Origin of the sequence: Streptomyces sp. NPDC059897 (genome assembly GCF_042730865.1) — a bacterium.
In the GTDB taxonomy this organism is placed as follows: domain Bacteria; phylum Actinomycetota; class Actinomycetes; order Streptomycetales; family Streptomycetaceae; genus Streptomyces.
This window is the reverse complement of sequence record NZ_JBHWKQ010000055.1, coordinates 1-47,826: the sequence shown is the minus strand read 5'-3', so window position 1 is coordinate 47,826 and position 47,826 is coordinate 1. Positions and strand designations below refer to the sequence as shown.

Annotated in this window: 39 protein-coding genes, 1 pseudogene and 1 riboswitch; of the genes and pseudogenes, 23 read left to right on the top strand and 17 right to left on the bottom strand. The window is 70.7% G+C overall.

Going from position 1 to position 47,826, the window contains the following annotated elements:
• The 5 genes and pseudogenes from ACFV9W_RS35625 to ACFV9W_RS35605 form a co-directional block, all read right to left on the bottom strand.
• A pseudogene (locus ACFV9W_RS35625) lies at positions 1–774 on the bottom strand (1,4-alpha-glucan branching enzyme); the annotation flags it as partial.
• A 56-nt stretch (positions 775–830) separates the two neighbouring features.
• Entirely contained in the window at positions 831–2,195 is a 1,365-nt protein-coding gene (locus tag ACFV9W_RS35620) for a maltokinase (RefSeq protein WP_385769560.1), read from the bottom strand.
• A gap of 52 nt (positions 2,196–2,247) precedes the next feature.
• Complete coding sequence (gene treS, locus ACFV9W_RS35615) at positions 2,248–3,942, bottom strand: maltose alpha-D-glucosyltransferase (RefSeq protein ID WP_385769558.1); 1,695 nt, start codon at positions 3,940–3,942, stop codon at positions 2,248–2,250.
• Positions 3,943–3,989: 47 nt separating this feature from the next.
• On the bottom strand, positions 3,990–6,011 hold the full coding sequence (locus ACFV9W_RS35610) for an alpha-1,4-glucan--maltose-1-phosphate maltosyltransferase (RefSeq protein ID WP_385769556.1): 2,022 nt from the start codon (positions 6,009–6,011) through the stop codon (positions 3,990–3,992).
• 214 nt (positions 6,012–6,225) lie between these two features.
• Positions 6,226–7,443, bottom strand: coding sequence for a S8 family peptidase (locus ACFV9W_RS35605; protein WP_385769554.1), 1,218 nt, complete (start codon positions 7,441–7,443; stop codon positions 6,226–6,228).
• Positions 7,444–7,669: 226 nt separating this feature from the next.
• On the opposite strand from ACFV9W_RS35605, the gene ACFV9W_RS35600 reads away from it, so the two are divergent.
• From ACFV9W_RS35600 to glgP, 3 genes are all read left to right on the top strand, one after another.
• On the top strand, positions 7,670–8,242 hold the full coding sequence (locus ACFV9W_RS35600; RefSeq protein WP_385769552.1) for a 1,4-alpha-glucan branching protein: 573 nt from the start codon (positions 7,670–7,672) through the stop codon (positions 8,240–8,242).
• Positions 8,243–8,382: 140 nt separating this feature from the next.
• Entirely contained in the window at positions 8,383–8,856 is a 474-nt protein-coding gene (locus ACFV9W_RS35595) for a hypothetical protein (protein WP_385769550.1), read from the top strand.
• A 158-nt stretch (positions 8,857–9,014) separates the two neighbouring features.
• Positions 9,015–11,633: an alpha-glucan family phosphorylase gene (glgP, locus tag ACFV9W_RS35590; RefSeq protein ID WP_385769548.1), complete on the top strand. Its 2,619-nt coding sequence runs from the start codon at positions 9,015–9,017 to the stop codon at positions 11,631–11,633.
• A 22-nt stretch (positions 11,634–11,655) separates the two neighbouring features.
• Here the strand turns inward: glgP and ACFV9W_RS35585 are convergent, their stop codons facing one another.
• The 3 genes from ACFV9W_RS35585 to ACFV9W_RS35575 form a co-directional block, all read right to left on the bottom strand.
• Entirely contained in the window at positions 11,656–13,698 is a 2,043-nt protein-coding gene (locus tag ACFV9W_RS35585; protein ID WP_385769546.1) for a M4 family metallopeptidase, read from the bottom strand.
• Positions 13,699–13,964: 266 nt separating this feature from the next.
• A complete protein-coding gene (locus tag ACFV9W_RS35580) occupies positions 13,965–15,842 on the bottom strand; it encodes an ABC transporter ATP-binding protein (RefSeq protein WP_385769544.1) in 1,878 nt (625 codons plus the stop codon).
• A complete protein-coding gene (locus ACFV9W_RS35575; protein WP_385769542.1) occupies positions 15,839–17,656 on the bottom strand; it encodes an ABC transporter ATP-binding protein in 1,818 nt (605 codons plus the stop codon). Before ACFV9W_RS35575 ends, ACFV9W_RS35580 begins: the two co-directional genes overlap by 4 nt.
• A 166-nt stretch (positions 17,657–17,822) precedes the next feature.
• Between ACFV9W_RS35575 and ACFV9W_RS35570 the strand changes: the two genes are divergently transcribed.
• From ACFV9W_RS35570 to ACFV9W_RS35555, 4 genes are read left to right on the top strand one after another with little or no spacing between them, the layout of a single operon-like run.
• Positions 17,823–18,743 (top strand): ABC transporter ATP-binding protein, encoded by a 921-nt coding sequence (locus tag ACFV9W_RS35570; protein WP_385769541.1) that lies wholly within the window; start codon positions 17,823–17,825, stop codon positions 18,741–18,743.
• Positions 18,740–19,531: an ABC transporter permease gene (locus ACFV9W_RS35565; protein WP_385769539.1), complete on the top strand. Its 792-nt coding sequence runs from the start codon at positions 18,740–18,742 to the stop codon at positions 19,529–19,531. Before ACFV9W_RS35570 ends, ACFV9W_RS35565 begins: the two co-directional genes overlap by 4 nt.
• 32 nt (positions 19,532–19,563) lie before the next feature.
• Complete coding sequence (locus ACFV9W_RS35560) at positions 19,564–20,961, top strand: sensor histidine kinase (protein WP_385769537.1); 1,398 nt, start codon at positions 19,564–19,566, stop codon at positions 20,959–20,961.
• Complete coding sequence (locus tag ACFV9W_RS35555; protein ID WP_385769535.1) at positions 20,951–21,604, top strand: response regulator; 654 nt, start codon at positions 20,951–20,953, stop codon at positions 21,602–21,604. Before ACFV9W_RS35560 ends, ACFV9W_RS35555 begins: the two co-directional genes overlap by 11 nt.
• A gap of 19 nt (positions 21,605–21,623) precedes the next feature.
• On the opposite strand, the gene ACFV9W_RS35550 is transcribed toward ACFV9W_RS35555, so the two are convergent.
• Complete coding sequence (locus ACFV9W_RS35550) at positions 21,624–22,739, bottom strand: haloacid dehalogenase-like hydrolase (RefSeq protein WP_385769533.1); 1,116 nt, start codon at positions 22,737–22,739, stop codon at positions 21,624–21,626.
• A 111-nt stretch (positions 22,740–22,850) separates the two neighbouring features.
• On the opposite strand from ACFV9W_RS35550, the gene ACFV9W_RS35545 reads away from it, so the two are divergent.
• Both ACFV9W_RS35545 and ACFV9W_RS35540 read left to right on the top strand, forming a co-directional pair.
• Positions 22,851–23,723, top strand: coding sequence for a helix-turn-helix domain-containing protein (locus ACFV9W_RS35545; RefSeq protein ID WP_385769531.1), 873 nt, complete (start codon positions 22,851–22,853; stop codon positions 23,721–23,723).
• Positions 23,720–24,166, top strand: coding sequence for a VOC family protein (locus ACFV9W_RS35540; protein WP_385769529.1), 447 nt, complete (start codon positions 23,720–23,722; stop codon positions 24,164–24,166). Before ACFV9W_RS35545 ends, ACFV9W_RS35540 begins: the two co-directional genes overlap by 4 nt.
• Here the strand turns inward: ACFV9W_RS35540 and glgX are convergent.
• Positions 24,156–26,426, bottom strand: coding sequence for a glycogen debranching protein GlgX (gene glgX / locus ACFV9W_RS35535; protein ID WP_385769528.1), 2,271 nt, complete (start codon positions 26,424–26,426; stop codon positions 24,156–24,158). The genes ACFV9W_RS35540 and glgX overlap by 11 nt on opposite strands.
• Positions 26,427–26,573: 147 nt before the next feature.
• Here glgX and ACFV9W_RS35530 point away from each other — a divergent pair, with 147 nt between their 5' ends.
• From ACFV9W_RS35530 to ACFV9W_RS35505, 6 genes are all read left to right on the top strand, one after another.
• Positions 26,574–27,791, top strand: a complete 1,218-nt coding sequence (locus ACFV9W_RS35530; protein ID WP_385769526.1) for an Ig-like domain-containing protein — start codon at positions 26,574–26,576, stop codon at positions 27,789–27,791.
• Positions 27,792–27,989: 198 nt separating this feature from the next.
• Positions 27,990–29,180, top strand: coding sequence for an Ig-like domain-containing protein (locus ACFV9W_RS35525; protein ID WP_385769524.1), 1,191 nt, complete (start codon positions 27,990–27,992; stop codon positions 29,178–29,180).
• Positions 29,181–29,238: 58 nt separating this feature from the next.
• On the top strand, positions 29,239–30,006 hold the full coding sequence (locus ACFV9W_RS35520; RefSeq protein ID WP_385769523.1) for an enoyl-CoA hydratase/isomerase family protein: 768 nt from the start codon (positions 29,239–29,241) through the stop codon (positions 30,004–30,006).
• Positions 30,007–30,194: 188 nt separating this feature from the next.
• A complete protein-coding gene (locus tag ACFV9W_RS35515) occupies positions 30,195–30,803 on the top strand; it encodes an ATP-binding protein (RefSeq protein WP_385769566.1) in 609 nt (202 codons plus the stop codon).
• Positions 30,804–30,890: 87 nt separating this feature from the next.
• Positions 30,891–31,805, top strand: coding sequence for a MerR family transcriptional regulator (locus ACFV9W_RS35510; protein WP_385769521.1), 915 nt, complete (start codon positions 30,891–30,893; stop codon positions 31,803–31,805).
• Positions 31,806–31,851: 46 nt separating this feature from the next.
• Positions 31,852–32,064, top strand: coding sequence for an EF-hand domain-containing protein (locus ACFV9W_RS35505; RefSeq protein WP_385769519.1), 213 nt, complete (start codon positions 31,852–31,854; stop codon positions 32,062–32,064).
• 58 nt (positions 32,065–32,122) lie between these two features.
• Here ACFV9W_RS35505 and leuA read toward each other — a convergent pair whose 3' ends face one another.
• Positions 32,123–33,832: a 2-isopropylmalate synthase gene (gene leuA, locus ACFV9W_RS35500; protein ID WP_385769517.1), complete on the bottom strand. Its 1,710-nt coding sequence runs from the start codon at positions 33,830–33,832 to the stop codon at positions 32,123–32,125.
• A gap of 213 nt (positions 33,833–34,045) precedes the next feature.
• On the opposite strand from leuA, the gene ACFV9W_RS35495 reads away from it, so the two are divergent.
• Both ACFV9W_RS35495 and ACFV9W_RS35490 read left to right on the top strand, forming a co-directional pair.
• The gene (locus ACFV9W_RS35495) at positions 34,046–34,741 is read left to right on the top strand and encodes a FadR/GntR family transcriptional regulator (protein WP_385769515.1); all 696 of its coding nucleotides are present in this window, start codon (positions 34,046–34,048) and stop codon (positions 34,739–34,741) included.
• 37 nt (positions 34,742–34,778) lie between these two features.
• A complete protein-coding gene (locus ACFV9W_RS35490) occupies positions 34,779–35,480 on the top strand; it encodes an NADPH-dependent F420 reductase (protein WP_385769513.1) in 702 nt (233 codons plus the stop codon).
• 16 nt (positions 35,481–35,496) lie between these two features.
• Here the strand turns inward: ACFV9W_RS35490 and ACFV9W_RS35485 are convergent, their stop codons facing one another.
• Positions 35,497–36,051, bottom strand: coding sequence for a glycoside hydrolase family 25 protein (locus tag ACFV9W_RS35485; RefSeq protein ID WP_385769512.1), 555 nt, complete (start codon positions 36,049–36,051; stop codon positions 35,497–35,499).
• Positions 36,052–36,134: 83 nt separating this feature from the next.
• Positions 36,135–37,046: an SDR family oxidoreductase gene (locus ACFV9W_RS35480; RefSeq protein WP_385769510.1), complete on the bottom strand. Its 912-nt coding sequence runs from the start codon at positions 37,044–37,046 to the stop codon at positions 36,135–36,137.
• Positions 37,047–37,197: 151 nt separating this feature from the next.
• Here ACFV9W_RS35480 and ACFV9W_RS35475 point away from each other — a divergent pair, with 151 nt between their 5' ends.
• The 3 genes from ACFV9W_RS35475 (at position 37,198) to ACFV9W_RS35465 (ending at position 40,530) form a co-directional block, all read left to right on the top strand.
• Positions 37,198–37,542, top strand: coding sequence for a DoxX family protein (locus ACFV9W_RS35475; RefSeq protein WP_385769508.1), 345 nt, complete (start codon positions 37,198–37,200; stop codon positions 37,540–37,542).
• A gap of 42 nt (positions 37,543–37,584) precedes the next feature.
• The gene (locus ACFV9W_RS35470) at positions 37,585–38,637 is read left to right on the top strand and encodes an Ig-like domain-containing protein (protein ID WP_385769506.1); all 1,053 of its coding nucleotides are present in this window, start codon (positions 37,585–37,587) and stop codon (positions 38,635–38,637) included.
• Positions 38,638–38,715: 78 nt separating this feature from the next.
• Positions 38,716–40,530, top strand: coding sequence for a DUF262 domain-containing protein (locus ACFV9W_RS35465; protein ID WP_385769504.1), 1,815 nt, complete (start codon positions 38,716–38,718; stop codon positions 40,528–40,530).
• On the opposite strand, the gene ACFV9W_RS35460 is transcribed toward ACFV9W_RS35465, so the two are convergent.
• The 4 genes from ACFV9W_RS35460 to gcvT all read right to left on the bottom strand — a co-directional run bounded on the left by ACFV9W_RS35460 (position 40,517) and on the right by gcvT (position 44,891).
• Entirely contained in the window at positions 40,517–41,887 is a 1,371-nt protein-coding gene (locus tag ACFV9W_RS35460; RefSeq protein ID WP_385769564.1) for an L-serine ammonia-lyase, read from the bottom strand. The two genes, ACFV9W_RS35465 and ACFV9W_RS35460, sit on opposite strands and share 14 nt — an antisense overlap.
• Positions 41,888–42,046: 159 nt before the next feature.
• A complete protein-coding gene (glyA, locus tag ACFV9W_RS35455) occupies positions 42,047–43,324 on the bottom strand; it encodes a serine hydroxymethyltransferase (RefSeq protein ID WP_385769502.1) in 1,278 nt (425 codons plus the stop codon).
• Between the two features lie 8 nt (positions 43,325–43,332).
• Complete coding sequence (gene gcvH, locus ACFV9W_RS35450) at positions 43,333–43,710, bottom strand: glycine cleavage system protein GcvH (RefSeq protein ID WP_385769500.1); 378 nt, start codon at positions 43,708–43,710, stop codon at positions 43,333–43,335.
• A 65-nt stretch (positions 43,711–43,775) separates the two neighbouring features.
• Positions 43,776–44,891 carry a glycine cleavage system aminomethyltransferase GcvT gene (gene gcvT, locus ACFV9W_RS35445; RefSeq protein WP_385769498.1) on the bottom strand — a complete coding sequence of 372 codons (1,116 nt, stop codon included), beginning with the start codon at positions 44,889–44,891 and terminating at the stop codon, positions 43,776–43,778.
• Positions 44,892–45,029: 138 nt separating this feature from the next.
• A riboswitch (glycine riboswitch) is annotated at positions 45,030–45,129 on the bottom strand.
• A gap of 160 nt (positions 45,130–45,289) precedes the next feature.
• On the opposite strand from gcvT, the gene ACFV9W_RS35440 reads away from it, so the two are divergent.
• From ACFV9W_RS35440 to ACFV9W_RS35430, 3 genes are all read left to right on the top strand, one after another.
• Positions 45,290–45,910, top strand: coding sequence for an AAA family ATPase (locus ACFV9W_RS35440; protein ID WP_385769562.1), 621 nt, complete (start codon positions 45,290–45,292; stop codon positions 45,908–45,910).
• Positions 45,911–46,018: 108 nt separating this feature from the next.
• Positions 46,019–46,843 (top strand): enhanced serine sensitivity protein SseB, encoded by an 825-nt coding sequence (locus ACFV9W_RS35435; protein ID WP_385769496.1) that lies wholly within the window; start codon positions 46,019–46,021, stop codon positions 46,841–46,843.
• A 125-nt stretch (positions 46,844–46,968) separates the two neighbouring features.
• Positions 46,969–47,766, top strand: a complete 798-nt coding sequence (locus tag ACFV9W_RS35430; RefSeq protein WP_385769494.1) for an enhanced serine sensitivity protein SseB C-terminal domain-containing protein — start codon at positions 46,969–46,971, stop codon at positions 47,764–47,766.
• Positions 47,767–47,826: the final 60 nt, after the last annotated feature.

Here is a 47,826-nt window from a genome sequence, read left to right as displayed (position 1 = left end):
CGGCAGGTGCACCTCGTACACCGAGAACGCCGATTCGTGGACGGGGCGCGCGGCGCGTTTTTCCAGCCAGGCCTCGTCGCCCCACGTGTAGTGGGAGGCGTGGATCATCGAGGAGTTGGCCGGGGGTTCCTCGGTGCGGGTGGCGAGCGGGTCGGCGCGCATCGTCTTGCTGCCGTCGGGGCGGGTGATCTCGAACTTGTAGAGCTCGCCCTCGCCGATGTCCGGCACGAACAGTTCCCACACCCCGGACGAGCCGAGCGAGCGCATGCTGTGGGCCGCGCCGTCCCAGTAGTTGAAGGTGCCGACGACGCGGATGCCCTGGGCGTTGGGCGCCCACACCGTGAAGCGGGTGCCCTGGATGCCCTGGTGCTCCATGGGGCGGGCGCCGAGCGCGTCCCAGAGCCGTTCGTGCCGGCCCTCGGCCACCAGGTGCAGGTCGAGGTCGCCGAGGGAGGGGAGGAGGGCGTAGGAATCCGCGATCCGCTGGGTCGTGTCGGCGTACGTGATCTCCAGCTCGTACGCGGGCGGGATCTCGCGGAGCTGGAGCAGTGCGGTGAAGAATCCGTCGCCGTCGTCGTGGAGTTCGGCGTGCAGGCCCTCCGGGGTGGTGACGGCCACGTGTTGGGCGTAGGGGCGCCAGGTGCGGAAGGCGATGCCGCCGTGGGCGGCGTGTGCGCCGAGCACTCCGTGGGGGTCGTGGTGGGTCGCTGCGAGCAGCCGGTTGCGGTCGTCCGGGGGGACGGGGGCCGGGGTGGTGGTCGGGCGGCGGGTCACGGTGGGGGCCTCCTTGGGCGCCTCGTGTGTGCGTGCCGGAACTCGTGCGGTGCGACCTAGCTGCCCGCCAGGCGTTTCAGGGCTGCCAACGGGACCTGGAGCCAGTCCGGTCGGTGGCGGGCCTCGTACAGGGCCTCGTAGACGGCCTTGTCCGTTTCGTAGGCGCGCAGGAGGACCGGGGCTGTGCGGGGGTCGGTGCCCGTCACCTGCGCGTAGCCGTCGCAAAACGCGGCGCGGCAGGAGAGCGACCAGGCGCTCTGCGGGGCGGCGTAGTCGAAGGAGCGGAGCATGCCGGCGATGTCGCGGTGGACGGGGTGCGGCAGGCGGCGTTCCGCGAGGGGGCGGGTCGGTTCGCCCTCGAAGTCGATCAGCTTCCAGGTGCCGGACGGCTCGCGCAGGCACTGGCCCAGGTGCAGGTCGCCGTGGACCCGCTGGGCCTGCCAGGTGCGGCCCTCGGCGCCGAGCTGCGCGAGCGCGTCGAAGGCGGTGCGCAGGCTGTCGACGTAGGGGAGCAGCGCCGGGACCTGCTGCGCCGTCGACTCCAGTCGGTGCGTCATCGACTCGGCGAGCTGGTCGATGTGGGCGCGTGTATACGTGACCGTGGGCAGCGCGCGGGCCAGGGACGTGTGCACCTCGGCGGTGGCGCGGCCGATGTCGCGGGCCTGCGCCGTGAAGTCCTGCTGGTTGGTGACGTGCTTGAGGGCGAGGTCCCAGCCGTCGGCCGCGCCCCTGAGGAAGGGTTGGAGGAGGCCGAGCGTCGCGGGTTCGGCGGGGTGTGTCCCGGCCGTCTCGAACCAGGCGACCGGTGCGGGCACCCGGTCGCAGCCCTCGCGGGCCAGGGCCAGCGGGAGTTCCAGGTCGGGGTTGAGGCCGGGGACGACGCGGCGGAACAGCTTGGCGATGAGTGTGTCGCCGTACACGACCGAGGAGTTGGACTGTTCCGCCGTCAGGGGGCGGGGCGCGAGGTCGCGCGGGACCTCGCCGTGCGGGCCGCGGTGGAAGCGGAGGGCGCCGAGCGCGCCGGGTATTCGGAGCCGCTCCAGGAGGACGGCGCTGTGCCGCGGGTCCTGGAGCGCCTCGTACGCGGTGCGTCCCGCGAGCGGGCCGTGCGTGATGTGGCCGATCACGGCGGGCGCGAGGTGTGGGGCCGCGGCCTCGGCGGTGCCGATGAGCAGCTGGTAGCGGTCGCCGGGCCCCTCCTCGTCGGCCGGTGGTTGGTGGGCGCGGACGAGGAGGTGCAACAGGGCGGCGTCCGGCAGCAGTTCGGTGACGGAGTCCAGGGTGAAGCCGGTGACGGGGCGGCCCTTGCCCGCGAACCAGCGTTGGCGCGGCAGCCATTCGCGCAGCAAGGGGTCGAGCGACATGAGCAGCTCGGTTTCTCCGGCCGTCGGGGCGGCGGCCCGGGTTGCGGCTTCCGACATGGCGTCGCGTCCTTTCCCGGATATGCGTGGAGAGTGCCCAGGTATGTCGTCGTCAGTCCTTGCGGAGGCGGAACCAGTAGAAGCCGTGTCCGGCAAGGGTCAGCAGGTACGGGAGTTCGCCGATCGCGGGGAAGCGCACTCCGCCGATCAGTTCCACCGGGTGCCGGCCGTTGAATGTCTGGAGGTCGAGTTCGGTGGGCTGGGCGAAGCGGGAGAAGTTGTGCACGCACAGCACCAGGTCGTCGCCGTACTCGCGCAGGAACGCGAGGACCGCCGGGTTGGAGGAGGGCAGTTCGGTGTACGAGCCGAGGCCGAACGCCGGGTTCTGCTTGCGGATCTCGATCATCCGGCGGGTCCAGTGCAGCAGCGACGACGGCGAGGACATCGACGCTTCCACGTTCGTGACCTGGTAGCCGTAGACCGGGTCCATGATCGTGGGCAGGAACAGGCGGCCCGGATCGGAGGAGGAGAAGCCGGCGTTGCGGTCGGGGGTCCACTGCATCGGGGTGCGCACCGCGTCGCGGTCGCCGAGCCAGATGTTGTCGCCCATGCCGATCTCGTCGCCGTAGTACAGGATCGGCGTGCCCGGCAGGGAGAGCAGGAGCGCGGTGAACAGTTCGATCTGGTTGCGGTCGTTGTCCAGGAGCGGGGCCAGGCGGCGGCGGATGCCGATGTTGGCGCGCATCCGCGGGTCCTTGGCGTACTCCGCGTACATGTAGTCGCGTTCTTCGTCGGTGACCATTTCCAGGGTCAGCTCGTCGTGGTTGCGCAGGAAGATGCCCCACTGGCAGCCGGACGGGATCGGCGGGGTCTTGGCGAGGATCTCCGAGACCGGGTAGCGCGACTCGCGGCGCACCGCCATGAAGATGCGTGGCATGACCGGGAAGTGGAACGCCATGTGGCATTCGTCGCCGCCGGAGGCGGTGTCGCCGAAGTAGTCGACGACGTCCTCCGGCCACTGGTTCGCCTCCGCCAGCAGGACGACGTCGGGGTACTGGGCGTCGATCTCCTTGCGGACCCGCTTCAGCATCTCGTGGGTGGCGGGGAGGTTCTCGCAGTTGGTGCCCTCCTCGGCATACAGATACGGCACGGCGTCGAGGCGGAAGCCGTCGATGCCCAGGTCCAGCCAGAACCGCAGCGCGGCGAGGATCTCCTCCTGCACGGCCGGGTTCTCGTAGTTCAGGTCCGGCTGGTGGGAGAAGAAGCGGTGCCAGTAGTACTGCTGGCGGACCGGGTCGTACGTCCAGTTCGACGCCTCCGTGTCCACGAAGATGATCCGGGCGTCCGCGTACTGCTTGTCGTCGTCCGCCCACACGTAATAGTCGCCGTAGGGGCCTTGGGGGTCGGAGCGCGACTGCTGGAACCACTCGTGCTGGTCGCTCGTGTGGTTCATGACGAAGTCGATGATCACGCGCATGCCCCGCTGATGCGCCGCGTCCACGAACTCCACGAAATCGGCCAGGTCGCCGAACTCGGGGAGCACCGAGGTGTAGTCCGAGACGTCGTAACCGCCGTCCCTGAGCGGCGACTTGAAGAACGGTGGCAGCCAGAGGCAGTCGACGCCCAGCCACTGGAGGTAGTCCAGCTTCGCCGTGATGCCTTTGAGGTCGCCGACGCCGTCGCCGTTGCTGTCCTGGAACGAGCGGACCAGGACCTCGTAGAAGACCGCGCGCTTGAACCAATCCGGGTCCCGGTCCTTCGCAGGGGTGTCCTCGAAGGTGTCCGGGACGGGCTCATTCATCATCATGGTGTGGGTGACCCTTCGAATCCCATGTCCCGAGTGCTCCTGAGAGTTCATCGCGGCGTGGCGGGCGGCGCCAGGACGAGGATGTGCGCGGGCGTGCGGCCCGGCTCCAGGCGCACATAGTTCGTCCTGCCCCAGTGGTACGTGTCGCCGGTGAGTTCGTCGCGCACCGGCACGGAGGCGTGCCAGTCGAGGCCCAGGTGCGGCATGTCCAACGACACCGTCGCCTCCTGGGTGTGGTGGGGGTCGAGGTTCACGACCACCAATACCGTGTTCGAGCCCTGTGCGGACGCGGTGGTCTTGGAGTACACGAGCACCGCGTCCTTGTCGGCCCGGTGGAAGTGCACATCCCGCAGGGTGCGCAGGGCCGGGTTGCGGCGCCGGATCGCGTTCAGTGAGGTGATCAGCGGGGCGATCGTGCGGCCCTCGCGTTCGGCCGACTCCCAGTCCCGGGGCCTGAGTTGGTACTTCTCCGAGTTCAGATACTCCTCGCTCCCGGCGCGCAGCGGGGTGTTCTCGCACAGTTCGTAGCCGCTGTAGACGCCCCAGGTGGGCGAGAGCGTCGCGGCGAGCACGGCGCGCAGTTCGAAGGCGGGACGGCCGCCGTCCTGCAGGAACTCGTGCAGGATGTCGGGGGTGTTCACGAAGAAGTTCGGCCGCATATAGGCGGCCGCCTCTCCGCTCAACTCCTCGGCGTACTCGGTGAGTTCGCGCTTCGAATTGCGCCAGGTGAAGTACGTGTACGACTGCTGGAAGCCGACCGCGGCCAGGGTGTGCATCATCGCGGGGCGGGTGAACGCCTCCGCCAGGAAGATCACGTCCGGGTCGGTGCCGTTGATGTCGGCGATCACCTGCTCCCAGAAGGCGACCGGCTTGGTGTGCGGGTTGTCGACGCGGAAGATCCGCACCCCGTGCCCCATCCACAGCCGCAGGATCCGCACCGTCTCCGCGATCAGGCCCGGCAGGTCCTTGTCGAAGGCGATGGGGTAGATGTCCTGGTACTTCTTCGGCGGGTTCTCCGCGTACGCGATGCTGCCGTCGGGGCGATGGTGGAACCAGTCGGGATGCTTGTCCACCCAGGGGTGGTCGGGCGAGCACTGGAGCGCGAAGTCGAGGGCCACCTCCATGCCCAACTCCCGGGCGCGGGCCACGAAGGCGTCGAAGTCCTCGAAGGTGCCCAGGTCCGGATGGAGCGCGTCGTGGCCGCCCTCGTGCGAGCCGATCGCCCACGGCACCCCCACGTCATAGGGGCCCGGGGAGAGCGAGTTGTTGGGGCCCTTGCGAAACGTGGTGCCGATGGGGTGCACGGGCGGCAGATACACCACGTCGAATCCCATCCCCGCGATCGCCGGAAGGCGCCGGGCGGCCGTGCGGAAGGTGCCGCTCACCGGCGGCTTCCCGGCCTCCACCACGGCCCCCTCGGAACGCGGGAAGAACTCGTACCAGGACCCGAACAGCGCCCGCTCACGCTCCACCAGGAGGGGCAACTTGCCGCTGCGCGTGACCAGTTCGCGCAGTGGATGGCGGGCGAGGATCCGGCTCACGTCGGGGGCGAGCGCGGCGGCCAGCCGGGCGGGGGCCGGGCGGGTGGTGTCGCGGAGGGTGGCGGCGGCTCGCACAATCGTTTCGCGAAGCGGTGCGGGGGCGCCCTTCGCGGCGCGCTCGTGCAGCAACGCGCCCTCTTCCAGGACGAGTTCGGTGTCGATGCCCGCCGGAATCTTGATCTTCGCCGTGTGCCGCCACGTGGCCACGGGGTCGCCCCACGCCTCGATCCGGTACGTCCAGTGGCCCGGCGCGTCCGGGGTGACCTCGGCGCCCCAGCGGTCGGTGCCGGGGGCCAGCTCGCGCATCGGCGTCCAGGGGCCCGGCTCGCCGCCGGGCCCGCGCAGCACGACGTTCGCGGCGACGGCGTCGTGCCCCTCCCGGAACACGGTGGCCGTGACCAGGAAGGTCTCGCCGACCACGGCCTTGGCGGGGCGCCGGCCGTGCTCGACGACCGGGCGGACGTCACGTATGGGGATGCGGCCCATGATGGCGCGCGGTGTCCTTGGCGTAGGGCGCTTTGAGGGCATGACCGCTCCTGTCCGCGGGGGATCGGGGGTGCGGAGACGAGATTCGGGGAGAGGGCCGTGCGGTGAAGCCGTGCGGCGTACCGGTGGAGCCTTCCACGCTCCACCGACGGGCAATCCGTGTCGTACCAACTACTCGTCACTACTGGCGCGTAAGGGAACACATAAGACCGGCCCCGCCGAAAACGACGGGACCGGACCATGAACTCACCTCCTCCTACGGGTTGTTCACCTGAAGCAGCTTGTTCGGCGAGCCGAGGCCCGCGCCCGACACCTTGCCCGTCGCCGCCCGCCCGACCAGCGCCTTGCTCACATCGGCGGGCGAGGCCGTCGCGTGCTCGCCGAGGTACAGCGCGGCCGCGCCCGCGACGTGCGGCGAGGCCATCGACGTACCGGAGAAGGTGGCCTTCCCCGAGTCGCTCTTGTACGAAGCGGACGTGATGTCGACGCCGGGTGCGAACAGGTCGAGACGAGTACCCCAATTGGAGAAGCTCGCACGCGCGTCCTTCTTGTCGCTCGCGCCGACAGTGATCGCTTCCTTCACACGGGCCGGCGAGTACAGCTCCGCGGGCATGCCGTCATTGCCCGCGGCCACCGTGTAAGTGACGCCGGACGCGATGGAGTTGCGCACGGCGGCGTCGAGCTGCGCGTTGGCGTAGCCGCCGAGGCTCAGGTTCGCCACGGCCGGCCGCTGGGCGTGCTTGGTCACCCAGTCGATGCCCGCGAGCACCTGCGCCGTCGTACCGGAGCCCTCGTCGTCGAGCACGCGCACGCCGACCACGTCGGCCTGCTTGGCGACGCCGTACGTCTCGCCCGCGACGGTCCCGGCGACATGGGTGCCGTGCCCGTTGCCGTCCTGGGCCGTCGAGTCGTTGTCGACGAAGTCCCAGCCGCTCGTGGCCCGTCCGCCGAAGTCGCGGTGGGTGGCACGGATGCCGGTGTCGATGACGTAGACGTGCACACCGGTGCCCGCGGACTCGGGCCAGGTGTACGACTTGTCGAGCGGCAGATCGTTCTGGTCGATGCGGTCCAGGCCCCACGAGGGCGGGTTCTTCTGCGTGTGCTCCATCGTGACCTGGGAGTCCTGGACGACCGACGCGACGTTCCCGTCGGCCGCGAGCCGCTTGGCCTGTCCCTCGCCGAGCGTCACCGCGTAGCCGTTGAGCGCCTTGCTGTAGGTGTGGCGTATTTTCGCCCCGTATTTTTCCGCGAGGCCCTTGCCCGCCTCGGACGGCGCCTTCGTGTCCCCCTTCAATGTCACTATGTAGCTGCCCGCTATGGAGCCCGGTTCCCCGGCGCCGAATATCCGTCCCTGCGCGGGGGCGGCGTCCGCGGGCAGCGTGATGGCCGAAAGCACCGCGACCGTGGCGACCGCGGTGAGCCCGCCGGCCCAGCGCGTCCGTCGCTTTCGCGTCACTCGCACGGTCCCTGCCATGGATGAGTTCCCCTCCTCAACTCGGCGCGGTGTCACGCCAGTTGGCAGCCTCTCGTGCGGTGTGAAGCGCCACAAGGAGGCATGAGGTGGCGGAATCGGCCATATCGGTCGTGAGGGTTGTGCGGTTGAGTTGCGGCGTTTTTCGGTCGCCGTGCGGGAGTTCCGGCCGCCCGGGCGGGAACGCAATTGCCTGGCGCGGCGCCCGGCGAGGTCCGATGATGAAGCCGTGTCGATCATTCACCGCACCACACTGAAGCCCACCAAGCTCGAACTCCTCGCCGACTGGCTGCCGAAGCAGCCCTGGTACCGGGGCTCCGGAACCCCGGAGCTGACCAAGGCGGGCGGGTTCCGGCTCGACGACCCGGCCGGCGAGGTCGGCCTCGAGTTCATGGCCGCGACGGACGCCTCGGGCCCCGAGCCGGTGACGTACCACGTGCCGATGGCGTACCGCGGGGCCCCGCTGGAGGGCGCTCCGGACGACGCGCTCATCGGCACCGTCGAGCACGGCGTCCTCGGGAGGCGCTGGGTGTACGACGGGGCCAAGGACCCGGTGCTCGTACGGGAGTTGACCGCGCTGCTGCAGGGCGACGTGCCCGCCCACGCGCAGAGCGTCGACGGGGCGCTCGACCCGACCGTGCACGCCCGCGTCACCGGCGACGGCGTGCGGCCCGAGATCGTGCGCGTCCTGGAGGCCGGGTCGAAGGCACCGGACGATGCCCTCGGCGAGGTGTCCGCCGAGTGGGACGCGGAGGGGGAGCGGCGGGTCCGTGGGGTTTTCGTGGTGGTCCGCGCCGGCTGACGAGCTCTGGGCGTTGCGTGCCTCTGGGTGATCATGAAATCTGGCATCGTGGGAAGGTCGCCGATGACCTACGGCGACGACTTCCTGCACCGACGTCCGAATGGTTTGGATGTGGTTTTTTGATCTGGGGGGCAACACGCATGACAGCGACCCGACGTCCGCGACGGCTTGCACGCATCTTCACGGGGGCGGCCCTCGCGGTGGGCGCGCTGCTCGGCGCCGCGGCCGCACCGGCCGCGGCCTACGACCCCAACCCCGACGCCTCGGTCACCTACCGGCAGGCCGCGGGCGGCAGCGTCGGCGCCGAGGTGGCGCTGACGCAGAACGGTTCCCGCCTCGGTGAGGTGGAGTTCCAGCCGGAGACGCAGCAGCTGCGGGTGTACGACACCCGCAACGACGGCGACACGTTCTACGTGCACGTCTCCGCCACGGCGAACGGTGTCACGCACAACCTGGGCACGTACGCGGCGCCCGGCGGCGAGGCGCCCGTGGACTTCCTCGTGAAGGACTTCCACCTGGCCAAGGGCACCTCCGTCGACATCGAGGTGTACGACGACGCGGCACTCACCGACTACATCGGCGGGGCGCGCGGCACCGGGGCGGCCATCGCCTGACAAGGGCCTCCAGGGGCATCCGCGTACGGCGGTCCGGGCGCACGCAGCGCGTGCCCGGACCGCCGTACGCGTTCCGGCGCCGTGGCACGCCCCGCGGGAGGGCGGCTACCGTCGGGAGGCGACTCCGGCATCCGACGCGCAACCGCAGAGGTGAGCACGTGAAGGCCATCCGTCGATTCACCGTCCGCCCGGTCCTGCCCGAACCCCTCGCCCCGCTGCACGACCTGGCGCGCAATCTGCGCTGGTCCTGGCACACCGGGACCCGTGACCTGTTCGCCGCCGTGGATCCCGGCCGCTGGGCCGCGTCCGGCGGCGACCCGCTGCGGCTGCTCGGCAGCGTGCCTCCCGAGCGGCTCGCCCACCTCGCGGGGGACGAGGACTTCCTTGCGCGGCTGAGCGAGGTCGCCGACGATCTGCGCGGCTATCTGCACGACGACCGCTGGTACCAGGAGCGGTCGCGGTCCTCTCAACTGCCCGCCGGAATCGCCTACTTCTCGCCCGAGTTCGGCATCACGGCCGCGCTGCCGCAGTACTCGGGCGGCCTCGGGATCCTCGCCGGCGACCACCTCAAGGCGGCGAGCGACCTGGGGGTGCCGCTGATCGGCGTAGGACTCCTGTACCGGCACGGCTACTTCCGGCAGTCGCTCTCGCGGGACGGCTGGCAGCAGGAGACGTATCCGGTCACCGACCCGAACGAGCTGCCGCTGAACCTGCTGCGGGAGGCCGACGGCAGCCCTGTGCACCTCGCGCTCCCCCTCCCCGGCGGCAGGCGGCTGCTCGCGCGGGTGTGGCAGGCGCAGGTCGGCCGGGTGCCGCTGCTGCTGCTCGACTCGGACGTCGAGGAGAACGACGCGCACGAGCGGGACGTGACCGACCGGCTCTACGGCGGCGGCAGCGAGCACCGGCTGTTGCAGGAGATGCTGCTCGGGATCGGCGGGGTGCGTGCGGTGCGCGCGTACTGCCGGCTCACCGGGCACCCGGCGCCCGAGGTCTTCCACACCAACGAAGGGCACGCGGGCTTCCTCGGCGTGGAGCGGATCGCCGAACTCGCCAAGGGCGGCACGGACTTCGACTCCGCGCTCGAAGCCGTGCGGGCGGGCGCCGTCTTCACGACGCACACCCCCGTCCCCGCCGGCATCGACCGCTTCGACCGGGAGCTCGTCGCCCGCCACTTCGGGGCCGCGGCCGAGCTGCCGGGCCTCGACGTGCAGCGCATCCTCGGGCTCGGCATGGAGACGTACGCGGGCGGCGACCCGAACGTCTTCAACATGGCGGTGATGGGGCTGCGGCTCGCGCAGCGCGCCAACGGCGTCTCCACACTGCACGGGTCCGTCAGCCGCGCCATGTTCGCCGGACTGTGGCCGGGATTCGACGTCGAGGAGGTGCCGATCGCCTCCGTGACCAACGGCGTGCACGCGCCCACCTGGGTCGCGCCCGAGGTGTACCGGCTCGGCGCCCGGCAGATCGGGGAGCGGCGCACCGAGGACGCCCTGTCGGTCGGCGGCTCGGACCGCTGGGACGCCGTCGGCGAGATCCCCGACCGGGACATCTGGGAGCTGCGCGGCGCACTGCGTGGGCAGCTCGTCGACGAGGTGCGCGAGCGGCTCGCCGCGTCCTGGCGGCAGCGCGGCGCGGGCGCCGCCGAACTCGGCTGGATCGACGGCGTGTTGGACCCGAACGTGCTCACCATCGGCTTCGCCCGCCGCGTCCCCTCGTACAAGCGGCTCACGCTGATGCTGCGCGATCCGGACCGGCTGATGCGGCTGCTGCTCGACGAGGAGCGGCCCGTGCAGATCGTCGTCGCGGGCAAGGCGCACCCGGCCGACGACGGCGGCAAGCGGCTTGTGCAGGAACTGGTCCGGTTCACCGACGACCCGCGGGTGCGGCACCGGATCGTCTTCCTGCCCGACTACGGCATGGCGATGGCGCAGAAGCTCTATCCGGGGTGCGACGTCTGGCTCAACAATCCGCTCCGGCCCCTGGAAGCGTGTGGCACCTCCGGCATGAAGGCGGCGCTCAACGGCTGCCTCAACCTGTCCGTCCTGGACGGCTGGTGGGACGAATGGTTCGCGCCCGACTACGGCTGGGCCATCCCCACGGCCGACGGCACGGCCACGGACGAGCACCGGCGCGATGACCTGGAGGCGGCCGCGCTGTACGACCTCCTGGAGCGCCGCGTGACCCCGCGCTTCTACGAGCGGGGACCCGACGGGCTGCCCGACCGCTGGATCGAGATGGTCCGCCAGACCCTCACCCACCTCGGCCCGAAGCTCCTCGCGGGGCGCATGGTCCGTGAGTACGTGGACCAGCTGTACGCCCCGGCCGCCGCGTCGGCCCGCTCGCTGGGAGCGGACGCCGCCCGGGACCTCGCCGCGTGGAAGGCGCGGGTGCGGGCCGCCTGGCCGCGGGTCACTGTCGACCACGTGGAGGCGTCGGCAGGTGGCGCCGAGCTGGGCGCCACGCTCGGGCTCCATGTCCGGGTCGCGCTCGGCGAGTTGGGACCGGACGACGTCGAGGTGCAGGCCGTCGCGGGCCGCGTCGACACCGAGGACCGGATCACCGAACCGACGACGGTGCCGCTGAAGCCGGTCGGCGGCCCGGACGGCGAGGGGCGCTGGGCGTACGAGGGGCCGCTGGCCCTCGACCGCAGCGGACCCTACGGGTACACGGTCCGGGTGCTGCCGGCGCATCCGCTGCTGGCGTCTGTGGCGGAGACGGGGCTCGTGGCGCTGCCGACGGAGGCGACGCAGGAGGGGGCCGGGGTCCTGCTGCGCTGACCCCGGCCCCACGACTACTGCTCTACGGGAACGTCAGCTTGAAGCTGTTGATGTAGCCCGTGTCCTGCTGACCGAGGTCCTGGACCTTCAGCTTCCAGGTGCCGTTCGCGGTCTCGGCGGAGGCGTTGACCGTGTACGTGGTCTGGATGTTGGGCGTCGGGTCGTACACCGAGCTGTGCAGCCGGTACGTTCTGCCGCTCGGGCCGACCAGGTCCACCTGGAGGTCGCCGCTCCACGTGTGGACGATGTCGACGCCGACCTTCAGCGTGGACGGGGCCGCGCCGCTGATGCCGGTGACCGGGACGGAGGAGGTGACGGCCGCCCCCGGGTAGTCGGGGATGTTCACGTTGGCGTCGTTGGTGAACGTCTTGCCGGTGCCCGGGTCGCCGCCGCCGGAGCGGGCGCCGACGGCGACGCCGGCCCACGCGTCCTGCACGGCCTTGTACTCGGCGGACGTCGTCCCGTACAGCTCACCGGCGACCGCGAGGGTGCCGGTGCGGGCGCCCGCGTAGTTCGTCGTCGACGTGAACTTCGTGGTCAGCGCCTTGAACCAGATCAGCGCGGCCTTGTCGCGGCCTATCCCGGTGACCGGGAGGCCGTCGGAGGTCGGCGAGTTGTAGGTGACGCCGTTGATCGTCTTCGTTCCGCTGCCCTCGCTGAGCAGGTAGAAGAAGTGGTTCGCCGGACCCGAGGAGTAGTGCACGTCGACGTTGCCGATGCCCGAGTACCAGGCGTCCTTGGACGCGCCGTCCTTGCTCGGCTTGTCCATGTAGCGCAGCGGGGTGCCGTCGCCGTTGATGTTGATCTTCTCGCCGATGAGGTAGTCGCCGACGTCGGAGGAGTTGTTGGCGTAGAACTCCACGGTGGCGCCGATGATGTCGGACGTCGCCTCGTTCAGGCCGCCGGACTCGCCGGAGTAGTTGAGGCCCGCGGTGTTCGACGTGACGCCGTGCGTCATCTCGTGCGCGGCCACGTCGATCGAGGTGAGCGGCTTGGTGTTGCCGCTGCCGTCGCCGTACGTCATGCAGAAGCAGCTGTCGTCCCAGAACGCGTTGACGTACGCGTTGCCGTAGTGGACCCGGCTGTACGCGCCGACGCCGTCGCCGCGGATACCGGCCCTGCCCTGCACGTTCTTGTAGTAGTCCCAGGTCAGCGCGGCGCCGTAGTGGGCGTCCGCGGCGGCCGTCTCGGTGTTGGAGGCGGAGCCGTTGCCCCACACGTCGTCGGCGCCGGAGAAGAGGGTGCCGGTGCCGGACGTGCCGCGGTTCAGGTTGTACGTCTTGTGGGCGCCGCGCGTGGTGTCGTTCAGCGTGTACGAGGAACCGGACTGCGCGGTGCCGAGGGGGACGGTGCCGCTGTACTGGGTGTTGCCCGTGCCCGTCTCGATGGCCTGCCACTCGTGGAGCTTCTTGCCGGTGGTGGCGTCGGTGATCACGTGCAGCTGGTTCGGGGTGCCGTCGTGCTGCAGGCCGCCGACCACCGTCTCGTACGCGAGGGTGGGCTTGCCCTTCGTCGCGCCCTGGCCGAGCCAGACGACCTTGCGGGGGGCCTTGTCGGCCTCGGTCTTCTTCGAACCGTCGGCCTTGGCGAGGGTGAGGGCCTGGGTCTCGGCCTTGGCCGGTTTCAGCGTGGCGGTGGTGTCGACGCTCTTGAGCTCGGCCTTGGCGGCCTTGGTGACGCTCTTCTCGGTGCCGGACTTCGTGGCCTCGACGATCAGGTCGCCGCCCAGGACCGGGAGCCCGTCATACGTGCGCTCGTAACGGGTGTGGGTGGTGCCGTCCTTGTCCTGGAGGACGTCCCGTACGACGAGCTTCTCCTGCTTGCCGAGGCCGAGGTCCTTCGCGGTGTCGGCCTTGCCGGCGTTCGCCTCGCGCATCAGCTCGGCGCGCTTGGCGGGGGAGAGCTTCGCCGGGAGGGAGCCCGGGTCGGCGCCGTTCGACGCGTCGGCGGTGGCGGGGAGGGTCTGGAACGTGACCGTCAGCAGCGCGGCGAGGGTGCCGGCGGCGAGGGCCGAGGCCCGGCGTCCGGGCGAGCCGGGTCTGTGGGAGGTGGTGTTCTTGCGCAACGCTGAACTCCTTACGCGTGACCGCGGGTCGGCGGTCAGTGGGGACCGGGCGGAGGGTGTCCGGCCGGGCAGAGCGCAATGCGGAGTGGTGCGGTTGGGAGAGTGGCACCAAGCGCTGCCGCGTGTCAGGGGCCCGTCAACAGGTTGGCCGGAAATCGTTCGTTGTCCGGTGTGCGTGGTTCGTTAGCCGGTGATGTGGTTGCGGTCGCGGGGCTCTGCCCCGGACCCCGCGCCTCAATCGCCGGCGGGGCTTGAAGGGGCCGAGCTCAGCCGATCACGCTGTCGCGCCACGCCCGGTGGAGGTCGGCGAACTCGCCTGTTCCCGCGATGAGTTCCGACGGGGGGCCGTCCTCGACCACCTTGCCCGCCGCCATCACCAGGACCCTGTCCGCGATCTCCACCGTCGACAGCCGGTGCGCGATGACGACCGCCGTGCGGCCGCGCAGCACCGTCCGCATGGCCCGCTGCACCGCCCGCTCACCGGGGATGTCGAGCGAACTGGTCGCCTCGTCGAGGATCAGCACCGCCGGGTCGGCGAGGAGGGCACGGGCGAACGCCACCAACTGGCGCTGGCCTGCCGAGATCCGGCCGCCCCGCTTGCGGACGTCCGTGTCGTAGCCGTCGGGGAGCGCCGCGATGAAGTCGTGGGCACCGATGGCCTTCGCGGCCTGTTCGATCTCCTCGCGACTCGCCTCGGGGCGGCCGATCGCGATGTTCTCGGCGACCGTCCCGGAGAACAGGAACGCCTCCTGCGTCACCATGACGACCCCGCGCCGCAGCTCCGCGCCCGACAGGTCGCGCAGGTCCACCCCGTCGAGCAGGACCTCGCCGTGCGAGGGGTCGTAGAAGCGGGCGAGGAGCTTGGCCAGGGTGGACTTGCCCGCTCCCGTCGAGCCGACCACCGCCACCGTCTGCCCGGCAGGCAGCGTCAGGTCGAAGCGGGGGAGGACCTCGCCGCCCGTGCGGTAGCCGAAGGAGACCGACCGGAACTCGACCTCGCGGCCCGGCTGTTCGCTCTCCCGGCCGGGCAGCGGGCGCGGTGTGGCCGATTCCGGTACCGAGGGGGTCTGCACCAGCAGGCCCGCGATCTTCCGGAGGGACGCGGCCGCGCTCTCGTACGCGTTGAGGAACATCGCCAGGCGGTCGATCGGGTCGTACAGGCGGCGGATGTAGAGCACCGCGGCTGCCAGCACGCCGAGTTCGAGCGTGCCGCCCGCGACCCGGTACGCGCCCCACAGCACCATGCCCGCCACCGCCGTGTTCGCGAGCAGCCGGGAGCCGACGACGTAGCGCGCCATCTCCAGCATCGCCGTGCCGTTGGAGCGCTCGTGCCGGTGGTTGAGGCGGGCGAAGTGCTCGTCGTTGGCCCGTTCGCGGCGGAAGGCGCGGACGGGACGGATGCCGTTCATGGTTTCGACGAACTTCACGATGACGGCGGCGATGGCCGAGGAGCGCTCCGCGTACGCCCGCGCCGCCCGCTGCCGGTACAGCCGGATCAGGACGTACAGCGGGGCGAAGGACAGGGCGGCGACCGAGCCGATGCCGAGGTCCAGCCAGAGCAGCATGGCCGTGATGTAGACCGAGCCCACGATGACGTTGACCAGTTCTTGGAGGCCCTCGCTGAGCAGTTCGCGCAGCGCCTCGACGTCCGTGGTGGCCCGCGAGATGACCCGCCCCGACGTGTACCGGTCGTGGAAGTCGACGCTCAGCGCCTGCGCGTGCCGGAAGATGCGGCCGCGCAGGTCGACCAGCACGTTCTGGCTGACGAGGGCCGAGAGCCGGACGTACGCGTACACGAACGCGGCCGAGCCGACCGCGCACAGCAGGAAGCCCGCGCCGACGACGACCAGCGGCCCGTAGTCGTGCGCTCGCAGCGCCGGGACCGCGCTGTCGATGGCGTACGCGACGATCAGGGGCCCCGACTGCACGGCGGCCTGTTGCAGGAGCAGTGCGAGGACGGTGAGGGCCACCATGCGGCGGTGCGGTGCGAGCAGCGAGCGGAGCAGGCCGCCCGTCGCGCCCTCGGGCGTCGGCAGGTCGTCCTGGTCGAAGGGGTCGCCGGGGGAGTGCGGCCGGACGTCCTCGGGGCGCTGCGGTTCGCCCTGCGCACCCGCCTTGTCGCCCGGCTTCGCGGTCGTCGTCATACGTGCTCCGTCTCCGTCTCCGCGTCCGTCTCCCCGGTGTGCTCGCCCGACATCAGGTGCCTGTACTCGGCGTTCGCCCGCAGCAGTTCGTGGTGGGTGCCGACCGCCGTGATCCGGCCCTGCGACAGCAGCGCCACCCGGTCGGCGAGCAGCACGGTGGACGGCCGGTGCGCGACCACGAGCGCCGTGCTGTCGGCGAGCACCCGGCGCAGCGCGGCCTCCACCGCGGCCTCCGTGTGCACGTCGAGCGCGGACAGCGGGTCGTCGAGGATCAGGAAGCGGGGCGTGCCCACGACGGAGCGGGCCAGGGCGAGGCGCTGGCGCTGACCGCCGGACAGGCTCAGGCCCTGCTCGCCGACCTCCGTGCCGACGCCGTCGGGAAGCCGGTGCGCGAACTCGGCCTGTGCGACGCCGAGCGCCTGCTCCAGGTCCGCGGCCCCCGTGTCCTCGGGGGCTCCCATCAGCACGTTCTCGGCGACCGACGCGGAGAACAGGGTGGGCTCCTCGAACGCCACGGACACCAGCTCGCGCAGCTCGGCGCGCGGCATCGCCGTGATGTCCCGGCCGTCGAGCGTGATGCGGCCCTCCGTCACGTCGTAGAGCCGGGGCACGAGCGCGGTGAGCGTGGTCTTTCCGCTGCCGGTGGAGCCGACGAGCGCCATGGTCTCGCCCGAGCGGATGTGCAGGTCGACGCGCGCCAGGGTGGGGACGGAGTCCTCGGCGGCGTCGGGGTAGCGGAAGGCGACGCCCTCGAACCGCAGGCCGTCGCCCGGGTGTTGGCCGTCCGACGCGGCCAGGACCCGCTGGTCCTCCGGATCCGCGTCCAGCACCTCGAAGTACCGTCGCGTCGCCGTCGCCGCCTCCTGGCTCATCGCGAGCAGAAAGCCGATGGACTCGATCGGCCAGCGCAGCGCCAGCGCCGTGGACAGGAACGCGACGAGCGTGCCCGCGGACAGCGAGCCGTCGGACACCTGGACCGTGCCGATCACCAGGGCCGCGCCGAGCGCCACCTCGGGAAGGAGAGTGATCACCGTGAGGATCCCGGCGAGGAGGCGCGCCTTGAGCAGTTCCGTGCCGCGCACCGTGCGCGCCAGGTCCCGGAAGGCGCGGGCCTGGCTGCGGTGCCGGCCGAAGCCCTTGATGACGCGGATGCCGAGGACCGACTCCTCGACGACCGTCGTCAGATCGCCGACCTGGTCCTGCGCGCGGCGCGAGGCGTGCGCGTACCCGCCCTCGAACTTGTAGCAGAACGCGATCAGCGGGACGACCGGGGCGAGCAGGACGAGGCCGAGCCCCCAGTCCTGGACGATCAGCACGGTCAGGCCGGCCAGGATCGTCACGCCGTTGACGATCAGGAACGTCAGCGGGAAGGCGAGGAACATCCGCAGCACCATCAGGTCCGTCGTGCCGCGCGACAGCAGCTGGCCCGAGGCCCACCGGTCGTGGAAGGAGACCGGGAGCCGCTGAAGATGCCGGTACAGATCGGCCCGCAGCGCCGCCTCCACCCCCGCGAGCGGCCGCGCCACCAGCCACCGGCGCAGGCCGAACAGGAGCGCCTCCGCGATGCCGAGCGCGAGCAGCACCCCGGCGCCCAGCCACACCCCGCCCGGATCGCGCTCGGTCACCGGGCCGTCCACGATCCACTTCAGGACCAGCGGGAAGACAAGCGCCAGGCACGACGCGAGCACCGCCACGAACGCCGCCCCCGCCCACCGCGCGCGCACCGGACGCACGTACGGCCACAGCCGCAACAGCGTCCGCACGACGGAGAGTTGGCCGGTCGTCTCTGTGGTGGCACGTGTCGTCGTCGGCATCAGGGGCGAGCCTACGGTTTGCCACTGACAACGCCCACCGAGTTTCGGTCGCCCGACCGCAGGGGCCCCGCCCCGGAGTCGTACCGTCCATCAACCGATCGGTTGATGCGTGCTCAAGCGCGATGGCCGATGCCCCCGCAGGGCCCGCGCGGCGAGTCTTGATGCCATGACCACCACCACAGCACCGCTCATCGAGGTCGCCGGGCTGCGCAAGACGTATGCCGGGCGGGCCGTCGTCGACGGGGTGTCCTTCACCGTCGGCGAGGGCGAGATCTTCGGCATCCTCGGGCCGAACGGGGCGGGCAAGACCACCACCGTCGAGTGCGTCGAGGGGCTGCGCGCGGCCGACGAGGGGCACATCCGGGTCGCCGGGCTCGATCCCGTGCGCGACCACGCACAGGTCACCGGCATCCTCGGCGCCCAGCTCCAAGAGAGCGAGATCCAGCCGAAGCTGACCGTCCGCGAGGCCCTTGAGCTGTACTCGGCCTTCTATCCGGCGCCCCTCGACTGGCGGCCGCTCGCCGACCGGCTGCGGCTCACCGACAAGCTCGGCACCCGGTTCGCGAAGCTCAGCGGCGGCCAGAAGCAGCGCCTGTTCATCGCGCTCGCCCTCGTCGGCAACCCCCGCGTCGTCGTCCTCGACGAGCTGACCACCGGGCTCGACCCGCGCTCGCGCCGCGACACCTGGGAGCTGATCGAGGAGGTGCGCGACAGCGGCGTCACCGTCCTCCTCGTCACGCACTTCATGGAGGAGGCGCAGCGGCTCTGCGACCGGATCGCCGTCATCGACAGGGGCCGGGTCGCCGCGCTCGACACCCCGGCGGGCCTGATCAGCCGGGCCGCCGGGTCGACCGTCATCTCCTTCACACCGTCCGCGCCGCTGGAGGAGGGCGCGCTGGCCGGGCTGCCCGCGCTCACCTCCGTGGACCACAAGGACGGCCGGGTGACCCTCACCGGCACCGACGACACGGTCACCGCGCTCCTCACACTGCTCGCCCGGCAGCACGTCACCGCCCACCAACTCCGGGTCTCCGACGCCACATTGGACGACGCGTACCTCGACCTCACGGGAGCCGGCCAGTCATGATTACCGTCACCGCACCCACGACCACCGACGCCGCGCCGACCGGCCGGGCAGCCGGCGACCGGGCCGTCCTCAAGGCCGAGTTCACCCTCTTCAGGCGCGAGGCCGGCAGCCTCATCGGGATCCTGCTGTTCCCCGTCGTACTGCTTGTGATCCTCGGCTCCATCCCGGCCTTCCGCGAGCCCGACGCGGGGCTCGGCGGCCTCCGGCTCGTCGACGCGTACGTCCCGGTCACCGTGCTGGTCGGCATGATCTCGGGCGGCGTCCAGTCGATGCCGCCGATCATCACCGGGTACCGCGAGCGCGGCATCCTGCGCCGGATGTCGACCACGCCGGTGCGGCCGACGGCCGTCCTCGGCGCGCAGATGGGCATTCACGGCGCGGCCGTCCTCGTGTCGGTCGCCCTCTGTCTCGCCGTCGGCCGCATCGCCTTCGACGTGGCGCTGCCCCGGCAGGCCGGGGGATATCTGCTCGCGCTCGTCCTGTCGGTCGTCGTCGTCCTCGCCCTCGGCGCGCTGATCGCCTCCCGGGCCCGTACGACGAAGATCTCCAACGCGATCGGCTCGGTCGTCTTCTTCCCCGCGTTGTTCTGCGCCGGCGTCTGGCTGCCCGTGCAGACGATGCCGGACACGCTGGCGAACATCGTCGAGCTCACGCCGTTCGGCGCCGCCGCGCAGGCCCTCGGCCAGGCCGCGGCGGGCGACTGGCCGGCCTGGTCGCACCTGCTGGTGCTCGCCGTGTGGGCCGTGGGACTGACCGGCGTGGCCGCGCGCTGGTTCCGCTGGGAATGACCGTTCCGGTGCGAATGACCTTGGAGGCGGGCGTGGTCGCGCAGACTGGGGACATGGACGAGCGGGACCAGGGCGGGCCGGGCGCCGATCCCGGTGCGGACGTGCGGCGGAGCGGCGGGCGGCCCCTCGTGGGCTACGGATCGGGCCCCGTGCCCGGCGACGTGCTCGCACCGCTCGACTCCGGCGCCGCCGATGTCGAGCAGCGCTGGCGCTCCTTCCACCGGTGGTCGCCGTACACCCTGCTCGCCGTCGGCACCGTGATGGCGGTGCCGACGAACGGCGCCTTCGGCCTCGACCGCGTGGACTGGTGGGCGATGGGAGCGCTCGTCGCGGCGGCCGTCGTCCTGGAGGCCGTCGCCCTGCGTCTCGGGCTCGCCCGCAAGGGGCCTTCGGTGGCGGGGAGCGTCTACTACTGGCTGCGCTGGGGGCTCGCCTTCTGTCTCGCGTGGCTCAATCCGCTGTACGCGTTCTACGCCGCCATCGGCTACTTCGGCGCCGGGCGGTTCCTGCTGCCCCGGCTGGTCAAACCGGGCCTCGCCGCCTCCGCGGTGATCCTCGCCGGATCGCAGGCGGGTGGCCTGCCGCCGGGGAACACGGCGCAGTGGGCCCTGTTCGGCGCGCTCCTCGCGGTCAACCTGGGTCTGGTCGCGGCCATGGTCCACCTCGACACGAAGGAGGGCGAGCGCTCCCTCGCCCAGGTCGCCACCATCGCCGAGCTGGAGCGCACCAACAAGGCGCTCCAGGACGCGCTCGACGAGAACGCCGCGCTGCACTCCCAACTCCTCGTCCAGGCGCGGGAAGCCGGCATCTCCGACGAGCGGCGCAGGCTCGCCGCCGAGATCCACGACACCATCGCCCAGGGCCTGACCGGGATCATCGCCCAGCTGCAAGTCGTCGCGAACACCGACGACCGGGGCCTGGCCCGGGAGCACCTCGACCGGGCCGCCGACCTCGCCCGGCACAGCCTCGGCGAGGCCCGCCGCTCCGTGCACAACCTTGCGCCCGCCGCCCTCGACGACGCGACGCTCGCCGAGGCCCTCAAGAAGACCGTCGCCGACTGGTCGTCCCGCACCGGCGTCCGCGCCGACTTCACCCTCACCGGCACCGCCGAACCGCTGCACGAGGAGATCGAGGCGAGCCTGCTGCGGATCGCCGAGGAGGCGCTGTCGAACGCCGCCCGGCACGCGGCCGCAACCCGCGTCGGCGTCACCCTGTCCTTCATGGCGGGCCAGGTCACCCTCGACGTGCGCGACGACGGCCGCGGCTTCGACCCCCTCGCCCTGCCCGCCCGCTCCGGCAGCGGCGGCTTCGGCCTCGACGGGATGCGGGCCCGCGCCGAACGGCTCGCGGGCGGCGTCACCGTCGAGTCCGAGGAAGGCGGCGGCACCGCGATCTCCGCTCACGTACCTTTGGTGCGCCATGACCAGTGACTCCGCGCCTCCCGCCATCAGCCTGCTGATCGTCGACGACCACCCCGTCGTACGGGACGGTCTGCGCGGCATGTTCGAGTCGACCACCGGCTTCACGGTCGTCGGCGAGGCGGCCAACGGGGTGGAGGCCGTCGCCCGCGCCGCCGCCCTCGACCCGGACGTCGTCCTCATGGACCTGCGGATGCCGGGCGGAGGCGGCGTCGACGCGATCCGCGAGCTGGCCGGGCAGGGCGTGCGGGCCCGCGTCCTGGTCCTCACCACGTACGACACGGACTCCGACACGCTGCCCGCGATCGAGGCGGGCGCCACCGGCTACCTGCTCAAGGACGCCCCGCGCGAGGAACTCTTCACGGCGGTACGTGCCGCGGCCGAGGGCCGCACCGTCCTCTCACCGGCGGTGGCGTCCCGCCTGGTCACGGCCGTGCGCACGCCCGCGCCCGCCGTCGACGAGACGCTCTCGGCCCACGAGCGCGAGGTCCTCGTCCTGGTCGCGAAGGGCACCTCGAACAAGGAGATCGCCCGCGAGCTGTTCATCAGCGAGGCCACGGTCAAGACCCATCTCACCCACATCTACGGCAAGTTGGGCGTGAAGGACCGCGCGGCGGCGGTCGCGGTGGCGTACGACCGGAAGATCCTCGGCTGAGGCCCGGATACGCGACGGCTCAGCGGATCTCGTCCGGGGTGACCGTCACCCACCGCTTGTCGGCGGTCACCTTCTGGCCCAGCTCCTTCTGCCGCTTCGCCCCGTCCGCCTTCATGGCGTCCAGCTCCTTCATGTAGCTGTCCTTGCGGTTGACCCACACCCGCACCCCACCGTGCGCCACGTCCACCGACCGGAACAGCATCGGGCCGTCGCTCTTCGGCGTGTCCCCGGCGGCCAGGATCGGCTTCTTCCAGGCGTCGATGTACGTGCTGATGGCGGCGGGCTTGCCCTCGTACCAGGTCGCGGGCGCCCACAGCTTCGGCGTCAGCTCCCGGTCCTGAAGCGCCTTCTGGTCGAACGTCCCGGCGGCGATCTCCTTGCGCGAGCTCGTCACGTCACCCGTCTCGCGGTCCTTCAGGAGCGCGGCGACGCCGATGACGTTCTCCGGCTTCACGTCGTAGCCGTACTTCGGGTCGGCCAGCACCATCCGGACGAGGTCCTCGCTCGCGGCGCTCACCACGTACACCTCGATGCCGTGCGAGCGCAGCGCGCGGTACAGCTCGCGCATCCCCTCCGAGAACTCCGGCGGCTTCGCGCCGCCCGGCAGCGGCCCGTCGTACGCGAGCAGTTCGTCGACCCAGCCCTTGAGCTGCTTCAGCGTGAACCCGGCGTAGATCTGCGCGGCCCACGGGTAGCAGACCTGGTCGTCGATCTCGCACAGCCGGTTGTAGTACTCGGTCAGCGTCTCCTTGTGGTCCGCCGTGTCCTTGAAGGGGACCACCTCCAGCGACGGGTCCATCGTGTCCCGCGTCAGGACGCCCTTCTGCTCCAGGAACGGCAGCAGCGACTCCTCCAGGTCGTTGCGGTACGTCGTGTTGTCCGCGTCGAACGTCGCGTACGCGCCCTTCTCGCCCTCGTGCGCCGCCACGACCCGGGCGAGCCGCTTCGCCTGCGCCCGCGGCCAGTGCTTCAGCTGGGCGGCGACGGCCCGCGCCGTCGCGTCCCGTCCTGTGGCGGCCTTCGCCTCGGTGTCGGGCCACAGCACGGTGGTGGCGAGCGTCGCGGCGAGGGCGGCGCCCACGACACCGGCGACGAGGGGCTTCTTGCGCAGGGAGTTCTTTCTGGCTTCGGTCACGGCGCGCCACCTTAGAGCCACAGCGCCGCGATTCCCATGATCGGGATCACCGTCCGTGACCGGCATGCGACCGCCGGGCGCGGGTAGGTCTCCGGCTCGCATACTGGAGTCATGAGCAACGGCTCCCAGGAGTTCGTGCGCGCGACGCCACGGCCCGGCGGCCCGATCGTCTCGGCGGTCGGCTACCGCACCCGGGGCCTGCCTCCCGCGCTCCACCGCGGCCTGCCGTCCCCGTACCTCACCGTGATCTTCACCCTCGACGAACCGGTCGTCGGCGGCCACACCCCCGAGGAGGCCCTGGGCCCGGACGCCGTCCGCACGGACATCGTCGTGGGCGGCCTGCACCAGCGCCCCGAGTACATCGCCCAGTCCGGCTCCGAGGCCGGCATCCAGCTCGCCGTGCACCCCCTGGCCGCCCGCGCGCTGCTCGGCGTCCCCGCGGCCGAGCTCGCGGGGCCCGTCGCCGTCGAGGGCACGGACGTGCTCGGCCGGACGGCGGCCCACGTGCGCGAGGAGCTGGCCGAACTCGACGACTGGCGGGCCCGGTTCGACCTCGTCTCCGGCTATCTGGCGCGGCGCACGGCGGACGATCCGCTGGCCGGGGTGCGCCCCGAGGTCGCCGAGGCGTGGACCTGGCTCGCCCGGCACCGCGGCGCGGGCACCCTGAAGGGACTCGCCGCGCACGTCGCCCTCAGCGAGCGCCGCCTCACCACGCTGTTCCGCGCCGAGACGGGCCTCGCCCCGAAACAGGCCGCCCGCCTGATGCGCTTCCAGCACGCGAAGGCCGCCGTCGTCCGCGCCGTGGCGGCGGGCGCCCCGCCGGACCTGTCCCGCGTCGCCGCCGAGCACGGCTACTGCGACCACTCCCACCTGGTCCGCGACTTCCGCCAGTACACGGGCCTGAGCCCGACCGGGTGGATCGCCGAGGAGTGCCGAAACATCCAAGCCGGGGGACACCACAACGGCGAAGACTCGGAGCCATGAACACCACACAGAGCACTCAGCAGAGCACCCCGCAGACCCCGCGCGCGCCCGCCGTCTGGCCCACTCTCTCGGCGCACGACGCGCCCGCGCTCATCGACTTCCTCGTGAACACCGTCGGTTTCCTGCGCACGGCCGTCTACGAGGACGGCGACCGCGTCGCCCACGCCCAGCTCGACTGGCCCGAGGGCGGCGCGATCATGCTCGGCTCGGAGAAGCCGGACGCCGCGGAGGGCGACTGGTCCCTGAAACCGGGCACCTTCGGCTGCTACGTCGTGACGGCCCATGTCGACGAGCTGTACGCCCGCCTCGTCGACGCGGGCGTCAAGATCTTCCGCGAGATCGCGGACCAGCCGTACGGCAGCCGCGAGTTCGCGATCGCCGACCCGGAGGGCAACCTCTGGTCCTTCGGCACCTATGCGGGCGAGCCGCGGCCTACGTCCTGACCTTCAGCAGCAGCACCGTCCGCGCGGCGACGGTGACCGTGGTGCCGGCCTCGTGCAGCACGGCCGGCGCCGCGCCCTGCTCCTCCTCGCCGGTGTCCACCACCACCTCGTACGAGCGGGCCCAGGGCTCGCCCGGCAGTACGAAGCTCTCGGCCCGGTCGCCCGCGTGCAGCACCGCGAGGAAGCTGTCGTCGCGCACCGGTTCGCCGCGCGCGTCCCGGCCGGGGATGTCGCGCCCCGACAGATACATGCCGACCGTGGCGGCGGGCGCGTACCAGTCGCCCTCCGTCATCTCGGTGCCCCGCGAGGTGAACCACGCGAGGTCCCGCAGCCCGTCCGCCGAGTGCGCGCGCCCGGAGAAGAACGCGCGGCGCCGCAGCACGGGGTGCGTGTGCCGCAGCGCGACGAGCCGTGCGGCGAGGGCGAACAGCTCCCGGCAGCCCGGGTCGTCGAGCAGCCCCCAGTCGACCCAGCTGATCTCGTTGTCCTGGCAGTACGCGTTGTTGTTGCCGCGCTGCGTGCGCCCGAACTCGTCGCCCGCGACCAGCATCGGCACCCCGGTCGACAGCAGCAGCGTCGTCAGCAGGTTCCGCAACTGCCGCCTGCGCAGGGCCCGTACGCCCTCGTCGTCGGTCTCGCCCTCGACGCCGCAGTTCCAGGCCCGGTTGTCGTGCGTGCCGTCCCGGTTGCCCTCGCCGTTGGCCTCGTTGTGCTTCCTCTCGTACGAGACGAGGTCGCGCAGCGTGAACCCGTCGTGCGCGGTGATGAAGTTGACCGAGGCGTACGGGCGGCGACCGCCCCACGCGTACAGGTCGCTCGAACCGGACAGGCGGTACCCGAGGTCCCGGACGTCGGGCAGCGCGCCGCGCCAGAAGTCGCGCACGGCGTCGCGGTAGCGGTCGTTCCACTCGGTCCACAGGGGCGGGAAGGAGCCGACCTGGTAGCCGCCGGAGCCCACGTCCCACGGCTCGGCGATCAGCTTCACGCGGCGCAGCACCGGGTCCTGCGCGATGACCGCGAGGAAGGGCGAGAGCATGTCGACGTCGTGCATGGAGCGGGCGAGCGCCGCCGCGAGATCGAAGCGGAACCCGTCGACGCCCATCTCCGTCACCCAGTACCGCAGCGAGTCCGTGATCAGCCTGAGCACCTGTGGCTGCACCACGTGCAGGGTGTTGCCGCAGCCCGTGTAGTCGGCGTAGCGGCGTGCGTCGTCCTGGAGGCGGTAGTAGCCGCGGTTGTCGATGCCCTTCAGGGACAGCATCGGGCCCAGCTCGCCGGCCTCTGCCGTGTGGTTGTAGACGACGTCGAGGATGACCTCGATGCCCGCGTCGTGCAGCGCCCGCACCATCCGCTTGAACTCGCCGACCTGCTGCCCGGCCGTCCCGGACGCCGCGTAGCCCGCGTGCGGGGCGAAGTAGCCGATGGAGTTGTAGCCCCAGTAGTTGCGCAGGCCCCGGCGCAGCAGATGGTCCTCGTGCGCGAACTGGTGCACGGGCAGCAGCTCCACCGCCGTCACGCCCAGCTTCACCAGGTGCTCGATCGCGGCGGGGTGCGCGAGCCCCGCGTACGTACCTCTCAACTCCGCGGGTATGTCCGGGTGTTGGCGGGTGAAGCCGCGCACGTGCAGCTCGTAGATCACCGAGTCCGCCCACGGTGTCTTCGGCCGCCGGTCGTCCACCCACTCGTCGCCCGACGCGTCGTCGTGCACGACCACGCCCTTGGGGACGTACAGCGCCGAGTCCCGGTCGTCGCGCACCGTGTCGGCGACATGCTGCTGGGGCCAGTCCCGGACGTGCCCGTACACCTCGGGCGGCAGTCCGAACTCGCCGTCCACCGCCCGCGCGTACGGGTCGAGCAGCAGCTTCGCCGGGTTCCAGCGGGCGCCGGTCCACGGGTCCCAGCGGCCGTGCACCCGGAACCCGTAGCGCTGTCCCGGCAGCACTCCCGGTACGAAGCCGTGCCAGATCTCGTGCGTCAACTCGGTGAGCGGGGCGCGGCGTTCGCGGCCCTCCTCGTCGAAGAGGCACAGCTCGACGGATTCGGCGCCGCCCGCCCACAGCGCGAAGTTGGTGCCCGCGACGCCGTCCGGACCGACCCGGAAGCGGGCGCCGAGCGGCACGGGCGTGCCCGGCCACACCGGCTCCAGAGGGGGCACGCGCTCCCGCTCACGCCCGCGACCGGTGAACGGGGCGGGCAGCGCTCTGCCGTTGCCCGCGCGCGGCGCGCTCTGAACTGCCTCCTGCTCGGGTGCGCTCGACACCTGACGGCCTCCCGCGGCTCCACGGATCCTGGGCGGCGGGGCGTGCGGCGTCCCGGCCGCGCTCGCCCTGCTTCCTCCCATCTGTTCTGCCCAGAGCTTCGCTCGCACTCACGTTTCCCCAGCGGGGGGCACGTCGTTGCCCTTGGCGTGAGCAGAGCTGTGAGGCGTGCGCGGCACGCAGGGGCGACATTGGGCGCCGTACTGACCTGGGCGGGACTGATGGGCGCGGTCGCCGGATGCGGGGGCGGCGACACGCTGTCCGGCAAGCCGCGGTCCGCGAAGGAGCTGATCCGGGTCACGCCCGACGACGGGGCGAAGGGCGTGCGGGGGCGACTCCAAGTCGCGGTATCCGAGGGCCGGTTGGAGTCGGTCGACGTCGTCAGGGTCCAGGACGCCGAGGAGCGGCCCGTGCCCGGCCGCCTGGAGCGGGACGCGATGCGCTGGCGCCCCACGGGCTCCGACGCGGACCGGCTCGCGCTCGCCGCGCAGTACAAGGTCGACGCGGTCGCGGTCGACGGCCACGGCCGCCGGATGGCCCGGCACACCACGTTCAGGACCTACGTCCCCGACAAGCGCTTCATCGGCTACGTCACGCCGGAGCACCGGGCCCGGGTCGGCACCGGCATGATCGTGAAGGTCGCGTTCAACCGGGAGATCGAGAACCGGGCCGCCGTGCAGCGGGCCATCAGGGTGACCGCGCGGCCCGGCGTGGAGATCGCCCCGCACTGGTTCGGCAGGAACCGCCTCGACTTCCGGCCGGAGCGTTACTGGAGGCCGGGCACGAAGGTCACGGTCGACCTGGGCCTGCGCGACGTACAGGCGGCGCCCGGCGTCTACGGCCTCCAGGACAAGGCGTTCACGTTCACGGTCGGCCGCGGCCAGGTCAGCGTGGTGGACGCGGCGGCGCACACCATGAAGGTGCGCAGGGGCGGCAAGGTGGTGGACACCGTGCCGATCACGGCGGGCGCGCCGGGCTCGACCACGTACAACGGGAAGATGGTCGTCAGCGAGAAGCTCGACGTCACCCGCATGGACAGCCGCACCGTCGGCTTCGGCGGCGAGTACGACATCCCGGACGTGCCGCACGCCATCCGGCTCACCGACTCCGGCACGTTCCTGCACGGCAACTACTGGTCGGGCGGCGTCTTCGGCCGCGACAACGTCAGCCACGGCTGCGTAGGACTGCGCGACGTGAAGGGCGGCGGCTCGGACACCCCCGCGGGCCGGTTCTTCGACCGCAGCCTGATCGGCGACGTGGTGGAGGTCAGGAACAGCGCGGACAAGAAGGTGGCCCCGGACAACGGGATGGGCGGCTGGAACATGGACTGGACGCGCTGGAAGGCCGGGGGAGCGGTGACGTCCTAGCGGAAAGCCCGGGTGCAGCGCAGCCGAAAGTCCGGTTACGCCGCCGCCGAAAGTCGGGCATCCTCCCCGCTGTTGGGACGAAACGGTGACATCCCTGGGGATCCGTTTCCCCAGGTCGTGTGGTTATCTTTCGCAGTGCGCGCCTGCAGGCGCGGTAGTGCGGGCCTTGGGGCAAGGCCGTGCGAGGGGAGAAAGATCTTGAACGGGCGACGACCGATATCCGCGGCTCTGCTGGGGGCGGCATTCTTCCTTGTCACCGCGTGCGGGGGCGGCGGTGGCTCCGGCGACGACAAGGGGAAGGCCGGCAAGGCGGCCGAGGCGAACAAGGAGTCGCAGGCCGTGGTGAAGGTGGCCCCCAAGAACGGCGCCGACGACGTCGCGACCAGCGGGTCCCTGGAGGTCACCGCGGCCAAGGGGAAGCTGACCGAGGTGAAGGTCGCCGACACCAAGGGCAACGAGGTCGAGGGCGCGATCACCGACGGCGGCAGGAGCTGGGCCCCGGCGCGTCATCTCGCCGCGTCGACCGAGTACAAGGTGCACGCGGTGGCCAAGGACAAGGAAGGCCGCGAGTCGGCCAAGGACTCCACGTTCACCACGCTCACCCCGAAGAACACCTTCATCGGCACGTTCACCCCGGAGGACGGCACGAAGGTCGGCGTCGGCATGCCGTTCTCGGTCCGCTTCTCGCGCGGCATCACGCACCCCGAGGACGTCGAGAAGGCGATCTCGGTCAAGACCGAACCGTCCGTCCCGGTCGAGGGCCACTGGTTCGGCAACGACCGCATCGACTTCCGCCCGGAGAAGTACTGGGCGACGGGCACCAAGGTCACCGTCAAGATGAACCTCGACGGCGTCGAGGGCCGCCCCGGCGTCTACGGCAAGCAGGTCAGGACGGTGAAGTTCACCATCGGCCGCAGCCAGATCTCCACCGTCGACGCCAAGACGAAGATGATGACGGTCGAGCGCGACGGCAAGACCGTCAAGAAGATCCCGATCACCACGGGCAAGCCGGGCTACGAGACGTGGAACGGCAAGATGGTGATCAGCGAGCGGCTGCGCGTGACCCGTATGAACGGCGAGACGGTCGGCTACGGCGGCGAGTACGACATCAAGGACGTCCCGCACGCCCAGCGCCTGACCGACTCCGGCACGTTCATCCACGGCAACTACTGGGGCGGCGGCACCTTCGGCAACGTCAACTCCAGCCACGGCTGCATCGGCCTGCGCGACGTCCGCGGCGGCTACGACAAGAAGGTCCCGGCGGCCTGGTTCTTCGACCACTCGATGACGGGCGACGTGGTGGTGGTCAAGAACTCCCGCGACAAGACGGTCGACGGCGGCAACGGCCTGAACGGCTGGAACATGTCGTGGGCGGACTGGAAGAAGTGACGAAGCGCACCGCGTCCGGTTCGGTGAACGCCGCGCTCCTTCCGGTAAACCTCTGGGCATGACCGTTCACCTTGAAGTAGCCGACGGCGTCGGGACCATCCGTCTGGACCGCCCCCCGATGAACGCCCTGGACATCGCCGTCCAGGACCGCATCAAGGAACTCGCAGAGGAGGCCACGGCCCGGGACGACATCCGGGCCGTGGTGATCCGCGGCAGCGAGAAGGTGTTCGCGGCCGGCGCGGACATCAAGGAGATGCGGGAGATGGACCACGCGGCGATGGTCGCGCGCTCCCGCGGGCTGCAGGACTCGTTCACCGCGGTCGCCCGCATCCCGAAGCCGGTCGTCGCCGCCGTCACCGGCTACGCGCTCGGCGGCGGCTGCGAACTGGCGCTCTGCGCCGACTTCCGGATCGCCGCCGACAACGCCAAGCTCGGGCAGCCCGAGATCCTGCTCGGCCTGATCCCCGGCGCGGGCGGCACCCAGCGCCTGTCCCGGCTCGTCGGCCCGTCCAAGGCCAAGGACCTGATCTTCACGGGCCGCCAGGTGCGGGCCGAGGAGGCGCTGACGCTCGGGCTCGTCGACCGGGTGGTCCCGGCCGCCGAGGTCTTCGACGCCGCGAACGCCTGGGCCGGGCAGCTCGCCAAGGGGCCGGCCATCGCGCTGCGGGCGGCGAAGGAGTCGATCGACATGGGCCTGGAGTCGGACCTCGACACCGGCCTGGCCATCGAACGCAACTGGTTCGCAGGCCTGTTCGCCACCGAGGACCGCGAGACCGGTATGCGCAGCTTCGTGGAAGACGGCCCGGGGAAGGCGAAGTTCGCCTGACGGTCGTTCCGGCGGTCCCGAACGGCCCGTCAAATGCCGTGCGGGCAAGCCGAGTTGATCAGTTCGCTCGTTCGGGGAGCATTATCCGGACCTTAAGTGAACCTTAAGCAAGTTCGGCCGTAAACGATCAGCCGCGATCCGCGTCCGGCGCGTTTTCGCAGCTCAACCCGGGTGTCGATGCCCCTGTACTGCCAAAGGCATATGCCCAAACAGCCCTCCGGAACGAGGCGTTCCGGGGGGCTTATTCCGTCGGAACGGCCCCACGAGGGGCTTCGTGGCCCCATCATGGAGGCATGGCGGGGCTTGAGGGTGTGGAACAACCGCGGCGGCACGCGAGTGCGACCGCGGCGCGCTGGTCTCCCGCGGTCGAGGACGAACACGCCCTGCGGGCACTGGAGTTGTTCGGAAACCCGGCCGAGGCGGAGGTGTCGCTGCCGTCGCGCCCCGAATCGGCCGCGACCGCGCGGCGGCTCGCGCAGGTCGTCGTCCTGCGCCACTGGGGCCTCTCCCCGAAGATGACCGAGGACGGCGTCCTGCTCGTCTCCGAACTCGTCGGCAACGCGGTGCGGCACACCGGCGCCCGCCACTTCGGCCTGCGCATGCTGCGCCGCCGCGGCTGGATCCGCATCGAGGTGCGCGACCCGTCCCGCGGACTGCCCTGCCTGATGCCCGTGCACGAGATGGACATCTCCGGGCGCGGCCTCTTCCTCGTCGACAAGCTCTCCGACCGCTGGGGCGTCGACCTGCTGCCGCGCGGCAAGACGACCTGGTTCGAGATGCGCGTCGCGGACCGCTGACCGGTCCCCTTTCGCAGGGCCCCGTACGCAGGGCCCTCGTACGCTGGGCTTGAGTCTCCACCCACTGGAAGGCCCAGACTCCTCGACATGATCGACGACGGCCCGAGGCTGCTCACGATCGGACAACTGGCGCGTCGCACCGGCCTCACGGTGCGCACCATCCGGTTCTGGTCCGACGAGGGCGTCCTGCACCCCCTGACCCGCAGCGAGGGCGGCTACCGGCTCTACGACGCCGAGTCCGTCGCCCGCCTGGAGCTGATCCGCACCCTGCGCGAGCTGGGCCTCGGCCTGGACGACGTACGGAAGATCCTCTCCGGGGAGCGGGACATCGCGTCCGTCGCCGCCGCGCACGTGGCGGCGCTCGACGCGCAGATCCAGGTGCTGCGGCTCAACCGGGCCGTGCTGTCGACCGTCGCGAAACGGAATTCGAGCGCCGAGGAGATGGCCCTGATGAACAAGATGGCACGGCAGTCCACCGCCGAGCGCAAGCGGATCATGGACGAGTTCGCCGAGGAGATGCTGCACGGCCTGGACACCGTCGACCCGGCGGTCCAGGAGCGGATGCGGGGCATGAGCGCGGGACTGCCGGACGAGCCGACGCCCGAGCAGGTGGACGCCTGGGTGGAACTGGCCGAACTGCTCCAGGACCCGGCGTTCAAGGCCCGCATGCGGCAGGCCACCGAGTACAACGCGGCGGACCGCACCCCCGAGGACGCGGCCGGCTCGTCCATGCTGTTCCTGCGCAAGCTGGTCGCGCTCGCGGGCGACGCGGTGCGGGACGGGGCCGACCCGGCCGGGCCCGAAGCGGAGCCCGTCCTCCGCGAACTGCTCGGCGACGCCGACCGCGCGGCCGTCCTCGACCGGCTGCTCGCCACCATGAACGACAAGGTGGCCCGCTACCGGGAACTGCTCGGCGTCCTCAAGGGCGGCGCCCCCGAGCACCCGCACCGCGAGGAGTTCGCCTGGGTACTCGCCGCACTGCGCGCACGGACCGCCAAGTAATCTGAGCCCCGTCAACACGACAGTACGAAAATCGAGGGGTGGCCCGGTGGCGGACATCGAAGAAGCACGCAAGGCGTTCGAGCGGTTCGACGCGGACGGCGACGGCTTCATCACGGCGGCCGAGTACAAGAGCGCCATGGCGCAGATGGGCGACTTCAACGTCACGGACTCCGTGGCCGACGTGCTCATCTCCGGGCAGGACGCCAACGGGGACAAGCGGCTGTCGTTCGACGAGTTCTGGGCGAACCTGAACAAGTGAGCCAGTGAGCCAGTGGCCCGGTGGGGCGTGCGCATCGTGCGCACGCCCCACCGATGTCTCACGCCCCGGCGGCCGCCCTGTTCACGGCTGACAGGACCGCCCGTACGGAAGCGGCCAGCACGGACGTGTCCCGGCCCGCGCCCCACACCGGCACCCCGTCGACCCGGCACCGCGTGAACGCGACGGTCTCGGCCTCCCGCCCCGCCGCCAGCGCGTGCTGGCCGAAGTCCAGGACATCCACGTCCCGGCCTGCCGCCGCCAGCGCGTCCGTGAAGGCCGCCAGCGGACCGTTGCCCTTGCCCTCCAACTCCCGTACCGCACCGTGCACTTCGAGGGTGCACGTGAAGTGGTGCACGGCGCCGTCCTGCCGCGCCGACCAGCCGTCGGCGAGCGCCACGGGGCCGGTGACGTCCAGATACGCCGCCCGGAACAGCTCGTACAGCTCGTCCGGCGTCGCCTCCCGGCCGCTGTCGTCGGTCGCCTCCTGCACGCACCGCGCGTACTCGGGTCGCAGCTCCCGCGGCAGGTCGACGCCGTGGTGCTCCTTCAGCAGATACGCCATCCCGCCCTTCCCGGACTGCGAGTTGACGCGGATCACGGCCTCGTAGGTGCGCCCCACGTCGGCCGGATCGATCGGCAGGTACGGCACGTCCCACGGCTCGTCCGGGTGCGCGGCACGGTGCGCGAAGCCCTTGGAGATGGCGTCCTGGTGGGTGCCGGAGAAGGCCGTGTAGACGAGCTCGCCGCCGTACGGATGCCGTGGGTGCACCGGCAGCCGGTTGCAGAACTCGACGGTCTCGCGGACCGCGTCGATGTCCGAGAAGTCGATCATCGGGTCGACGCCCTGCGCGTACAGGTTCATGGCGAGGGTGACGAGATCGACGTTCCCCGTCCGCTCGCCGTTGCCGAACAGGCAGCCCTCCACGCGCTGCGCGCCCGCCAGGACGGCGAGTTCGGCGGAGGCGACGCCGGTGCCCCGGTCGTTGTGCGGGTGCACGGAGAGGACGACGGACTCGCGGCGGGACAGGTGGCGGTGCATGTACTCGATCTGGTCGGCGTACACGTTCGGCGTCGCGATCTCGACGGTCGTCGGCAGATTGTGGGTGACCGGGCGGTCGGGGCTCGCGTCCCACAGCTCGGTCAGTCCGTTGCAGACCTCCAGCACGAAGTCCGGCTCGGTGAGGTTGAAGGTCTCCGGGGCGAACTGGAAGCGGATGTGCGCGTCGGGGCGGGCGTCGGCGAGGCGGGCCATGTGCGCGGCGGCCTCACGGACGGTCTGCTGGATCTCGGTCCGCGTCATGCCGAGGACGACGTCGCGCCAGGTGGGGGAGGTCGGGATGTACAGATGCACGACGGCGCGCGGCAGCCCCTCGATGGACTCGAAGGTCCGCTCGATCAGATCCGGCTTGGCCGGGGTGAAGACGACGGGGGTGACATCGTCGGGCACGGCGCCCGCCGCGACCTGCCCCGCCAGATGCCGCACGAACTCGAAGTCCGTCCGGCTGGCCGACGGATAGCCGACCTCGATCTCCTTGAAGCCCATCCCCACCAGCAGATCGAAGAAGCGGTGCTTACGGGCGGTGTCCATCGGCTCGGCGAGCGCCTGATTCCCGTCGCGCAGGTCGACGGGCACCCACAGCGGCGCCTCGGTGATCTCCTTCGACGGCCAGCTCCGGTCGGCGAGAGGGACGGTGGCGACCCGCTCGTGATGCGGCCGGTAACGGCGGTACGGCATCGGTCCCGGGGTCTGCGGATTCCAGCGGTACATGGTGGCTCGGGCCTTCCTCGGTGCGGTCGTGACGGTGACCGACCGGCAGCACGGCACCCCGCGGCGGGGTGCCGGTCGCGTCAGGCCCCGCCGCGGCAGCCGAGAAGAAGGAGTCCGCGGAACATGCCCGGTAGACTAGCCACACCTCAGGTCCTCAGACAAGTACCCCTCAGACAAGTTCCGCTTCGCCCCGAGTTCGATTGGAAAGTCCCCGTGTCGACCGGCCCCCTCCGCCCCAGCCCCCTCGTCGAACAGGCCGCCGAGCGCCTGCGCACCCAGATCGCGGACGGCGTGTGGCCGGTCGGCACCCGCCTCCCCGGCGAGACCACCCTCGCCAAGGAACTCGGCGTCGGCCGCTCCACGGTCCGCGAGGCCCTGCGCGCGCTCACGGGCCAGGGCATGCTGCGGCCGAAGCAGGGCGCGGGCGTGTTCGTGACCGCGCTGCGCCCGGTCGAGGACTGGCCGACCCGCCTGCGCCGCGCGGCCATCGCCGATGTCTACGAGGTCCGCACGCTCCTGGAGATCCAGGCCGCGCGCCTCGCCGCCGAGCGCCGCACGGACGAGGACGTCGCGGCGATGCGCTCGGCGCTCGCGGCGCGCAGGGCGGCGGCGGCGGGCGGCCCCGGCGACGCGTTCGTCGACGCCGACATCGCCCTCCACGCCACCGTCGTCGCGGCCGCCCACAACCCCGTCCTCACCGACCTCTTCGCCGAGTTCGCCCCGGCTCTGCGGGAGGCGCTGATCGATCTGCTCGCGCTGGTGGATGCGCGGGGTGCGAAAGAGGACCACGGGGACGCGGCGCACGCGGAGCTGGTGGAGGCGGTCGCGGCGGCGGACGCGGAGGCGGCGGGGCGGGCGGCGCGGGACGAACTCGTTTGGTTCCAGGGGAAGTTGGGGCCGCGGGAATAGCCCGTGAAGCCGCCCGGTTCGAACTCCACGTACGTACGTGCGTGAATCCGCTGACCCCGAAGGGCAAGGGCACGACATGAAGATCGGCATCATCGGCGCGGGCAACATCGGCGGCAACCTCACCCGCCGCCTCACCGCCGTCGGCCACGACGTCCACGTCGCGAACTCGCGCGGACCGCACACCCTCACCGCCCTCGCGGACGAGACCGGGGCCACCCCCGCGACCATCGAGGACGCGGTCCGGGACGCGAAGGTCGTCGTCGTCACGATCCCGCTCAAGGCGGTCCCGGACCTGCCGAAGGGCTTCCTCGACGCGGCGGCCCCCGACGTGGCGGTCATCGACACCGGCAACTACTACCCGCAGCAGCGCGACGGGAAGATCGCCGGGATCGAGGACGAGGGCCTGACCGAGAGCCGCTGGACGGAACGCCGGATCGGCCACCAGGTGATCAAGGCCTTCAACGGCACCTACGCCCACGACATCCTCGACAAGCCCCGCCCGGCCGGCGACCCGGCCCGCGTCGCCCTCCCGGTCGCGGGCGACGACGCGGCGGCCAAGCGGGTCGTCACGGCGCTGCTCGACGAGATCGGCTTCGACACCGTGGACACCGGCGGCCAGGACGACTCGTGGCGCCAGCAGCCCGGCACCCCCGTCTACGGCATGGCCGCCGACGCGGCCACCGTCCGCAAGGCGCTGGACTCGGCGTCCCCGCAGCGCACGGCGGAGTGGCGCGCCTGACCGCCGCCGCCCCCCGTCAGGCGCCGCCCGCCCACTCCTTCATGGCGCCCTTGCTCCCGAAGTCGGCGACGTTCTTGTCGAGGGGGCTGTCGGTGTACTGGTGGATGGTCCAGTCCGCCCGGATGCGGGGCTTGCCGGCGGACACGTAGTCGGCGATCCAGAGGCCGTCGCCGGCGTACGAGGTGGAGTCCTGTGTAAGCCAGTAGTGCCTGTTGCAATAGAGCAGGACCCGGTGGTTGGGCCGCAGTCGCTTCACCTCGCGGATGAACTTGTCCTTCTCCGCGTTGCTCGCGTGCGTGCCCTCGCCGGTCGTCTCCCAGTCCGCGGCCAGCAAGTCCCCCGCCTTTTCAGGGGCCTTGCTCACGAAGTACTCGGCCTGCGCCGTGATGTTCCCCGGCCACAGGAAGTGGTAGAAGCCGACGACGCAGCCCGCGTCGCGGGCCCGCTTGGTCTGTGCGGCCAGGCGCGGGTTGACGTACGAACGCCCCTCCGTGGCCTTGACGAAGACGAACGACAGGCCGTCCGTGTCGAACGTGGACTGGTGCGAACTGACGTCGATGCCACGGATCATGCGGGCCTCCAGGTCGGTGGGGCGACGAGGTCGAACTTTCATCGTCCCTGATCCGGCCGGTAATGAGGCCCCCTTTGCGGGGATCAGCGGCTGTCGGTCATGCCTCCCGTGACCGCGATGACCTCGCCGACGGTGTAGCTGGAGTCGGCGTCCGACGCCAAATGGACGTAAGCGGGGGCGAGTTCCTCCGGCTGGGCGACGCGCCCCATCGGGTCGGAGGCGGAGCCCAGGTCCTCCAGGTAGCTGTCGGGGAAGCGCTGCCCGGAGAGGTTGAGCACCGTCCAGGTCGGGCCCGGCGCGACGACGTTGGCCCGTACGCCGCGCTTCGCGAGATGGCCGGCGACGGACTTGGTGAAGGCGATCTGCGCGCCCTTCGTCGCGGCGTAGTCCATCATCATGTCGCTGCCCTTGAGCCCCTCCTCGGAGGCCGTCGCGATCACGGAGTCCCCGTGGCCGAGGTGCGGGAGCGCGGCCCGCAGGAGGTGGAAGTAGGCGTACATGTTGGTCTTGAAGACCAGGTCGAAGTCCTCGAAGTTCAGGTCATCGAGGCTGTTCTGGCTGTTGAGCCGCGCGGCGTTGCTCACCAGGACGTTGAGGCCGCCGAGCTCGCGCACCGTGGCGTCGACGGCCTCCTCGCAGAAGTCCGCCTCGCACAGGTCCCCCGGCAGGAGCGGACAGGTGCGGCCCTCATCCTCGACGGCCCTGCGGGTCTCCTCGGCGTCGGACTGCTCCTCCGGGAGGTAGGCGATGGCGACGTCCGCGCCCTCCCGGGCGTACAGGACGGCGACCGCCCGGCCGATCCCGGAGTCGCCGCCGGTGATCAGGGCCACCTTGTCGGTGAGCTTGCCCGAGCCGCGGTAGCGGGGGGCCAGGTACCTGGGGCGCAGGCTCATCCGTGATTCCAGGCCGGGCCGCTCCTGCCGTTCGTACGGGTACGGCGGCGTCGGCTGGTCCTCTTCCTGGGGAGCCGGGGCGTTCGTCGGGCGCCGGGTCACCGTGCTCGCCTCCTTGGGCCGGGGATGCGCTTGCCTCTCCCGTGTCTCCTGCCAGGAGAGGTCGAAACGGAGGCGGGTCGGGGCCGCGCCGATGTCACGTCCGAGCGGGGCGGGCCGTCGGTCTGGTGAACCCCTTTCGGAGGAGCACAGCATGTTCAGCGTCTATGTCGTCGTGACCGTTCTCGCCGCCGTCGTCTACGGATCGGCCGCCGTCGCCAACCTCGCCGGTCACTCGTATCCGAAGGCGCAGGCCGACAAGCTCGGGGTGCCGTACGCGTGGATCCCGTGGCTCGGGACGGCGCTCGGGGCGGGTGCGCTGGGGCTCGTCGCCGGGTTCGTGGTGCCGGGGCTCGGGATCGCCGCCGCTTCGGGCCTGGTCCTGTACTTCGCCGGGGCGCTCGGCGCGCATCTGCGGGTCGGGGACCGCGACTACGGTGGGTGGTCGTTCTGCTGCGCACTCGCCGTGGCGGCACTGATCCTGAGGGTCACTGTTTAGAAAAGGATGTTTCAGGCATCTCGGGCCAGGAACGCGTGGGCCATGAGATGGCGGAACAGTGGCGGAGGTACCGGAGTCGCGCTGGTGGCGGTCGCGGTGCTGGTGGGCACGAGCGCCTGCGGCGGCGGTGGTGGTGGCGGTGCGCAGAAGGCGGACGGTGACCCCTCGGGGCGGACGAGCACGAGCGCCTCGCCGTCACCGTCGCCGTCGTCCAAGTCGTCGTCTCCGTCTCCGTCTCCGTCGAAGCCTTCGCCGTCGTCCACGAAGCCCAAGGGGCCGCCGATGCTCCTGAACACCATCACTCCGCAGACGGGCGCGACGGTCGGCGTCGCCATGCCGGTCTCGGTGGTCTTCACGAACCCGGTCGCGGCGAAGGCCCGTGCGAACGTCGAGAAGCACATGAAGGTGAGCGCGTCGCAGCCGGTGAAGGGCGCCTGGCACTGGTTCGGCGACAAGCGCGCCGACTGGCGCCCCCAGACGTATTGGCCCGCCGGTACGAAGGTGAGGATCGACGCCGACATGAAGGGCGTCAGCAACGGCAACGGCCGCTACGGCACGCACGGCTACACCCACACCTTCATGGTCGGGGACGACGTGCGCGCCGACGTCTCCGTGCCCGGTCACACCCTGAAGGTCACGAAGAACGGCCGGCCCGTCCGCACCCTGGCGATCAACGCGGGCAGCGCCGAGTACCCGACGTGGAACGGCACGATGGCCGTCATCGACAAGCAGGAGAAGGTCCGCATGACCTCCTGCAGCATCGGGATCACCTGCGACAAGAACGACCCCGACTATTACGACCTGACGCTGCCCTGGGACGTCCACCTCACCCAGTCCGGCACCTACGTCCACTACTCGACCGGCGACCCGAACCCGGGCAGCGGCAGCGCCCGCGGCTCGCACGGCTGTGTCCACCTGTCGCTGTCCGACGCCAAGTGGTTCTACGACCAGGTCAAGCAGGGCGACCCGGTGACCATCACCGGCTCCCCGCGCGCCAAGGCCGCCCCCGACAACGGCTACGCGGCCTTCAATCTGAGCTGGAGCGACTGGCTCGCGGGCAGCGCGTCGGGCGAGGTCACCGCCGCGACGCCTTGAGTATCCCGATCACGACAGTCCGCGTGCTTCTGGTTGCACCCTCTCGGCCAAACGAGTAACTGCCGCTAATGTCCTTCCATGACGACTGCCCAGGGTGGAGAGCTGACTGTTCGTGGGGAAAGCGTGCAGCGGCTGTACGCTTTCTATATCAATGACCGTTTTCGGGTTAATCGCCGATATCAGCGGAAGCTGGTCTGGAGCGTCGAAGAGAAGCAACGCCTCATCGACTCTCTCCTCAAGGATCTACCGATCCCGCTCTTTCTCGTGGCCGAAATAGGGAATCCGGGTGATGTCTCCTTCGAGCTTATCGATGGGATGCAGCGCCTTAATGCCATCTTCGCATTCCTGGAGAACGAATATCCAATAGGGGGAGAGTATTTCGACCTGGATTCCTTGGCGGACACAAAGCTCCGTAAGGATAAGGGGGAGATTTCGCAGAATTACCCGGTCATGCCGCGGGAGCTCTCTGTACAGTTGGCTAACTACACAGTTGCCCTATCGGTCTATCGGCCTGCAAACTCTGCAAGTGTCGACGAGGTTTTCCGACGCATCAACTCGGGCGGTCGTAGGCTCTCGAGGCAGAGCCTCAGGCAAGCTGGAACGCTGTCGCCGCTGGCGGACCTCGTGCGGGTGATCTCGTCTGAGGTTCGAGGCGACACGTCGCCCAGCGAGGTGGTGGCGCTGCGCGCCATGCCTAAGCTAAGCATTACGAACAGGAACCTCGACTATGGTGTTCAGGTTGACGAGATCTTCTGGGTCCGTGAAGGGGTGCTTCGGAGGGAAGATGTTCGGGAATCCACTGATGAACAACTCGTTCTCGACATTCTCATCGACTGCTTCATCGATCCCATCCCGAACTCCGGTACCCGCTTGAGGGATGAGTACTACAACTATACGGACATCGATCCGGATGATATGGAAACAAAAGCCTCGAGGCAGGTTAATTCTGCAATTGAGGCCTATGGGGCGGACCAGATAAAAGATCACTTCATGCAAGCGTATGACGCCCTGCGCTCTGTACTTGCACAACAGGAGAAGAAGTTTTCCAGCCTCATCAATACAAGTAGTGGAGGGCGCTCGCCCCGCTATTTCCATGGCGTCTTCATGGCTTTCTATGAACTGATGTTCAAAGAGGGTGCCTATCTCAATAACCCCAGGCTTGCGGGCGAGCGGCTGCGCGGCGTCGGATCCAGTGTCATGGCGGTCCCCGGTGGCGGTGGTGACTGGCGCCGGGATTCCAAGAGGCAGACGATCAACGCCGTTAAGGGTGTTCTGAGTGATGCTTTCGAAGAAAGTGGAAGTTCAGTCCAGGACCTAGGGCGCTATGGCTGGGCGAGTCAGCTGGAGAGGCTTCTCGGTAACGCACTTGTCGAGCAGCAGACGTTTGACTGTAAGCAAGGCTTTCTGAAGTTGGGTTCCGTCCGAGAGTTCGATTCGGAATCCTTCAGTAAGATCTGTCGGACCATCACGGCGATGGCAAATATGGGCACGGGTGTTACGGGGTATGTTGCAATTGGTATTGCCGATAATTTCAGCGATGCGCAAAGGGTAGACGCTCTTGATTCTGTCGGATCCGTCCTGTGTCGCGATTTTCACGTGGTCGGGATTGAGCGTGAGAGCATCCTGCAGGGAAAGAGTCTCAATGACTACTGGTCGTGGATCTGTCAAAAACTGCACACGAAGGGGCTGGATGCAGATTTGGCGCGCCGAGTGACAGCAGAGTCTAAGCTGGTCAATTACCAGGGGCGGATAGTGGCGCTCCTGAAGATTTCTGCCGGGCGCAGCCCCTATTTCTACAAGGGGGAAATGGTGGAGCGCTCGGGTTCTGAAACTCTGCGAGTCGATCCGAATGACTACATTCGGGTCTACGAGCGATTCCTCAGCACTCGATGATGTTGACGGCGAGGCCGCCCCGCGCCGTCTCCTTGTACTTCACCGACATGTCCGCGCCGGTGTCCCGCATCGTCTTGATGACCTTGTCGAGGGACACCTTGTGGGAGCCGTCGCCGCGCAGCGCCATCTTCGCCGCGGTGACGGCCTTGACCGCCGCCATGCCGTTGCGCTCGATGCACGGGATCTGGACGAGGCCGCCGACCGGGTCGCAGGTCAGGCCGAGGTTGTGCTCCATGCCGATCTCGGCGGCGTTCTCCACCTGCTCGGGGGAGCCGCCGAGCGCCTCGGCGAGCGCGCCGGCCGCCATCGAGCAGGCGGAGCCGACCTCGCCCTGGCAGCCGACCTCGGCGCCGGAGATCGAGGCGTTCTCCTTGAAGAGCATGCCGATGGCGCCCGCGGTGAGCAGGAGGCGGATCACGCCGTCCTCGTCGGCGCCGGGCACGAAGTTCACGTAGTAGTGCAGGACCGCCGGGATGATGCCTGCCGCGCCGTTCGTCGGGGCCGTGACCACTCGGCCGCCCGCCGCGTTCTCCTCGTTCACGGCCATCGCGTAGAGGGTGATCCACTCCATGGCGTGGGCCACGGGGTCGCCCTCGGCGCGCAGCTTGCGGGCCGAACTCGCCGCGCGGCGGCGGACCTTGAGGCCGCCGGGCAGGATGCCCTCGCGGGACATGCCGCGCGAGACGCAGGCCTGCATGACGCGCCAGATGTCGAGGAGGCCCTCGCGGATCTCGTCCTCGGTGCGCCACGCCTTCTCGTTCTCCAGCATCAGGGCCGGGATGGACAGGCCGGTCTCCTGCGCGAGGCGGAGCAGCTCGTCGCCGGTGCGGAAGGGGTACTTGAGGGACGTGTCGTCGGGGACGATCGGGTTCTCGCCCTCGACGGCGTCCTCGTCGACGACGAAGCCGCCGCCCACCGAGTAGTACGTCTTGGAGAGCAGCTCCTTGCCGTCGGCGTCGTACGCCCACAGCGTCATGCCGTTCGCGTGGTACGGCAGGGCCTTGCGGCGGTGCAGGATCAGGTCGTCGTCGAACGAGAAGGCGATCTCGTGGGCACCGAGCAGGTTCAGGCGGCCCTGCTCCTTGATCGTCTCCACGCGCTCGTCGGCCTTCTCCACGTCGACGGTGCGCGGGGAGTCGCCCTCCAGGCCGAGCAGCACCGCCTTGGGCGTGCCGTGTCCGTGCCCGGTCGCGCCCAGGGAGCCGTAGAGCTCGGCGTGGACCGAGGAGGTGTGGGCCAGCAGGCCCTCATTCTTCAGGCGCCGCGCGAACATGCGGGCCGCGCGCATCGGGCCGACCGTGTGCGAGCTGGACGGGCCGATGCCGATCGAGAACAGGTCGAAGACCGAGATGGCCACGGTGGAACTCCAAAGGTGGTGGTAGACGCCGTTGTCTGCCGGGCTGTGCATGGTGGCTGTGCATGGAACGGGGCACCGCGCACACTGATGCCTGCTGGTTCCAGTGTGCGGGTGCCCCGGTAGGACGTACCTACGAAAGGGTACGTAATCCGGGCCGAATTACTTCAGGCCGGGGTACAGCGGGTGCTTGTCGGCCAGAGCGGTCACCCGGGCCTTGAGCGCGTCGGCGTCGGCCTCCCCGAAGGGATTGGGCGTCTGAAGCGCGAGCGCGATGACGTCGGCGACCTCGCGGAAGTCGTCGGCGTCGAAGCCGCGGGTGGCCAGCGCGGGCGTGCCGATCCGGAGCCCCGACGTGACCATCGGCGGGCGCGGGTCGTTCGGGACCGCGTTGCGGTTGACCGTGATGCCGACCTCGTGGAGGCGGTCCTCGGCCTGCTGGCCGTCGAGCTCCGAGTCGCGCAGGTCGACGAGGACCAGGTGCACGTCGGTGCCGCCGGACAGGACGTTGACGCCCGCCGCGCGGGACTCCGGGGTCGTCAGACGCTCGGCGAGGATCCGGGCGCCCTCGATCGTGCGGGCCTGGCGCTCCTTGAAGTCCTCGGAGGCGGCGACCTTGAAGGAGACGGCCTTGGCCGCGATCACGTGCTCCAGGGGGCCGCCCTGGAAGCCCGGGAAGACCGCCGAGTTCAGCTTCTTCGCGAAGGTCTTGTCGCGCGACAGGATGATGCCGCCGCGCGGGCCGCCGAGCGTCTTGTGCGTCGTGGACGTGACGACGTCGGCGTGCGGGACCGGGTTCGGGTGCAGGCCCGCGGCCACGAGGCCCGCGAAGTGCGCCATGTCGACCCAGAGCAGCGCCTCGACCTCGTCGGCGATGCGGCGGAACTCGGCGAAGTCCAGGTGACGCGGGTACGCCGACCAGCCGGCGATGATCACCTTCGGGCGGTACTCCTTGGCGAGGCGCTCGACCTCGGCCATGTCGACCAGACCGGCGTCGTCGACGTGGTACGGGACCACGTTGAACTGCTTGCCGGAGAAGTTCAGGCGCATGCCGTGCGTGAGGTGGCCGCCGTGCGCCAGGTCCAGGCCGAGGATGGTGTCGCCCGGCTTGGCGATGGCGAAGAGCGCGGCCTGGTTCGCGGAGGCGCCGGAGTGCGGCTGCACGTTCGCGTACTCGGCGCCGAAGAGCGCCTTCACGCGGTCGATGGCGATCTGCTCGGTGACGTCGACGTGCTCGCAGCCACCGTAGTAGCGGCGGCCGGGGTAGCCCTCCGCGTACTTGTTGGTGAGGACCGAGCCCTGGGCCTCCATGACGGCGGCCGGAGCGAAGTTCTCCGACGCGATCATCTCGAGGGTCGACTGCTGGCGCTTCAGCTCGGCGTCGACCGCGACGGCGACCTCGGGGTCGAGCTCGTGCAGGGATTCGTTCAGTACGGACATCGGTGGGGTCAGCTCCCGGAGAACTCGGTGTACTCGTCGGCGGAGAGCAGGTCCTTGGGCTCGTCGCTGAGCCGGACCTTGAACAGCCAGCCGCCCTCGAACGGGGCCGAGTTGACGAGCGCCGGGTCGTCGACGACGTCCTGGTTGATCTCGGTGACCTCGCCGTTGACGGGGGAGTACAGGTCGGAGACCGACTTGGTCGACTCGAGCTCGCCACAGGTCTCGCCCGCGGTCACGGTGTCACCGACCTCGGGGAGCTGGACGAACACGATGTCACCGAGCGCGTTGGCGGCGTGCTCCGTGATGCCGATCGTGGCGACGCCGTCCTCGACGGCGGAGAGCCACTCGTGCTCCTTGCTGTAACGCAGCTGCTGGGGGTTGCTCATGATGCGAATTCTCCTGTACGCGGGAAGGTGCTGGTGACGGAGGGGGAGCCCGGGGCGGGCGGGGGCTACTTCTGGCGCTTGTAGAACGGCAGGGCCACGACCTCGTACGGCTCGTGCGTACCGCGGATGTCGACACCGACACCGGCCGTGCCCGGCTCGGCGTGCGCGGCGTCCACGTACGCCATCGCGATCGGCTTGCCGAGCGTCGGGGACGGGGCGCCGGAGGTGACCTCGCCGATCACCTGGCCGTCGACGACCACGGACATCCCGGCGCGCGGCACGCGGCGGCCCTCGGCGATCAGGCCGACGAGCTTGCGGGGCGGGTTGGCCTCGGCGCGCTCGGCGGCGGCGACCAGGGCGTCGTGGCCCACGAAGTCGTCCCCGTGCGAGGTCTTCTCGAACTTGACGACGCGGCCGAGACCGGCGTCGAAGGGCGTGAGGGACGTCGACAGCTCGTGCCCGTACAGCGGCATGCCCGCCTCCAGGCGCAGCGTGTCCCGGCAGGACAGGCCGCAGGGGATCAGGCCGTACTCGGCGCCCGCCTCGGTCAGCGCCTGCCACAGCTTCTCGGCGTCGGCGGGGGAGACGAACAGCTCGAAGCCGTCCTCGCCGGTGTAGCCGGTGCGCGCGATGAGCGCCTGCACGCCGGCGACGGTGCCGGGCAGCCCCGCGTAGTACTTGAGGCCGTCCAGGTCGGCGTCCGTGACGGACTTCACGATCGCCGCGGAGGTCGGGCCCTGCACGGCGAGCAGCGCGTACGCGTCGTGGTCGTCGCGGACCTCGGCGTCGAAGCCGGCGGCGCGCTCGGTGAGGGCGTCGAGGACGACCTGCGCGTTGCCCGCGTTCGCGACCACCATGTAGGTGCTCTCTTCGAGCCGGTACACGATCAGGTCGTCGAGGATCCCGCCGTCCGCGCCGCAGATCATCGTGTAGCGGGCGCGGCCGAGGCCCACCGAGCCGATGTTGCCGACGAGGGCGTGGTTGAGGAGGTCGACGGCCTGGGGCCCGGTCACCGTGATCTCGCCCATGTGGGAGAGGTCGAAGAGGCCTGCCCGCGTGCGCACGGCGTTGTGCTCGTCACGCTCGCTGCCGTAGCGCAGCGGCATGTCCCAGCCGGCGAAGTCGGTCATCGTCGCGCCGAGCGAACGGTGCAGGGCGTCGAGAGATGTCGTACGGGTCATCAGTGGTGCTCCCGGGCATGACGGCGATGGCGAAGTGTCCTCCCCATCTGTCATCGGAACCTGAGAGGTTCGCCCCGAGGGGCTTGCACCTTGGGTGGGGGCGCCGTGTCACAAAGGCGCCCCACTTTTCAGATCTGCCTCGCCCGCGCGGTACGGGGCCTGAGAGATTCAAGGGAGGAACTTGCTCCTTCGGCGTCCGGGGACCGATGGGTACCCGGAACTCTCCCGCGCGGATTCAAGCGGCCGGTATGCAGTTGCGGGCACATCATTGCATGCCCGTCCGACAGGGAAAGCCCTTGAGGGGCATTACCTTCTCTTTACACTTGAGGGGCAAGGGTGACGTGACCGGAACGGGGAGGACGATCACGGTGCGCAAGGCAGTCGCGGGGGCTTATGCGGTGTCGGCTTCGGCGCCGGTGGTGGCAGGGGTGCGGATCCCCGGCCAGCGCTCGGTGCGGGACCTGCGCGGCCGCCGTGGCCACACGCCGCGTCGGCTCGCTTTCGCGGCGGGTGACCTCGTCGTGCTCTCCGGCCTGCCCGGCAGCGGCAAGTCGACGCTGATGCGGCGGGCCGTCAAGGAGATCCGGATCGACTCGCAGGACACCCGCGAGCGCTGGGCCGCGCGCATGCCGGCCTACCTGCCGTACGCGCTGTACCGCCCGCTGGTCCGCATCGCGCACTACGTGGGCCTGCGGCGGGCGATGCGCTCGGGCGCCAGCGTCGTCGTGCACGACTGCGGTACGCAGGCGTGGGTGCGCCGCTGGGTGATCCGCACGGCGCGGCGGCGCGGGGTCGCCGTCCACCTGATGCTGCTCGACGTACCGCCGGACACGGCTCTCGAGGGCCAGCGGGACCGCGGCCGCGGGGTGTCCCGGTACGCCTTCGCCCGGCACCGCCGGGCGGTGGGCGCGCTCGTCAGCTCGACGGAGCGGGGCAAGCCGCCGGCCGGGATGGAGTCGGCGGTGCTGCTCGACCGGGCGGCGATGGAGGCGCTGGGAGGCATCACGTTCGGCGACTGACGCCGGGGCCCCGGGCAAGCGGACGGAACCGCACCGTGTCCCCTTGTGTGTACGAGTTAAGGTCGGCGGGCACAGCAGCGGGCAGAACGGCAGAGGTTGATGGCAGTCATGGAGTTCCCAGGCACCCCGGAGCCGGGGCACGGTCACGCGCAGGGGCACGAGGGCGGCTTCGGCCATCCCGCGCAGGGCTGGCCCGCCAACGAGTTGGAGGAGGTCCTCGCCGCGGCCCTCGGGCAGGAGGCGGGGAGTTCGGCGGGTGGCCGGATAGTCGAGGTGCTCGGCCGCAGCCACGTGTGGATCCCGCTGCCCCGCGGCGGTTCGAACGCGAGCAGGGACCTCGACCTGCCGAGCCTGGAGATCGAGGGCCAGGCCTTCGTCCCCGTGTTCAGCTCCGAGCAGCAGTTCATGGCGGTCACCGGTGGCCGGATGGACTGCACGATCGCCCCGGCCGTGGAGTTCGCGCGCGGGCTTCCGCCGCAGGTCGGCATCGCCGTGAACCCGGACGGCACGGTGGGTGTGCCGCTGCCGCCGCCGGCCGTCGCCGAGCTGGCCCGCAGCGGTCGCACGGCGCTCGACGGCCCGGCGACGGGCGGCCGTGTGGTGCTGAGCGAGCCGGACTGGCAGGTCGACCCGATGGACTTCCTGGCCGCGGTGCGCGAGGAGTTCGAGGGGCTCGGCACGGTGCTGAGCGCCCGGCGCTGCCTCGCGACCGTGGAGGACGCGGAGCCGTCCCTGTTCATCGGCGTCGAGCTGGCGCAGGCGGTGAGCGCGCCGAGCGGTGCGGGGGACCTTCCGCTGGACGCGCTGGGGCGGGCGCTGGGCCGTGCGCCGGTGCCCTGGGCCGTCAACCTGGTGTTCCTGGACGTGACACAGGACCCGGTGGCCGACTGGCTGCGTACACACGTACGGCCGTTCTACGTACGAGAAGGGTGACGGCGTCCGTCAAGTCGGTGTCAGTATCGCCGCTTAAGCTGGTTTCATGACGTGACCGGTCGGCGCTTCGCTTTCCGGCCACGTGGAACACGGACGTCTTTGAAGAGCCGAAAGGGCGGTTACGGGTGAGTGCGTCGGGCACGGCCGCGGCCGGACAGGTCGAGCACATGCTGCGCCAGGTGACGCCGGGACGCTACGACGCGTACGAGGCGCTCCTCAAGGCCCTCGCCGACCCCGCGACCGGGCAGGTCTGGATGCTGCTCTGGCACGGCCAGGCCGGCTCCCCGGACGCCCAGTACGGGAACATGGGGGTGGACGGCTTCAGTTATGCCCCCTGCGTCACCTCGGCCCAGGAGCTCTCCGCCTCCGGCTGGTCACGGGCGTACGAGGTGGTGAGCGGCGTCGACGCGGCGCGCACGCTCTACCCGGACCACTACGGGCTGTGGCTGAATCCGCACGCGCCGGGCGGCGGCGTCGGCATCCCGTGGCTCGACCTGCGGCGCATCGCGGGCGGCCTGGACCGCCAGCCGGCCGGCCCGCTCAGGCTCTCCGAGCCCACGATCGAGATCCCGCAGTTCTACGCGACCCTGACGCAGAACGCGCACCGCACGACGGCGATCCGCTCCCTGCGCCGCGCCTGGGTGCAGCCCACACTGGGCGCGCCCTATCTCGCCATCGGCCTGGACGTCTACGACACGTCCCCGGCGTCCGTGGACGCGGTCCGGGCGATGATGCAGCAGTCCATCCCGGCGGTCCCGGAGGGCCTTCCGGTCTCCACGGTCGCGATGTCGGACGAGTACGACCCGGTGGCCATGTGGCTCCGCCAGGCACGCCCGTTCTACGACCGGGAGGCGCATGCGGCGCCTTCCGCTCCGGCGGGTGGGGGTTACGGATTCCCGCCGCCGTACGGCGCGACGCACTGAAAAAGCTGTCCTCGAACGCCGGGCGGGCCCGAGAATTACGGCCCGCCCGGCGTTTGGCCG

What these genes read in the sequence shown, in the direction of transcription:
- ACFV9W_RS35465 (WP_385769504.1), top strand. Translation starts at nt 38,716, where the DNA reads ATGACGACTGCCCAGGGTGGAGAGCTGACTGTTCGTGGGGAAAGCGTG.
- ACFV9W_RS35540 (WP_385769529.1), top strand. Translation starts at nt 23,720, where the DNA reads ATGAACACCACACAGAGCACTCAGCAGAGCACCCCGCAGACCCCGCGC.
- glyA (WP_385769502.1), bottom strand. Translation starts at nt 43,324, where the DNA reads ATGTCCGTACTGAACGAATCCCTGCACGAGCTCGACCCCGAGGTCGCC.
- ACFV9W_RS35520 (WP_385769523.1), top strand. Translation starts at nt 29,239, where the DNA reads ATGACCGTTCACCTTGAAGTAGCCGACGGCGTCGGGACCATCCGTCTG.
- ACFV9W_RS35475 (WP_385769508.1), top strand. Translation starts at nt 37,198, where the DNA reads ATGTTCAGCGTCTATGTCGTCGTGACCGTTCTCGCCGCCGTCGTCTAC.
- ACFV9W_RS35435 (WP_385769496.1), top strand. Translation starts at nt 46,019, where the DNA reads ATGGAGTTCCCAGGCACCCCGGAGCCGGGGCACGGTCACGCGCAGGGG.
- ACFV9W_RS35545 (WP_385769531.1), top strand. Translation starts at nt 22,851, where the DNA reads ATGAGCAACGGCTCCCAGGAGTTCGTGCGCGCGACGCCACGGCCCGGC.
- ACFV9W_RS35510 (WP_385769521.1), top strand. Translation starts at nt 30,891, where the DNA reads ATGATCGACGACGGCCCGAGGCTGCTCACGATCGGACAACTGGCGCGT.
- ACFV9W_RS35485 (WP_385769512.1), bottom strand. Translation starts at nt 36,051, where the DNA reads ATGATCCGTGGCATCGACGTCAGTTCGCACCAGTCCACGTTCGACACG.
- leuA (WP_385769517.1), bottom strand. Translation starts at nt 33,832, where the DNA reads ATGTACCGCTGGAATCCGCAGACCCCGGGACCGATGCCGTACCGCCGT.
- treS (WP_385769558.1), bottom strand. Translation starts at nt 3,942, where the DNA reads ATGATGATGAATGAGCCCGTCCCGGACACCTTCGAGGACACCCCTGCG.
- ACFV9W_RS35580 (WP_385769544.1), bottom strand. Translation starts at nt 15,842, where the DNA reads ATGACGACGACCGCGAAGCCGGGCGACAAGGCGGGTGCGCAGGGCGAA.
- ACFV9W_RS35565 (WP_385769539.1), top strand. Translation starts at nt 18,740, where the DNA reads ATGATTACCGTCACCGCACCCACGACCACCGACGCCGCGCCGACCGGC.
- gcvH (WP_385769500.1), bottom strand. Translation starts at nt 43,710, where the DNA reads ATGAGCAACCCCCAGCAGCTGCGTTACAGCAAGGAGCACGAGTGGCTC.
- ACFV9W_RS35605 (WP_385769554.1), bottom strand. Translation starts at nt 7,443, where the DNA reads ATGGCAGGGACCGTGCGAGTGACGCGAAAGCGACGGACGCGCTGGGCC.
- ACFV9W_RS35610 (WP_385769556.1), bottom strand. Translation starts at nt 6,011, where the DNA reads ATGCCCTCAAAGCGCCCTACGCCAAGGACACCGCGCGCCATCATGGGC.
- ACFV9W_RS35575 (WP_385769542.1), bottom strand. Translation starts at nt 17,656, where the DNA reads ATGCCGACGACGACACGTGCCACCACAGAGACGACCGGCCAACTCTCC.
- ACFV9W_RS35555 (WP_385769535.1), top strand. Translation starts at nt 20,951, where the DNA reads ATGACCAGTGACTCCGCGCCTCCCGCCATCAGCCTGCTGATCGTCGAC.
- ACFV9W_RS35470 (WP_385769506.1), top strand. Translation starts at nt 37,585, where the DNA reads ATGAGATGGCGGAACAGTGGCGGAGGTACCGGAGTCGCGCTGGTGGCG.
- ACFV9W_RS35595 (WP_385769550.1), top strand. Translation starts at nt 8,383, where the DNA reads ATGACAGCGACCCGACGTCCGCGACGGCTTGCACGCATCTTCACGGGG.
- ACFV9W_RS35570 (WP_385769541.1), top strand. Translation starts at nt 17,823, where the DNA reads ATGACCACCACCACAGCACCGCTCATCGAGGTCGCCGGGCTGCGCAAG.
- gcvT (WP_385769498.1), bottom strand. Translation starts at nt 44,891, where the DNA reads ATGACCCGTACGACATCTCTCGACGCCCTGCACCGTTCGCTCGGCGCG.
- ACFV9W_RS35620 (WP_385769560.1), bottom strand. Translation starts at nt 2,195, where the DNA reads ATGTCGGAAGCCGCAACCCGGGCCGCCGCCCCGACGGCCGGAGAAACC.